The following is a 56,493-nucleotide window of genomic DNA, read 5'->3' on the forward strand; positions in this document are numbered from 1 at the left end:
CAACCGGACCCACCCCGCCTTCGACACATTTCGCGATCTGCGGTAGATCCACGCCATGCGTGGATGGGGAAACAATGACATGAGGAATTCACGCGGCGCCGCTTGAAACCGCCTGCGAATGACGCCAGTCTGTGGCCATGCAGGACCGGATCACACTCCCCGACTGGGATGCACTGGCCGACCTCGAAGATGAGGCGCTGCCACTGTTGCCGACCGCGCTGCTGATCGCGCGCGATGAATACCCCGATCTGCAGCCGTCCACCTACGACGCGCTGATCCAGAGCCACGTCGACCACCTCCGCTCGGAAGTGGAGAGCATCGACAACAGTCCATTGAAGATGGCGGCGATCAACCGCCACCTGTTCGACGAGCTGGGCTACAGCGGCGACCACGACAAGTACTACGATCCGCGCAACAGCTATCTCAACCAGGTGTTCGAGCGGCGCCTGGGCAACCCGATCTCGCTGGCGCTGGTGCAGATGGAAGTGTCGCGACGGCTGGGGATCCCGCTCGACGGCGTGTCCTTCCCCGGCCATTTCCTGGTGCGCCTGCCGGTGGACGACGGCGTGCTGGTGATGGACCCGTTCAATGGTGGCCGCCCACTGGATGTGGACGAACTGCGCGAGCGGGCCAAATCACACCTGGGCGGGCAGATGCCCGATGACCAGGTGCTGGCGCAGATCCTCGACCCGGCGCCGGCGCGCGCGATCCTGATGCGCATGCTGCGTAACCTGCACGGCGTCTACGCCGAGGCCGGCGAATGGGGCCGCGCTGCACGCAGTGCCGACCGCCTGCTGAAGCTGGCCCCGGAGCAGGACGACGCGCTGCGCGACCGCGGCCTGGCCTATCTGCAGCTCGATTATCTGGCCGGTGCCCGCCACGACCTGGGGCAGTACCTGAAGCGCAATCCCGAGGCCAGCGATGCGCAGTGGCTGCGCGAGAAGCTGATCGACCTCGGCGGGCCGGTGCCGCGGCTGCATTGAGGGTGCCGGCGTGTGGGCCGGCCCGCACCCAAGGCTAGGTCAATCGACCTCGACCATCTCGAAATCGGCCTTGGTGACCCCGCAGTCCGGGCAGGTCCAGGTCTCTGGAATGTCCTCCCAGCGCGTCCCCGGCGCGATGCCCTCCTCCGGCAGGCCCTCCGCTTCGCTGTACAGGAAGCCGCAAACCACGCACATCCAGGTGCGCAAGGTGGTGGGGGTAGCATCGCTCATCGGATAATCACGGCTGGATTCACGGGCCGCCATTGTCCCATCGCGGTCCACTCACCGGTAGCCATCGATGACTTCTGCTTCCCCGGCGCCCCGCGGCGTCTACCTGATCACCCCGGACGAGCCCGATACCGCGCGCCTGCTGGCCCGTACCGCGCCGCTGCTGGCCGCTGGCGCCACCTGGCTGCAGTACCGCAACAAGACCGCCAGCGACGCACTCCGGCAGGAGCAGGCAATCGCGCTGCAGGCGCTGTGCGCACACTACGGCGTACCGCTGATCATCAACGACGACCCGGCGCTGGCGAAGGCGCTGGGCGCGGCTGGCGTGCACCTGGGCGGCACCGACGGTGACATCCCAAGCGCGCGTGCGCTGCTCGGCGCCGAGGCCATCATCGGCGCTTCCTGCTACGACCAGCTGGCAAATGCCGAGAAGGCCGTGGCCGCCGGTGCCAGCTACGTGGCCTTCGGCGCGTTCTTCCCTACCACTACCAAGGTCACCACCAGCCGCGCGGATACCGACCTGCTGCGGCAGAGCGCCGCACTGGGCGTGCCACGGGTGGCGATCGGCGGGCTGACGCCGGACAATGTCGGTCCCATCATCGACGCCGGCGCCGACCTGGTGGCCGTGGTCAGCAGCGTGTTCGCCGCCGAAGACCCGGTCGCGACCCAGCGCGCCTACCTCGCCCAGTTCGCGTAACGCCCAGGAAAGCCCCATGAACCACGACCAGTCCCACGCTCTGTTCTCCCGCGCCCAGCAGCTGCTGCCGGGCGGCGTCAATTCGCCGGTGCGCGCGTTCAAGTCGGTCGGCGGCGAGCCGTTCTTCGTCGAACGCGCCGACGGCGCCTACCTGTACGACGTCGACGGCAACCGCTACATCGACTACGTCGGTTCCTGGGGCCCGATGATCGTCGGCCACAACCACCCGGCGGTGCGCCAGGCGGTGAAGAAGGCGATCGACAACGGCCTGTCCTTCGGTGCGCCGTGCGCAGCCGAAGTGACCATGGCCGAGACCATCACCCGCCTGGTGCCGTCGTGCGAGATGGTGCGCATGGTCAACTCCGGCACCGAGGCCACGCTGTCGGCGATCCGGCTGGCGCGTGGCGCCACCGGCCGCAACCGCATCGTCAAGTTCGAAGGCTGCTACCACGGCCACGGCGACTCGTTCCTGGTCAAGGCCGGCAGCGGCATGCTGACCCTGGGCGTGCCAACCTCGCCGGGCGTCCCGGCCGGGCTGAGCGAACTGACCCTGACCCTGCCCTACAACGACTTCGAAGCGGCCACCGCGCTGTTCGCGCAGCAGGGCGACGACATCGCCGGGCTGATCATCGAACCGGTGGTCGGCAATGCCAACTGCATCCCGCCGCGCGAGGGCTACCTGCAGCACCTGCGCGCACTGTGCACGCAGCACGGCGCGCTGCTGATCTTCGACGAAGTGATGACCGGCTTCCGCGTCGCCCTCGGCGGTGCACAGGCGCACTACGGCATCACCCCGGACCTGACCACCTTCGGCAAGATCATCGGCGGCGGCATGCCGGTGGGCGCCTACGGCGGTCGTCGCGAGCTGATGCAGCAGATCGCACCGGCCGGCCCGATCTACCAGGCCGGTACGCTGAGCGGCAATCCGGTGGCGATGGCCGCTGGCCTGGCGATGCTGGAGCTGGTCCAGCAGCCGGGTTTCCACGCCGACCTGGCCGAGCGCACCGCACGCCTGTGTGCGGGTCTGGAAGCGGCCGCCGCCGACGCCGGTGTGGCCGTGACCACCACCTGCGTGGGTGCGATGTTCGGGCTGTTCTTCACCAGCGAGAAGGTCGAGACCTATGCGCAGGCCACCGCCTGTGACATTCCGGCGTTCAACCGCTTCTTCCACGCGATGCTGGACCAGGGCGTGTTCCTGGCCCCGTCGGCGTACGAGGCCGGCTTCCTGTCCAGCGCCCACGACGATGCCGTGATCGAGGCGACGCTGGCCGCAGCACGCGTGGCGTTCAAGGCTGCCAAGGGCTGATCGCAGAAAAGGGGACGGAGGGGATTAAGTCGTTTGTGCACAAACGACTTAATCCCCTCCGTCCCCTTTTTTCATCCACGCATGGTGTGGATCTACTGGTAGAGCCACGCCATGCGTGGCTGCTCAACCGAAGACGAACTTGCCCTTCATCATCGCGAAGTGGCCGGGGAACGAGCAGAAGAAGGTGTAGTCACCGCCCTTCTGCAGGCCCTGGGTGGAGAAGCGCACGCGCGCGGTCTCGCCACCGCCGATCACCTTGGTGTGCGCCAGCACGCGCTTGTCGGCCTTTGGCAGGTAGCTGTCAGCCAGCGTCATGCGCATGCCCGCCATCGCCACCGGCTGGTAATCGGCAGTGCGGGTCAGCACCCAGTTGTGGCCCATCGCGGTAGCGGCCAGCTTGCCGGTGTGGCGCAGGGTCAGGTCCACGGCGGTGCAGTCGGCGGCGACCTTGATCTCGCGGCTGCTGAAGCTCATCTGGTCGGTGCTGTCGATGCTCACCGCACACACCCGCGCCATCGCCGACGGCGCCAGCATCAGCGCGCCCAATCCCACTGCCACCACCCAAGCCTTCATCGTTGCATCTCCTGCGGATTCGAGCGCCATTCTAGGCAGGCCTATGCCCGCCCGGCTGCGACCGTCTGTCGCATGGCAGCTCCAGGGTTTCCCGCGCACACATCGCAATGGCATGCTCGGCCGATGCGGATCGACCTGTTGCTGCTGGATGTGGATGGCGTACTGGTGCAGTACCAGCGCGCGCAGCGCGTGCTGCACCTGGCCCAAGCACTGCAGGTTCCGACGCAGACCGTGCAGGCCGCGTTGTATGACAGCGGCCTGGAAGCGGCACATGACAATGGCACGCTGGATGGTCCGGCCTATCTGGCGCGTCTGGGCGCGCTGCTGTGCAGGACGGTCGATCTGGCGACATGGACCGCCGCACGCCAGGCCGCCAGCCATCCGCAGTTCGCCGTGCTGCGGCGGCTGCAGGCGCTGAAGCTGCCGATGGCGGTGCTGACCAACAACGGCGCGCTGATGCAGCAGGCCTTGCCCGCCCTGCTGCCGGACCTGTTCCCGGCCCTGCGGGAGCGCGTGTTCTGCAGCGCCGATTTCGGCCTGCGCAAACCCGCACCGGAAGTATTCCTGCGCACGCTTGAGGTACTCGGCGTGGCGCCTTCGCACACGCTGTTCATTGATGACCTGTTCGCCAATGTGCGCGGCGCACGCGCTGCCGGCCTGCACGCGGAAACCGTGCGCGATGGCCGTGGATTGGGCAAGGTGTTGAAGCGCTATCGGGTCGCGTGACGTGCTGTAGAGCCGAGCCCATGCTCGGCTCCTGTTGCCTGACATCGCGATGAGCCGAGCGTACGCTCGGCTCTACCGATGCCTCGGCAGGCTTCAGCGCGCGGCAATGAACGCTGCAATCGCCGCGCGCAGGCGCTTCAGGCCTTCGGCCACTTCTTCGTCGGTGATGTTCAACGACGGCACGAAGCGCAGCACGTCCGGGCCGGCCTGCAGGGTCAGCAGGCCCTGCTCGGCGGCATGGTCGAGGATCGCCCCGGCCTGGCCGGCGAAGTCCTTGCCCAGCACCGCGCCCAGCATCAGGCCGCGGCCACGCACGTCGCAGAACACGCCGAATTCTTCGTTGATGCGCGCAAAGCCATCGCGCAGCGCCTTCGACTGGCGGCTGACATTGGCGGCGATCTCCGCCGAGGCCAGCTTTCGCAGCGCAACGCGTGCGACCGCGGCGGCCAGAGGGTTGCCACCGAAGGTGGTGCCGTGCGCACCGAACTGCATGGTTTCGGCCACCTTCGGGCCGGCCAGCATCGCACCGATCGGGAAGCCGCCACCCAGCGCCTTGGCCAAGGTGACCATGTCCGGCACCACCTCGTCCTGCCAGTGCGCGAACAGCGTGCCGGTGCGGCCCATGCCGGCCTGGATCTCGTCCAGCACCAGCAGCGCGTTGTGCTGGTCGCACAGTTCGCGCACGCGCTTGAGGAAGCCGGACTTGGCCGGCATCACGCCGCCCTCGCCCTGGATCGGCTCCAGCAGCACCGCCGCCACGTCACCGGCGGCCATTGCGGTTTCCAGCTGCACCTCATCGTTGAAATCGATGTAGCGGAAGCCACCGGGCAGCGGCTCGTAGCCTTCCTGGTACTTCGGCTGGGCAGTAGCGGTCACTGCGCCCATGGTGCGACCGTGGAAGCTGCCGCGGAAGGTGATGATCACCCGCTTGTCGGCCGGGCGGCCCTGGCTGGAGGCCCACTTGCGGACCATCTTGATCGCCACTTCGTTGGCTTCGGCGCCGGAATTGCACAGGAACACGCGCTCGGCGAAGCGGCTGGCCTTGACCAGCTCCTCGGCCAAGTGCAGCGGCGGCGCGCTGTAGAACACGTTGCTGGTGTGCCAGAGCTTGCCGGCCTGCTCGACCAGCGCGGCCACCAGGTCCGGATCGTTGTGGCCGAGGCCACACACGGCGATGCCGGCGGCCAGATCGATGAACTCACGGCCCTGGCTGTCCCACACACGGGCGCCCTGGCCGCGCTCCAGTACCACCTGGCGGGGCTTGTAGACCGGCAGGTAGTAGTGCGAAAGGGAAATCAGCGGATCAGTCGCGGCGGTCATGGCAGTCGGCAGGGTTCAGGAATGCCCATTCTCGCGCCGGAACCCCTGCGGCACAATGCGCCCATGCGACCGTTTTCCGCTCCCCAGCTCAACCCCGCCACCGAGACCGGCTGGCGCCGTCGGTGGTTCGACATCATCTACCGCCATGACACCCGCCCTTCGCGCAATTTCGACCTGATCCTGGTGGTGGCGATCGTCGCCAGCATCCTGGTGGTGATGATCGACAGCGTGCAGCACCTGCATGCCGAATGGTCCACCGGCCTGTACATCCTGGAATGGGGCTTCACGATCATCTTCACCGCCGAGTACCTGCTGCGGCTGGCGGTGGTCAAGCGCCCGCTGCGGTATGCAGTGAGCATCTGGGGCATCATCGACCTGCTGTCGATCCTGCCCGCCTACCTGTCGATGTTCATCCCCGGCGCGCAGAGCCTGCTGGTGGTGCGCGCGCTGCGCATCCTGCGGGTGTTCCGCATCCTGAAGCTGACCCGCTACATCGAGGAAAGCGGCGTCCTGATGACGTCGCTGTGGCGCAGCCGGCGCAAGGTGCTGGTATTCCTGTTCACGGTGATCACCATCACCATCATCGCCGGTGCGCTGATGTACGTGATCGAGGGCCCCGAACACGGTTTCACCAACATCCCGGCCAGCATGTACTGGGCGGTGGTGACCATGGCCACGGTCGGCTTCGGTGACATCGTGCCGCAGACCGTGCTCGGCCGCTTCGTCACCTCAGTGCTGATCCTGATCGGCTACAGCATCATCGCCGTGCCCACCGGCATCTACACCGCCGAACTGGCCAGCACCATGCGCGAGGCCGAACTGGCCGCGCGCCGTGATGCCCGCGGCTGCCCGCATTGCGGGCTGGAGGGGCATGAACCGGATTCGCGGCACTGCCGCAAGTGCGGTGGGATCCTTCCCGAAACGTTCAACAGCTGAGGCCAGCATGCCCAGGTGCGTGGACCATGGTCCGGGGAATGGGATCAGGGAAGGCGGCCGCTTGCCGCAGCCAGGTCACCATAGGCATCGTTCAGTCGCGACAGGGCGCCAGGGGACGCATACACCCTGGGCCGCATACCAGGCAACAGCACCGCCGGATCCTGCTCGACAATCGGCTGGCCCTTTTCCAATCGCTCGACACGATGCCAGGCTTCACTGACCAAGGTGTCGGCGGAAAGCTCGAACAGGCGCCACGCCGCCACATCTTTGCCGATGCCACTGCTCTGCGCTTGCTGGAGCATGGTCTGATACTGCTGCAGTTGGTTGCGTGCAGCTACCAGGTCTGGCGTCGGCCCCCGCAGCGAGCGCACCAGATCACGGCCTTCACCCACGAAACGTAGTGCGTAGTAGTCCGTGGACCTTCCCTGATATCCCTCCATCCTCGCCAGCAACTCAGCGCGGTAGGCAAGGTCGTGCTGATGCAGGGCAGCATCCAGCACTTCGTTCGCTGCAAAGTACCTCGCGTAAGCCTGCATCAGGGCAGCGTGCTGGCGGCGCATGCCCGCGCCGCCGTCACGACGGAATTCTTCACGACGATAATAACGATCAACAGGCTCAGCGACGGCCTGCAAGGCCAGCAGCGCCTGATGGTACTGCCGGGCTGCCGCGTCGAAGGTGACGGGGGGCTGCCGCTCCAATGCCTCCGTCACCGCGTTGCCACAGTCGTACTCGACGTCATTGGCACTCCAGCCCGGTCCACGCGGGGCTGTCTCCGTTCCCGTCGGACCCGCGTCAGCGTCCTTCATCCAGCTTGTATATCGTTCAAATCCCCCCCGAACGCTCAGTTCCATCGCATCTCGGCACTTTGCATAGGCGCTGGCTTTGCGTTCGCGCAAGCCAGAGCCAGAGCCAGACCCGACTCCCGCATCGCTGCAGGCCGACAGCAGCAGACAAAGGACGGGAAACACCAGCAGACGGCGACAAGCGGCGGAATGACTCATACGGGACATCCATGTTGTACAGGGGAGAGACAGTACGGCACCAGCGTTGTCCTGACGAGGGCTTCCCCGTTTCAGGAACCAGCTCAATCCAGGAACAGATCCGGCAACAGCGCGCGCGACGGGTCCACCGCATAGCCGGACAGATCGGTGATACCCGCCTGTGCCAGCACGTCATCGTCGATCAGGAACTGGCCATGGAAGCCGGCCGCTTCGCGCACCAGCACCGCGTGTGCGGCATCGGCCATGATCTGTGGCGTGCGGCAGCCAGCCGCATCCACGCCCGGAATCATGTTGATCGCATCGGTGGCGATGACGGTGCGCGGCCACAGCGCATTCACCGCCACGCCCTGCGGGCCGAATTCCGCGGCCAGGCCCAGGGTGACGAAGCTCATGCCCATCTTCGCCAGCGTGTAGCCGGTATGTGCGCCCCACCACTTCGGCTCCAGGCTCGGCGGCGGCGCCAGGGTCAGGATGTGCGGGTTCGGCGCCTGCAGCAGGTACGGCAGGCAGGCCTGCGCGCACAGGAAGCTGCCGCGCGAATTGACCTGCTGCATCAGGTCGAAACGCTTCATCGGCGTATCCAGCGTGCCGCGCAACCAGATCGCGCTGGCGTTGTTGATCAGGATGTCGATGCCACCGAAGGTGTCGACCGTGGCCGCCACCGCCGCCTGCACCTGCTCTTCCTCCCGGATGTCGCACTTCAGCGCCAGGCCCTGCCCGCCTGCAGCCGTCACCGCTTCGGCGGCGGTGTGGATGGTGCCCGGCAGCTTCGGATTCGGCACCGACGACTTGGCCGCGATCGCCACGTTGGCCCCGTCGCGCGCGGCGCGCAGTGCGATGGCCAGGCCGATGCCACGCGAGGCACCGGTGATGAAAAGCGTTTTGCCCTGCAGACTGCCCACGTTCCGCACTCCAGCGTATGCAATGAGCCGCTAGTATGCCGCGCCGACGCGGAGTTCACCCGCCCTTGACGATACTCGGGCCTCCAGACAACGCACGAGGTACACGCCATGCGCCGTTCCCGCCTGTTGCTGCCTGCCTTGGGGCTTGCCCTGCTGACTGCCTGCCAGGGCCGTTCGCCGGAACCCGGCAAGGAGCCACCCGCCGGTGACACGCCCAGCGCGGAGAAGGCCGCCGCCGACGGCAAGATGCGCTGGAGCGAGGCGGTGGTCTGGGATGGCGACCTCAACGCCTGCCGCCAGGGCGAGAACGCGGTCACCCGGGATTGCCTTCGCGACGCGATGCGCGCCGGTGGCGCCAGTGCCGAGGCCATCACCGCCGCCGAGCAGTTGTCCACCGGCGGTGAGTTGGCCTATGTGACCGCGTGGCACGAGAACGAAGGACTGGGCATTGCCACGGTCGAGTATCCGTTCCGCGCCAACACCAATGAAGGTACCCGCCTGGTCGATGCCAGCGGCAAGCGCATCGATGTGGATGCCGTGCAGTTGGACGACACCTTGCGTGCCGACCCAACTGTGCAGGAACTGCTGAAGGCCAACCCGCAAGCCACGCCGTTCGCACCGGCGCAGTCGGCCGGCGCCTCGCCGTTGGAGAATGGTGGCATCCGCCTGCTGTACCGCACGCCGCTGCGCGACTGCCACGCCTGCCCGGATGTCGGGCAGTTGCAGATCGCCTACGACTTCGACGCCAAGCGCAACTTCATCGGCCAGCAGGTCGTGCCGGCGACGCGGTAACCCGGAAACGCCGCGTCTCGCCGGGCATGGCCCGGCGAGCGCAGTGTCGAATCACCGGTATGCCTGCACCTGCTTCTTCAGCAGATGCGGCACGATCAACCGGTGCACCGGCGCAACCGGCAGCATGTACGCGCGCCCGAAGGCGTTATGCGTATGCACCACGGTCGCCACTTCCAGCACGTCGCCCTGCCACTGCAGCGCCAGCTGCACGCGAAGATGGCGGTCGTCGTCTTCCAGCACGATGGCATCGTCATCCATCGACTGCAGGGTGAAGATGCCGAGCCGCTGGCCGGGTTGAGGATCTTCAACAACCTGCACTGCACGCAACGAACCCAGATGCTTCATGCCCAGCAGGCGCATGCCGTGGTTGCGCAGCGCCATCAGCCCATCGAACCAGCCGGGAATGGTCGCGGCCATGTCGCGGTAGGCCTGCAGGGCCGAGCGCCCATCGCGACGGGTCGTCGCCTGGCAGGCGTGCACGAAATCGGCGCCAGCCAGCTGTGGGTGCAAGACGCTGCCCACACTCGGCGGGCTGGTCAACACCTGCACACGGCTCACGGCTTTGGCCCCTGCCCTTCGTTGTCTTCCCAATGCAGGATGCGGCGGGTGACGAAGCGGTAGACCGGCTTGCCGGTAGCAAACCACAGTTCGCGCACCCACGAGGTGCGCTTGAGCAACCGCTTCTCCACCGGCGTAAGCGATTCACGGCAGTACATGCGCTTGTGCTTGAGCAGGTGGCGCAGGTCCTCGCGCGCCAGCAGCCGCATCCAGCGCGAGCGCGGGTTGCCGATCACCGCCAGCTGGAAGTCGATCAGCGCCGGCCGTCCATCTTCAGTGACCAGCCAGTTGGCCTCCTTGGCCAGATCGTTGTGGGCCACGCCGTTGCGATGCAGCTGCTGCAGCAGCCGGCGCGCGGAACGGAACCAGGCCAGGTCGCCGCGCGGTGGGCGCTGGTACATGGCGTCGCCGGCCATGAAGCTGCGATCCAGGTGATGGCCATTCCAGGCCAGCAGCTGCGGCACATCGGCCATGCCGTGAATGTGCTGCAGCGCGCGGGCCTCGCGGCGGGCCAGCCACCATGCAGGCAGCCGCAACCACAGCGGCGTGGCACCAAGATCACGGCGCACAAAGGGACCATCGGGCCCATTCACAAGGAGGATCCGGCCGAAGCTGTCGGCCTTCAAAGCATGCGGTTGAGCGTCGGGCGTATGCGGCATGGGCCCATTCTAGGCGATGGCACTGGTTGCAAACGGTCACCAAGCGGCTGGGAACCAGTCACCTTCACGCCCCTATAATCGGGCAATGGACTCTTCATGGATCGACGCCACGCTCGCGTGGATTGCCGCTCACCCCGTGCTGGCGGGCGCCGTTATCTTCCTCATCGCCTTCTGCGATGCGGTCATCATTCTTGGCGCCATCGTGCCGGCGCTGCCACTGCTGTTCGCGGTGGGCGTGTTCATTGGCCTGGGCCAGATCTCCGGGCCGTACGCGGTGGCGGCTGCGGCATTGGGTGCGTTTGCCGGCGATGGCATCAGTTACTGGATCGGCCGCCGCTGGGGCGACCGCCTGCGCGGCGTGTGGCCGTTCAGCCGTTACCCGCAGCTGCTCGACCGCGGCGAAAACCTGTTCCGCCGCAATGCCTTCAAGAGCATCCTGGTGGCACGCTACGTCGGCGCGATCCGGCCATTCGTGCCCGCCATCGCAGGCATGATGAAGATGCCAGCCAGCCGCTATGTACAGGCCAGTGGTATCGCCAGCATTTCATGGGCGGTCCTGTTCCTGGCCCCCGGCTGGATTCTTGGCGAGGCCTATGACGCGGTGGCCGCGGTGGCCGGTCGGCTGGTGGTGGTGGTCGGCCTGCTGGCGGTGATCCTCGGCCTGGTCTGGGCCATCGTGCTGTACGGCTACCGCTGGTCGGCCGCGCGCATGGACAACTGGTTGGCACGCCTGCTGGACTGGTCCAACCGCCACCCCACGCTGGGCCGCTATACCGTCGGCGTGCTTGATCCCAAGCGCCGTGAATCGGTGCCGCTGGCGATGCTGGCGTTGATGCTGCTGGTACTGGGCTGGGGCTGGTTCGCATTGTTGACCGTGGTGGTCGCGCACGGCGAGCCGCTGGCGATCGACCTGCTGGTGCACCAGGCCATGCTGGCGCTGCGTAACCCGCTGGCCGATTACCCGATGGCCGCGCTGGCGTCGCTGGGCGCCTGGCAGGTACTACTGCCGGCCACCGCTGCAGCGATGGGCTACCTGATCTGGCGCCGGCGCTGGATGGCGGCCGCACATTGGCTGGCCGCCCTCGCCTTCGGCCTGGCGCTGACCATGCTGCTGGGTGCCACCGTGGATGTGGTGCGCCCGGTCGACGCCAGCAGCGGCTTCGGCTTCCCTTCGGTGTCGGTGACCATGGCCACCATCACCTTCGGCTTCTTCGCAGTGTTGATCGCGCGTGAGATGCCCGGCCGCACCCGCGTCTGGCCGTACCTGGTGTCGGGCATCGTGGTCAGCCTGATCGGCTTCTCGCGCCTGTACCTGGGTGCGCATTGGCTGAGCGACGTGATCGGCGGCATGTTGTTCGGCACGTTCTGGCTGCTGGTGCTGGGCATCGCCTACCGCCGCCGCTTCAACCGCTCGTTCTGGGTGAAGCCGGTGGCGTGGCTGTTCTACGGCGTGTTCGCCGTCGCCGCGATGTGGTACGCACCGCGCAACATCCCGGTGAAGCTGGAACGCTTCGAGCCGACCCTGCCGCCCCCGCAGGCAATGGACACGCAGGCCTGGTGGCAGCACGACTGGGCCACGCTGCCGGCGCGCCGCAACGAGTTCGACGACGACCAGCGCTGGCCGCTGGACGTGCAGGTGGCCGGTCCGTTGGCACCGCTGCAGGCGCAACTGGAAGCGCGCGGCTGGAAGCGACAGGAGCAGGCCGGCTGGCAGCAGGCGCTGCTGATGCTGGACAAGAACACCGGCGCCGATGACCTGCCGGTGCTGCCGGCGACGCTGGACACCCGCGTGGAAGCGCTGTTGATGGTGCGCCAGGGTGCACATCGCGATGAGCGCTACGTACTGCGCCTGTGGCCAGCCCCTGCACAGTTGCAGCCGGGCAACACGCCACTGTGGCTGGGCAGTGCGCAGACCCTGCGCTACCAGCGCCATTTCGAATGGATCGGCATGTGGCATCCACTGCGTGGTGTCGACCCGGCATTGAACGCGGTGAAGGACGCCGTGCAGGACCTGCCGCAGCGCGAGGATGTGCACAGCGAAACCGGGTTGCCCGTGCTGCGGTTGAAGACCACCACGCCCTGACCGGTACCGGCGCGCAGCCACCCACTGTAGAGCCGAGCCCATGCTCGGCTGCCTTCGCGGGATCCATCAAGCCGAGCATACGCTCGGCTCTACAGTAGATCCACGCCATGCGTGGATGCGGGTTCCAGTAGATCCACGCCATGCGTGGATGGCATTCCCCGCATACCCCAGCGTGTGCACCAGGGCGCACACCACCCGGGGCAGGCTGCTACGGCATCCAGCCCAGCAACTGCTGCAAACGCTGGTGCGGGTCGTCCAGCTGCAGCAGCTGCAACCGCTGCTGCTCGCTCAGCGGCAGCAGTTCGGCCAGCCGCCAGCCGACCCAGCTGGCCTGGTCCAGCAGCGCTGGGTTGGCCGGCGCATAGGCCTCGCCGGCCTGTTCGATGATGTGCCCCAGCACCGTGGCCAGCAGGGCATGCTGCGGCCGCAGTTCGTCGTCTGGGTCTTCATCGCACCAGCGCACGTCGGCTACCACCAGCCCGTTGTCACGCACGCGTGTGCGCTCGACATGGAAACGGCGGGTGCCGCGCAGACGCAACTGCAGCACGCCGTCGGCGCCGACATCGAAGTCTTCGATGCGTACCTGCACGCCATACGCGGCCGGCGTTGCCGGGGCTCCCACTTCCTGGCCGTCGAGGATCAGGCAGACACCAAAGCCCTCACCACTGCGGCCGCTGTCGCGCACCAGATCCAGGTAGCGCCGTTCGAACACGCGCAGGCCCACCGCCGCACCTGGCACCAGCGTGGTGTGCAGCGGAAACAGCGGCAGCGAACCGTCGACGCTCATCGGGCCTGCAGCGCGGCAAGGAAGCGGCGCGGTGCGCCGTCGAAGCCACCGTTGGACATGAACACCACGTGGTCACCCCTGCGCGCGCTGGCCTGCAATTGCGCCAGCAGCGCGTCGGTATCGGGCACCGCGTGCGCTTCGCCACGCACTGCGGCGATCACCGCAGCAGCATCCCAGGCCAGTTCCGGGCGATGCAGGAACACCACTTCATCGGCCAGCGCCAGCGAGGGGGCCAGCGCCTGCGCGTGTGCGCCCAGCCGCATCGAATTGCTGCGCGGCTCCATCGCGACCACGATGCGCGCATCGCCCACCTTGGCGCGCAGCCCTTCCAGCGTGGTGGCGATTGCGGTCGGGTGGTGGGCGAAATCGTCGTAGACGGTGATGCCCTCGTGGCTGCCGATCACTTCCATGCGGCGCTTGACGCTGCGGAAGCGCGCCAGCGCCGGGATCACCTCGGCCGGCGCAACACCCACCGCATGTGCGGCTGCCAGCGCCGCCAGGCCGTTGAGCACGTTGTGGCGGCCCAGCAACGACCACTGCACATCACCCAGTGCCTGCCCGCGGTGGTGCACGCGGAACGCGCTGCCATCGGCAGCCAGCAGTTCGGCATGCCATTCCAGCGACGGATCGAATCCGAAACGCTCGACCGGGGTCCAGCAGCCCATCGCCAGCACTTCGGCCAGATGCGGATCCTCGCCATTGACGATCAGTCGGCCACGCGCCGGCACCGTGCGCACCAGGTGATGGAACTGGCGCTGGATCGCGGCCACGTCCGGGAAGATGTCGGCGTGGTCGTATTCAAGGTTGTTGAGGATGGCCACCAGCGGCCGGTAGTGCACGAACTTGCTGCGCTTGTCGAAGAAGGCGGTGTCGTACTCGTCGGCCTCGACCACGAACTCGCGGCCCTGGCCCAGGCGGGCGGAGACGCCGAAATCCTCGGCCACGCCGCCGATCAGGAAACCGGGAGAACGACCGGCGCTTTCCAGCAGCCAGGTGAGGATGGTGGTAGTGGTGGTCTTGCCGTGGGTGCCGGCCACGGCCAGTGTATCGCGGCCCGGCAGCACCTGCTCGGACAGCCACTGCGCACCGGAGATATAGCGCTGGCCGGCGTCGAGCACGGCCTCAACGGCGGCATTGCCGCGTGAGAGTGCGTTGCCGATCACCACGTCGTCGGTGCCCGGTGGCACGCTGTCGGCGCGGTAGCCCTGGTCCAGGGTGATACCCAGCTGCTCGAGCTGGGTGGACATCGGCGGATAGATGGCCTGGTCACTGCCGCTGACCGTATGGCCCAGTTCCCGCGCCAGGGCGGCCACGCCGCCCATGAAGGTGCCGGCAATTGCAAGGATATGTACGCTGCTCATGACCGAGGATTGTGACCGATGACGGCTGTATAGGGCCAATGTCCGCTCTTGGGTAAGACAAGTCCTACACAGGATGTGAGGAAACTCCAATCATCTGTCAGGGAAATCCCGATAGCGATGTTCTGTGAACCCGGACACAATTCGAACTGCCAGCCGCAGTACCCGAACCGGTCCTACTCCCCAAGAGGCCATCCCCAAGGGAGCTCATGCTGCGGGGCCCTGAGCAAGCCCTCTGCTGGCGCCTATCAAACGACACAGGCCTGATCCTCACGGACCAGGCCTGTGTTTTTTTCTGCGCCCGTGCGGCCGGCAGCACGCCGGCCCCGCCGGGTCAGGCGTTGATCGCCGCCAGGATGCGGGCTTCGATCTCGTCCAGCTCACCGACGCCGTCAACCCGGGCCAGGGTGCCGCGGCCAGCGTAGAAGTCCACCACCGGGGCGGTCTGCTCGTTGTAGACCTGCAGGCGCTGGCGCACCGCTTCCGGGTTGTCATCGGCGCGGCCCTGCTCCTTGGCGCGGCCGGCGATGCGGTCCACCAGCAGTTCGGTGGGCACGTCCAGCTGCACCACCGCGTCCAGCGGCTGGCCGATCTTGGCCAGCAGGCCGTCCATCGCATTGGCCTGGGCCACATTGCGCGGGTAGCCATCGAGGATGAAGCCCTTGGCGACATCGGCCTGGGTCAGGCGCGACTCGAGCATGCCCAGCAGGATGTCATCCGACACCAGGTTGCCGGCATCCATCACCGTCTTGGCCTGCTTCCCCAGTTCCGTGCCCGCGGCGATTTCCGCGCGCAGCATGTCACCGGTCGAAATGTGGGCGATCCCCAGCTTTTCCTTCAGGCGCGTCGCCTGTGTCCCCTTGCCCGAACCGGGCGGTCCCAACAGAACCAATCGCATTGACCTGACTCCAACGTGTTGAAAACAAAGAAGGTTCGCGTCCCGGACGGTCCGGTATCGCTGCACCGCAATAGCGCCACTTTACCGCATCCGGGTAATGTCCCTGCAATGTCCCCTCCCCCGAGCAGGTAGACGCATGCGCAACGGTACTCTCCTTTATGCCCAGTCCGGCGGTGTCACCGCCGTCATCAACGCCACGGCGGCGGCGGTGATCGAGCAGGCGCGGGCCAAGGGCATCAAGGTCCTGGCCGCCCGCAACGGCATCCTCGGCGCCCTGCGCGAGGAGCTGATCGATACCAGCAAGGAGAGCGCCGCCGCGATCCGCGCCCTCGCCCATACCCCGGGCGGCGCCTTCGGCTCGTGCCGGGTCAAGCTGAAATCGCTGGACGCCGACCGCGCCCGCTACGACCGCCTGCTGAAGGTGCTGCGCGCGCACGACGTGCGCTGGTTCCTCTACAACGGTGGCAACGACTCGGCCGATACCGCGCTGAAGGTCTCGCAGCTGGCCAAGGCCTCCGGCTACGACCTGACCTGCATTGGCGTGCCCAAGACCATCGACAACGACCTGGCAGTGACCGACACCTGCCCCGGTTTCGGCTCGGCGGCCAAGTACACCGCCGTCTCGGTGCGCGAAGCGGCGCTGGACGTGGCGGCGATGGCCGAGACCTCCACCCGCGTTTTCATCTACGAGGCCATGGGCCGCCACGCCGGCTGGCTGGCCGCGGCCGCCGGCTTGGCCGGCAACGGCGATGACGAGGCGCCGCACATCATCCTGCTGCCCGAACGCGCCTATGACGAGGCGGCGTTCCTGGCCAAGGTCAAGGCCGTGGTCGAGCGCGTCGGCTACTGCGTGGTGGTGGCGTCGGAAGGCATCGCCACCGCCGATGGCCGCTTTGTTGCCGACGCCGGCGGCGGCAAGGATTCATTCGGGCACGCGCAGCTGGGCGGCGTGGCCGCGCACCTGGCTGGCCGGGTCAAGGACCAGCTGGGCCTGAAGGTCCATTGGGCGCTGCCGGATTACCTGCAGCGCTCGGCCCGCCACCTGGCCAGCAGGACCGACTGGGAGCAGGCGCAGGCGGTCGGCAAGGCCGCGGTGCAGCTGGCGCTGAAGGGCCAGAACGGGGTGATGCCGGTGATCGTGCGCAGCAGCGACGCACCGTACCGCTGGAAGATCGAAGCGGCGCCGCTGTCGAAGATTGCCAACCATGAAAAGAAGATGCCCGCCGGCTTCATCCGCCGCGACGGCTTCGGCATCACCGCCAAGGCGCGCGCCTACCTGTCGCCGCTGATCAAGGGCGAAGCGCCGCTTCCGTATGGCACCGATGGCCTGCCGAAGTACGTCACCCTGAAGAACGTGGCGGTGAAGCAGAGGCTGCCGGCCTTCGAAGGCTGAGGTGCACCTGCGCCCTGTGCGGAGCACAGGGCGCATTGCGGAGACCACCGAAGCGCCCCACAATCGGGCTCCGGCCCGGGGCAAAGGGGCCGCCGCAAGCCAGATTCGACGCTGCCCGGCCACGTGGCCCGGGCCTGTGCTGCCATTTCACAAGGACTGTAACCATGAAGCACCCGATCCTGACCGCCGCGCTGCTGTGCGGTGCTGCCGCACCCGCCTTCGCTGCGACCTGCGAAAGCAACTTCCAGAAGAAGGGCAACCCCTTCGTCGGCACGACCTTCACTTCATCGGTCACCCATCCGGACCTGACCGTGGCCAGTGCCATCGGCCAGATGCGGGTGATCGCCAAGAACGCCAACATGGACGTCCTCAGCGAGGACGTGGAAGGCGGCTCGATGCTGATCGAAGAGCCGGAATCGTTGGCCCACAAGCCGATCCCGATGATCATCAGTGCCACCTCCGAAGGCGGCCAGGGTACCGTCGGCATGGTGGTGAAGGTCAACAAGGGCGCCATTGCCTCGGCCGATGGCGTGCGCGAAGAAATGTGCAAGCTGCTCAACCAGGTCAAGCCGGGCAAGGCTGGCGAACAGGCGGCCAAGGCCACTCCGCAGGCGTCGGTGGTAACGATCGCCGCCGACCGCTTTGGCTTCCAGCTGCGCAACCAGAACAAGGACAACCCGGCCGCGATCGAGCCGCGCTACAAGGGCAAGACCTACGCCATCACCGGTCGCATCACCACCGTGCTGCGCAGTGGCGGCACCTACAACACCAGCTTCGACCTGCCCAGCGATGGCAGCATCGACTTTGAGCGCGTGGCCATTTCCTGCTCGTTCGCAGCCAACCAGGCCGCGTATGCGCTGGCCCTGCGCCCGCGCGAGAAAGTGACGCTGACCGGCGTGGTCGACAGCTATGACCAGGTGGGACGTGTGTTGTGGCTGAAGGAATGCCGCGGCAACTGATTGCTGCAGCATGGGGAAAATGCCCGGGTGCGCAGGCGCCCGGGCCTTTTCCTTTCCACAGCGGTTCACGCCTGGCGCACGAGCATCGCAGGATGATGGACGCCCCGCCTGGAGATCATCATGGCCTTGCGTGTTGTTCGACTGGGAACGCCACGCCAACCCGGCGAGGGGCTGCGTATCGGTACCGTGCGGCGCCCGCCGCGCGGCGTGCCGCGCAGCGAGTTCGCCCGGCAGGACTGGTACGACGTCTGGTTCCCGACCCTGTCACCCAGCGCGGCACTGGTGAAGCAGGCGCACGAGGCGAAAACGGCCGCCGACTGGAACGCGTTCTTCCGCCACTACAAGGCTGAGATGAAGTCCCCGGATGCGGCCCACGCGCTGGACCTGCTGGCTGCGATGTCGCAGCACAGCGACCTCAGCGTGGGGTGCTACTGCGAGGATGAGGCGCACTGCCACCGCAAGGCGCTTCGCGAGCTGCTGGTGGCGCGCGGGGCGACGCTGGCGGATTGATTGCAGAGTCGCCGGCCAACGGCCGGATCTATCCGGTGCCGTGCCCGATGGCCTCAGTAGATCCACGCCATGCGTGGATTCGCACTACCGAACGTCCTCAATTACAGGCCTTGCCTTCCATCTGCAACTGCGCGGCAAACATCGTCACCTGCGGAATCTGGCCGGCAGCCGCCTGCTTCTTCGCCTCTTCCAGATAGATGCGCGACTGGCCCTGCCCATCCAGCTCGACCTTGTTGCTCGACGGCAGGCGCCACACCCGCACCACTGCCTGTTGGGCCGGGCAAGCCGCGCTCGGCACGCGGATCACATCGTTGAGCTTCCAGCCCTTGTCGGCACTCGGCTGTGCCTTGGTGTAATCGACGAAGCGCGCGCGTGGCTGGCACTGTTCGCTGGTACGCACGGCGGAGAAGCGGTAGGGCGCGGCGGCGTCGCCGGTGAACGCACCTTCCAGCCGCGCGCAGGCCTCGGGGATCTGGCGCAACGTATGCACCGCACCCACCGCCTGGGGCACGCCCACGGCACGCTGCAGTTCCGGGGTTTCCGCGGCGAATGCCGGCACGGCCGGGACCAGGGCGGCAAGCATCAACAGGGACAGGCGCATGTGGGATCTCCTACGGGACTGTGCGCAGGCTTGCAGAGACTGGCTTAACGGGGCGCAAAGGCCTGATGGCTCTCGAATCGTGCCCATGGCCCGGCGGCAGGGCCCGCGCGCATGGCGATGCGTTCCGTCTTGAGGGCGCCCACAGGATCACGAGGTGCGGCTCGTAGAGGCCAGTCGAGCATGGCTCGACTCTACAAGTGGCGGCACGCATACTGCGGGGACCAGGGAATGCTGAACACCGCCATACGTCGGACGACCGCCAAGGTCGGTACGGGTTGGTTCCAGGCTGCAGCCCGTCGTCCCCCTCGTGGTGCCGTTCATCGCCACTGGATGCCTACATCCATTCTGCGGAGGGGTCTAATGCTGGAACGTCACGGGCTTTCATTGGCGCTGGGCTGCGCCATTCTCGCGATCCTGTTCGGAATCGTCTCGGCGCGCTGGATCCTGCGCCAACCCACCGGCAATGAGCGCATGGTCGCGATCGCCACCGCGATCCAGGAAGGTGCGCGTGCCTACCTCAACCGCCAGTACCTGACCATCGGCATCGCCGGCGTGGTGCTGTTCGTGCTGGTCGGTGTGTTCCTCAGCTGGTACACCGCGATCGGCTTCGCGGTCGGCGCGGTGCTGTCCGGTGCCGCCGGCTACATCGGCATGAACGTGTCGGTACGCGCCAACGTGCGCACCGCCGAGGCCGCACGCCATGGCATCAGTGCGGCGATGGACGTCGCCTTCCGCGGCGGTGCGATCACCGGCATGCTGGTGGTCGGCCTGGGCCTGCTGGGTGTGGCCGGCTATTACGCACTGCTGCTGCGGATGGGCCTGCCGATGGAACAGGCGCTGCACGCGCTGGTCGGTCTGGCGTTCGGTTCGTCGCTGATCTCGATCTTCGCGCGTCTGGGCGGCGGCATCTTCACCAAGGGCGCCGACGTCGGCGCCGATCTGGTCGGCAAGGTGGAAGCCGGCATTCCCGAGGATGACCCGCGCAACCCGGCGGTGATCGCCGACAACGTCGGTGACAACGTCGGCGACTGCGCCGGCATGGCCGCCGACCTGTTCGAGACCTATGCGGTCACCGTCATCGCAACGATGCTGCTGGGCAGCCTGATGCTGGCCGAGGCGGGCGCCAATGCCGTGCTGTATCCGCTGGTGCTGGGCGGTGTGTCGATCATCGCCTCGATCATCGGTGCGCTGTTCGTCAAGGTGAAGCCTGGCGGCTCGATCATGGGCGCGCTGTACAAGGGCGTGATCGTCTCCGGCGTTCTGGCCGCGATCGCGTTCTACCCGATCACCACCGGGCTGATGAGTGACAACGTACATGGACCGATGCCACTGTACGGCTGCGCGTTGATCGGCCTGGTCCTGACCGGGCTGATCGTGTGGATCACCGAGTACTACACCGGCACTCAGTACAAGCCGGTACAGCACGTGGCGCAGGCCTCGACCACCGGGCACGGCACCAACATCATCGCCGGCCTCGGCATCTCGATGAAGTCCACTGCACTGCCGGTGGTGGCGGTGTGTGCTGCGATCTGGGGTGCGTTCGCGCTGGGTGGCCTGTATGGCATCGCCATCGCCGCCACCGCGATGCTGTCGATGGCTGGCATGATCGTCGCGCTCGATGCCTACGGACCGATCACCGACAACGCCGGCGGCATCGCCGAAATGGCCGAGCTGCCCTCGGAGATCCGCGACATCACCGATCCACTGGATGCGGTGGGCAATACCACCAAGGCAGTGACCAAGGGCTATGCGATCGGCTCGGCTGCACTGGCCGCACTGGTGCTGTTCGCCGACTACACCCACAACCTGCAGGCCGCCAACCCCGGCCAGGAATTCCGCTTCGATCTCAGCGACCACACGGTGATCATCGGCCTGCTGATCGGCGGCCTGATCCCCTACCTGTTCGGTGCGATGGCGATGGAAGCGGTCGGCCGCGCGGCGGGGGCAGTGGTGGAAGAGGTGCGGCGCCAGTTCCGCGAGATCCCCGGCATCATGCAGGGCACCGGCAAGCCGCAGTACGACAAGGCGGTGGACATGCTGACCCGCTCGGCGATCCGCGAAATGATCGTGCCCTCGCTGCTGCCGGTGGTGGTGCCGGTGGTGGTCGGCCTGCTGCTGGGGCCGCGCGCACTCGGCGGTCTGCTGATCGGCACCATCGTGACCGGCCTGTTCGTGGCCATCTCGATGACCACCGGCGGCGGCGCCTGGGACAACGCCAAGAAGTACATCGAGGATGGCCACTTCGGCGGCAAGGGCAGCGAAGCGCACAAGGCTGCGGTGACCGGCGATACCGTCGGTGACCCGTACAAGGACACCGCTGGCCCGGCGATCAATCCGCTGATCAAGATCATCAACATCGTGGCGCTGCTGCTGGTGCCTCTGTTGTAGATCCACGCCATGCATGAACCCGTAGCGTCGAGCAGGCTCGACGCTACGGCCGCGACCGCCTCATCCATCGGATGACAAGCAGCACCACGACGACCATCCAGCAGGCATAGATCGGCCGGTCCCAGCCATCGAAGAGGCTGAGCGGGCTGCCGATGAAAGCGAGCGAAGCCAGCCACGCACACAGTGCGCCGGGCAGCCACGCGCCACGCCACATGCAGAAGGCGGCGAACACCAGCAAGGGCCAGGCGAAGATGATCGCCGGCGTGAACGGTGCCAGCGAAAGCACGGCCACGCATGCAGCCAGCAACACGCTGCACCAGGCCAGCACCCGTAACGTCCGTGTCGTCATGCCAATCTCCGCGCGTCCATTGACGGTCGTGCGCGAGCATAACGCCTGCGCGCTGCCTTGAATTCCGGCTTGGGTCAGAGACCTGTCCTACGGAAAGGGATCCGACCCCGATGGCGGTCAGCGCCCGCGCAGGAAGAATGACACCGGCACCATCACCTGCACCGGGTCGCCAGCCACCTCGGCCGGCGGCGCCGGGACCGGGCTGGCCCGCTGCACGGTGTCCAGCGTCTCCTGGTCGAGCAACGCGAAGCCGCTGCTGCGGCCCAGCAGCACCGCCGAAACCACACCGTCGCGGGCCACGGCAAAGCGCACGTAGACCACGCCCTGCTGGCGCAGCCGCTCGGCCTGGCGTGGATAGCGCCGGTGCTTCTGCAGGTGCGCGAGCAGGCGTCCTTCCCAGGTCGCCTCGGCGCGACTGCGCTCGCCGGCGGTGGTCTGCGGTGCGGTGTAGCGTGCGGCCACATCGGCTGCCACCTGCGGCGGTGCGCTGGTCTGCGCGACATTGGTCTCGGCGGTTTCCGGCGCGGGCGTCGGCTCCGGCGTACGCGGCGGTGGCAAATCACCCTGCGGCTGCATCGGCGCCTTCGGTTGCTCACGCAGCGCCGGCTTCGGCGCTTGCCGCTGCTGTTGCTGCTGCAGGGGGCCCGTCGCCACTTCACGCGGGGGCACGGATGGCGCCCGCGCCATCGGCGCCAACTCCAGCGTCAACGCCGCGGGCGACGCTACCGCAGCCACCACCGGTGCGCGCATCGCCCGCCAGCAGGCCACGCCGATCAGCAGCGCGTGCACCAGCAGCACGATCGCCAGGCTGGTCGCCCAGCGCCGCAGTCCACTCATCGCGCACCCTGCTCAACGCCGACCAGCGCCACCTTCAGGTAGCCGGCCGCACGCAGCGCATCCAGCGTGGCCATGAGTTCGCCGTAAGGCACGCGGGTATCGGCACGCAGGAAGATGCGCTGCGCGGTGTCGCCGTGGGTGGCCGCCTGCAATGCAGCGGCCAGCCCGTCACGCGCCACCGCCTGCTCGCCCACGCGCAGCGACCGATCGGCCTGCACGGTCACATACACCGGCGCCTGTTCGGGCGGCGTGGCACTGGCGCTGCTGGCCGGCAGCTGCACCGGCACTGATACGGTGGCCAGCGGTGCGGCTACCATGAAGATGATCAGCAGCACCAGCATTACGTCGATGAAGGGCGTGACGTTGATCTCGTGTGCTTCTTCCGGTGCGTCGTCGCGGTCGGACGCGGTCCTGATCGCCATCGTCGCGCCTCAGTGCACCGCGCGCAGCGGTGCCGCTGCGGCACGCGGCACGGCGCGATCAAGATCGCGCGAAACCAGCTGCTGCACGGCCGCCGACAGACCGCCGAGCAGGCCCCGCAGGCCGGCCAACACGCGGCTGAAATGGTTGTAGACCAGTACCGCGGGAATCGCCGCGACCAGGCCGAGTGCGGTCGCCAGCAAGGCCTCGGCGATGCCGGGCGCAACCACCGCCAGGTTGGTGGTGTTGCTGTGTGCGATGCCGATGAAACTGTTCATGATGCCCCACACCGTGCCGAACAGGCCGACGAAGGGCGCCACCGCGCCGATGCTGGCGAGCACACCGATGCCGCGCCGCTGCACGCGCGCGGTCTCCAGTTCGATGCGGTCCAGGCGCGAGGCGATGCGTTCCTTGATGCCGTCGCGACTATCCAGATCCTGCGACAGGCGCAGTTCGGTGCGGGCGGCGTCCAGCATGGCGAGTGCGGTGCCCTGCTGCAGACTTGCCTCTCCGCTCTGCGGCGGCAGCTGTGCGGACTGCAGCAACAGCGCGCGCGCCGCGCGCAGCTGCCGGGCCTGGCGGGTCAGCTCCCAGCCCTTGGCCAACAGCACGGTCCAAGTGGACAGCGACGCCAGTGCCAGCGCGATCATCACGGCCTTCACCACCACGTCGGCGGCCAGGTACATGCCCCACGGGGTCAATGCGGGGGCGGCCACGGGGGCCAGGTCAGCAGGCAGCATCATCTCGGCTTCCATCAGCATCAGGGGTCGCTGCGCGACTACGGGCCGCGCGCGGATCATGGGCGTCGTCCACTTCCACGACCGGATGGGGCTCCAGCCGGGGGGCCGGTCGGCTCAGCACGTAGCCGGCGCTGACCGCGAAGAACAGGCCCACGCCCAACAGCAGGCGCCAGGACGGATGCGCGCCCCAGCAGAACAGGGCAAAGCCCAGCGCCATGCCGGCACTGGCAAACGCCTTGCCCTTGCGCGATACCGCGCCCTGCTCGCGCCACAACCGCAGCGACGGGCCGTAGCGCGGATGCGCCAACAGGCGCTGCTCGAACTTCGGCGAGCTGCGCGCGAAGCAGCCCACGGCCAGGATCAGGAAGATGGTGGTCGGCATCACCGGCAGCAACGCGCCGATCACCCCGAGCCCGACCATCAGCCAGCCCAGCGCGAACCAGAGCCAGCGCATCAGCGCTGCACCTGTGGGCGCGCGCCGCGCATCAGGCGAATTCCACTTCGACGTGGTCGTGCACGCTGCGGAACGCGGCGTCGGCGGCATCGATCACCTGCTGCTCCTGCTCGACACTCAGCGGTACCGCGTCCAGCGCCGCGGTGAACTCACGCCAGTGGCGCGCCGCGCCATCCGGATGCGCGGCCAGGTGGCGGGCGCCAAAATCACGGTCCAGGCCGAGCCTGGCGGCCATCTTGTACAGAATGGTGCCGCCCAGGTTGGAGCCTTCAGCCACGTACAGCCACCCCAACGCGGCGGGCAGTTCCAGATCGGACGGCAACGCCGCGATGTCAGCCCCCGGCAGGGTCTGCTCCAGGTCCTGCAGGTCGCGCGCGACCTGGGTCAGGCGGCGGCGCTCGCCCAGGTCCGGCAGCAGTGCGTCCAGCGCAGGGTTGGCATACAGCGCATCGATGCTGCGGTGGAAGCGATACTGCACGCGCAGGAAACGGGCGAAATTGCTGCGGTCGGCGAAGATGTCGCCGGCCATGATGCGCTTGTCCAGGGCACCGTGGCTGTCGCGGGTGGCGGCCTTGAGCCGCAGGCTGCGGCTTTCTTCAGGGGCGATGTGTGCGTTCATGGGGGAATGCCAAGGGGGTCGTCGTGCTGTAGACGTCTGCCACGGGGCTTTCCCCAAGGCTATGTGCGCCGATAATGGCGCATCCCTTCTTACCGCAGGAACCGACGATGATCACCACCGAACCGCGCATGACCAACCTGTTCCTGCAGCTGGGCCTGGACGCCAGCGCCGAGGGCATCGCCCGCTTCATCCGCGAGCATCAGCTGGCCACCGATGTGGAAGTGGTCGAGGCGCCGTACTGGAACGATGCGCAGCGCCAGTTCCTGTCCGAGTCGCTGCAGGCCGATGCGGCATGGACCACCGTGGTGGACGAGCTGAACGAGTCGCTGCACGAGGACGCGGTGAAGGCCGCGACCGGGCTGTAAGTAGACGCCGGGCGTGGCGGGGCGCTGGCGATTGCACGGCGGAAGCGGTGCGGACCAAGGTCCGCACCCACCGAGGGCGGTTCGACCCCACCGCTCATACGCGACCGATCAGTACTTCCAGGTCAACGCCAGCCGGGCCGTACGGCCCGGTGCCGGCATCACGCCCAGGGCCAGCGGGTCCAGGTAGTAACGATCGGTCAGGTTGTCCACGCCGGCTTCCACCGAGAGCTGGTCGTTGAAGCTCCAGCTGGCGAACAGGTCCACCAGAGTGGTTGGCCGGTACAGCTGCTGGATCGCCGACAGCCCTACGTTCCAGTCCTTGTCCAGCGTGCTGATCGGGCCGGCGTTGTGGACCACGCGGGTGCCGAAGGTCAGGCGCTCCTCGAACAGGCGCGAGCCCAGGGTCAGGTTGACCATGTAGCGCGGCGGGTTCTGGGTATTGGTGTACGAGCCCTCGAAGCCGCCGTCCACGCAGTCGGGCGTGTTGGCCAGCTCGCCGTTCCTGCGCTGTGCGCCGTAGGCACGGCGCTCGGCCGCGATGTCCGGCGCGCAGGTCTTGGCCTTGAAGTAGTAGTGCGCGGACAGATCGGCAAATACCTTGCCGCTGTCATAGCTGGACTGGAACTCCATGCCCGAGACCTTGAACTGGTCGACGTTTCGGATCAGGCCCGCCGACAGCGTGCGGTAGTCACGGGTGATCAGGTCGTCGATGCGGGTATCGAAGTACGCCAGCTTCAGCGCCAGGCGGTCGCCGGCGGCGAACAGGTCGTAGCGGATGGTGCTGGCGCCGATTTCCCAGCTGCGCGCGCGCTCCGGCTTCAACTCGCCCACTGGCTTGGCCGCGGTGAACAGGCCCAGCGTGGTCTCGAACAGGCTCGGCAGCTTGGTGCCTTCGGCGTACTTCACGTAGACCATGGTGTCTTCGCTGAAGCGGTAGGCCACGCTGGCGGTCGGCGAGAACGCGGTGTCACGGCGGCGGATCGGCTGCGACCACGTCCAGCTGACCGGCACTTCCAGGTCCTGCGCCTTGCCGGCGTCGTAGAAGTTCCAGCCACCGATGTCGGCCACCGTGCCCTTCTTGTACGGTGAGGCCAGCAGCGATTCCTGGGTGAAGTTGCCGTTGGCATCCGGATACCAGTTCAGCAGCGCGATGCGCTTGGCCCGCCACGACGGCAGCGCCGGGTTGCCATTGAGCAGTTCGGTGTAGCGGTACTGGCCCTGCACCTCATAGGCATCGGGCGTGGCCAGGCGGTTGCGGTCGTGCACGTCCACGCGGTTCCAGCGGCCGCCGGCCAGCAGTTCCCAGTGCTCATCGGGCTGCCACTTCAGCGAGGCCACGGCACTGTATTCCTTGCGCTCGGCGTTGCGCAGGAAGCGGTTGTTGACCAGGTCATCGTGCATCACCGGGCCGGAGCTGCCCGGTGCGATGTCTTCGTCACTGTAGGACAGGCCGTAGTCGAGGGTGAACGCACCGGCGCGGGTATCGAACATCGAGGTGTTGCTGGCATCCAGTCCGAAGCGCTTCTGCCGCAGCGGGTTGCGGTAGGCGTCCTTGTAGCCGGGGTCGCCGCTGAAGCTGGGCGCGTCATACCACTCGGTGCGGCGGTCGAAGTACCACGGGGTGATGCCGGTCAGGCTGTTGTACATCACGCTGTCGGTATCGGTGTATGCAGCGTTGACACGCAGGTCGACCACATCGCTGTCCGGATTGAAGCGGTAGCGCAGGGTGTAGCTGTCCATGTCGACATGGCCCGGGTCCCACTGCGGAATGCGATCGCGGTCGACGCGGATGATCTGCGAGGCCATGATCTCGCCGGCGGTGCCTTCATAACGGCGGTAGCCGGCTTCCAGCGTCTGCGCGTCATCGATGCGCCAGGTGCCCTTGAGCAGCGCCGACTTCGAACGCGACGAGGTGTTGAACACTTCGGTACGCGGCGGATTCAGCGGTGCCAGCGTGCGACGGGTCTGCGGGAAATCATCGTAGCCGTGCTTGCCGGAGAAGTAGTTGCCGTTGTCGCGGTAGGCATAGGCGGCGACCAGATCGAAGCGGTCCCAGTGGCCGGCGCCGGCCACGTTGAAGAACTGGCTGCCGGTGGCGCTGCGGTCGGAACGCGGCGCGGCGCTGTAGGACGGCAGGTTGTTGGCGCTGGCGTTGGCCAGGCCGCCACGCACGCGTACGCCGAAGTCGCGCCCCTCGCGCAGCACGTCATCGATTTTCAGCGTCTCCATCTCGACCACGCCGCCGATGCCACCGGGGGCATTGGCCTGCAGGCTCGGGCCCTTGGTGATGGTCAGGCTGGAAATCAGGTCCGGGTCGAGGTAGGTGCGCTGCGATTGGCCGGCATAGCCACGGTAGGTATCCATGCTGGACTGGCCGCCGTCGATGATCACCGGCACGCGGCCCTGGCCCTGGATGCCGCGGATGTTGACGTCGAAGCCGTTGCCAACGCGCGGATCGCCGGCGGTGACACCGGCCACGCCCTTGACGATGTCGCCGTTGGAGGTGCCACGGAAGCGCTCCAAGTGCGTGCGGTTGAGCGTGGTGATGGAACCGACGCCGCGATAGCTGTCGAGCAGGCGTGCCTCGTCGCTGCCCGCGCCACTGTCGACGCGGTCGCCGGCCACGCTGAGCGTGTCGGTGACGATCACGCCGCTGTCGGCCTGCACCGGCATCGCCGCTTCCAGGGTCACTGCATCGGAACCGACCCGGCGCACTGCCAGGCCACTGCCCTGCAGCAGCTGCTGCAGCGCCTCGCTGGCCGGCATGCTGCCGCTGACCGCACGCGACGTCACCCCCCGGGCCAGAGCGGCCGGGTACACGACCTGCACGCCGGACTGGCGCATGTAGCTGCGCAGCGCTTCTTCCAGTGGCTGCGCCTGGATGTCGAAGCGCTGTACGGCGGCGTGGTCGGCTCGGTCGCTCTGTGCCAGCGCGGGCGGCGTGGCACTGGCCAGGGCGGCAGCCAGCAAGGCGATGCACAGACGGGACGGGCGCAGCACGCGGCCGGGGCGGTGGGAGTCGAACATGGGGAACCTGTCAGGTAATCGGTGCCGCAGGCGCGGCGTCATCCGCAACACAGGCGGACACGGCGACGTACGTGGCGGCGGCGGGTACGTTCGCGGGGTAAGACGGTTGGGCGCGCGGCAACCCCAAGAGCGATTTGCGGTCGCGGCAGGTGCCGAGCGGCCGGTGATCGTGGTGGGTGCCGACCGTTGGTCGGCACACTGGAACCTTCATCCACGCATGGCGTGGATCTACTGGTGAATGATGGCGACGCCGAGCGGCAGCCGGGTGACCTGCAGACCTGCTGTTGCGGCCAGTGCATCCAGCGCCTGCTCCGGGCGATCGATGCGCAACGCCGCGCTTACCGCCGGCAGCTGCGATAGATCGCCGCGCACGAAGGTCGGGCCGGCGCGATAACGCCCCACCCATTGCACGGCGTCGGCGACGCTGGCCTGCTCCAGCAGCAGTTCGCCCTGTCGCCACGCGCCGACACTGTCGGCGGCCACGTCCTGCAGGCGCGTCACGCCACTGTGTCCACCATAGATCGCACGCTGGCCCACCTGCAGATACGTCCAGCCACCGTCAGCCGGACTGGCCACGCGCACCCTGCCCTGTCCGACCTGGGTTTCCACCTGGTCGCTGTCGCGTGCGACGGAGAACGCGGTCGAGATGTCCTCGACCGCGCCATTGCCGGCGCGCACGCTGAAACGTCGCTGCGCATCCGGACTGACCTCGAACCAGGCACGCCCGCGCAACAGCTCGACCTCGCGGGCGTTCGCATCAAAGTGCACGGCAATCGCACTGTCGGCGTCCAGCACCGCACGGCTGCCATCAGGCAGCAGTACGTTCTGCACCTGGTGCGTGCTGCGGTGATCGGACTGCAGGCGCAGCCACGCCTCCGGCCATGCCACCAGCATCGCCAGCATTGCCGCCGCAGCCATGGCCCAACGCCGTCGGCGCGGGCGTCGACCAGCCACGCGGGCCGGCTGCGCTCGCGGCCCGACGCTGCGCCACAGCGCGCGCTCGTGTTCGAAGGCCCTGCGATGCCCCGGCTGTTGCAGCCAGTGTTCGAACGCCCGCATGCGCGCGTCGCTGATATCGCCCGAGGCCAGCCACGCGATCCAGCCCCGGGCCTGTTCGGCCAGGGCATCGTCATTGGCGGCGGGCAGCGTGTTCGGCGGGCTCATCGGCTGGCGGACAGGCGCATTCAAGCGCGGGCGGAGGAACTAGACCGCATCCACGGTCCAGTGATCAAGACGTTCCAGTGAGGGCCAGCCCCAAGCCGGGCCGGTCATCGGCCGCTGCGTGCCCACGCCAGCCGCTGCAGCGCCGTGCGTACATGGTTCTCGACGGTGGTCACCGACACCCCGAGGCGGCGGGCGATCCCGGCCTGGGTCAGGCCCTGCAGGCGGTTGAGCCGGAAGATGGTGCGGGTCGGCTCCGGCAAGTGCCCCGCCGCATCAAGCACCCGCTGCAGCTCGTCCTGTGCCATGGCCTGTTCCTCGGTCGAGATTACCTCGTCCGGCCCCCACAGGTAGTGGTCGGCCAGCAGGCGGTTGCGCCGGGTCGATTCGCGGCCGTGGTCGGTGGCCAGGTTGGCGGCCAGCCGGTACAGATAGGCCCGCGGGTTGTCGATGGCCTGGCTGTCGTCGACCCCACGGGCCTTGAACCACACCGCCTGGATCACATCCTCGGCGCCATTGTCGCCGCCGAGGATGCGCTGCACCCGGCGCAGCAGTGCCGGCCGCTCACGGATCAGCAGTTCGGTAAGGGAGGCGGCATTGGAGGACATGCGCAGAACGGGACGACAGACGGAAGGCGCAGCGCATGCTACTCCGTTAATGAGAATCAGTCACGTTCGCATCAGTGGATGCAGCCGGTCAGCCCGTCATAGGTGCTCTCCGACGTGCCGGGCAACGGATCATGCAGCGGATTACGGGCCGCCAGCGCTGCATGGAAGGCCTCCACCGGGGTGCCAGGCACCAGCGGCAGCGGGCACAACCAGGTCGGTTGCCGGGCTACGATCGCACCGTCGTTCCGCGACACGGCCAGCTCACTGGCGGCAAATGCCCAGAGGCACTCATGCACCGTGCCGCGCACCGCGTCCACCGAACAGCGCAGGCGCAGCGCACGGATATCGCTGTACTCACCCTCGCAGAAGGTGTCGCCGCAGATCGCGTCGAACCCGTGCTGCAGACGCCCTTCCAGGGCAAAGAAGCGGTCCCAGTTGGCTTCCTGGTGCGGGTAGTCGATCAGGTCCACGTAGGGAAAAGCGTGGGCGGCGGGCGCGATCAGCAGCGTGCAGAACAGTCCGAGTGACAAGGCGGATGGTTTCATCGGGAACTCCTCGGGTAGGTACATCCAGCCTGCGCGCGCGCGCCACCCGGACCCATCGGTCAACCCCGGCCCGCCGTGTCGGCGCGTTCCTCGCCCTGCCGTCAGCCCCCTCCCCCTGCACAGCGCCCGGCAAAGGCATAAAATGGGGGGCTATCCGTCTATATCCCCCACCTGGAGCACGACCATGGGTCTGGAACTCGTCTCGCCCGGCAAGAACCCGCCGGAAGAAATCAACGTCATCATCGAGATCCCGAAGGACTCGGAGCCGGTGAAGTACGAAGTGGACAAGGAGACCGGCGCGATCTTCGTCGACCGCATCCTGTCCACCCCGATGCGCTACCCCTGCAACTACGGCTACGTGCCGAGCACCCTGTGCGGCGACGGCGATCCGGCCGACGTGCTGGTGGTGCTGCCGCTGCCGCTGGTGCCGGGTTCGGTCGTGCGCTGCCGTCCGGTCGGCGTGCTGAAGATGAGCGATGAGGCGGGCAGCGACGAGAAGATCCTGGCCGTGCCGGTGTCGAAGATCTTCAGCGGCTACGCCCACGTGGAAGACATCGCCCAGGTGTCCAGCCATTGGCTGGAGCGCATCGGCCACTTCTTCGAGCACTACAAGGACCTGGAGAAGGGCAAGTGGGTCAAGCTGGACGGTTGGGGCGGCGCCGCTGAGGCCAAGCAGATCCTGATCGAGGCGCACCAGCGCCATCTGGACAGCAAGGCCTGAGCCTGAACCGGATTGCTCCGGCATGCCCTGCCGGAGCGATGCGGGTCACGTTTCATGACGACGGCACATCACTCTTGCCGCCGTATTAGGTAAATTGCGTCACTTCACACGTCGTCGACATCCATCGTCGAGACAGCCAGGGGAATGTGTCGTGCGTATTCTGCTTGTTGGGGATGCAGCCAGCCTGCCGGCCGAGCTGACCGAATTCATTGCCGATCTTGGGGAAGACTGGCAGCCGCTGACCGCCACCGATGGCCAGTCCGCGATGACCGCGGTGGCCACGCAGGGCGTGGATGCGGTGATCGTCTGCCCGCAGCTGCCGGATCTCAATGCCACCACACTGCTCGGCCAGATCCGGACCTTGCGCCCGGAAACCATCCGCATTGCGCTGGTGGACGCCCAGCACGGCAACCGGCCGCCGCCGGCACGCCTGATCGGCGTGGCCCACCGCTTCCTGCCGTTGCCGCTGGCACCGGAAGTGCTGCTGGAAGCACTGACCAGCCTGGAAGAGCTGCGCGAAGTGCTGGACAGCCCGCGCCTGCGCGACGCCATCGGCCGCATCGAGAAGCTGCCCTCGCCACCGCACCTGTACCTGAGCCTGACCCAGGCACTGGAGCATGACGACGACGCCGACAGCGCCGACGTGGCCAAGCTGGTCGCTGCCGATCCAGCCATCGCGGCCAAGGTGCTGCAGCTGTCGAACTCGGCGTTCTTCAGCCAGGGCCGCACCATTGCCGACCTGCGCACTGCCGTGACCCGCCTCGGCCTGTCGACGCTGCGCGATCTGGTATTGGCCAGCGAGGTGTTCTCGGCACCGACACTGTCCACGGCCGAGCGCAATTCACTGCAGCAGCGCGCCCTGCTTGCCTCGCGCCTGGCCGCACGCCTGCTGCCCGAATCCAGTGCCGAGCTGGGCGCAACCGCGGCACTGCTGGCCGACATCGGCCTGCTGCTGCCCGGCGTGCGCAACGAGCGCAGCGAACCGGCGCTGGCCGGTGAGACCCGCCCGGGCCATGCCGAAGCCGGAGCCTACCTGCTTGGCCTGTGGGGCCTGCCGATGCCGATCATCGAAGCGGTCGCGTTCCACCTGCAGCCGCAGCGTGCAAATACGCGCAGCTTCTGGGTGACCGGCGCGGTGCACGTGGCACTGGCACTGGTCAATGGTGATCCGGTGGACGAGGACTACCTGCAACGCGCAGGTGTTCTCAACAGGCTGCCGCAATGGCGCGAGCATGCCAATGCGTTGATGGGACTGGTACCGAGCGAGGCTTGAGGCACCGCCCAGGGCGAGTTCGCAGGGAATGAAAGGCAGACCGGGTGGCCTGCCTTTTCCGTTGTGCCTGAAGAACCATCCACGCATGGCGTGGATCTCCCCAGTCGGTGCAGCGCACAAACAAGAAGGGCGGACCTTGCGGCCCGCCCTCCTCTTTCTGCTGTGACGCTTCGATGGATCAGAAGCGCTGGGTGTACTTCATGTAGTAGAAACGACCGATGTCGAAGCCACCGTAGTACGAGAAGCTCGAGTTCGGCTGGCTGTACATGACCGGGCCCTCGTGGTTGAACACGTTGTTGGCGCCCAGCGAGACCGTGGCTTCCCACGGCAGGTTGTAACGCACCTGCACGTCGTGGAAGGTGTTCGAGCCCACCTTGCGGGTCGGCTGCGCCAGGGTGTAGGCCGAGCTGAAGTCAGGCAGGTTGCACTCGGTATCGTAGGAGCACGGCTCCTTCATGCTCGAGTAGTAACGCACGCCCCAGTTCACGCCCAGGTTGCCGTAGGTCCAGTCGACGTTGAGGTTCGAGCGGACGCGGAAGTTCGCGCCCCAGTCTCCGGTCGCCCAGCTGGTGTGCTGCTCGACCGGGGTCTCGGCTTCGTTGTCGCGCTTGTACTCCAGGTAATCGACGTAGGTGGTCTTCCAGTCGATGACGAACTTGCCAAAGGAGAACTCCGGCAGGCGGTACTTGATGCCCAGATCGTAACCCGCGGTTTCCTGGTAACCAGCGTTGATCAGGGTACGGGTAACGTCGACCACCTGGTTGGCGGTACGGCCTTCGGTGCCGCGGTCGAAACGCTCACACGCCGACGCCACGCCCAGCACATAGCACTGGTTGAGGATCGAGGTTACCGACTCGGCGGCGATCACGTTGTCGATGCGGATCTTCCACCAGTCGAGGCTGACGTCCAGGCCCTGCACGAAGTTCGGGCTGTACACCAGGCCGGCGGTCCAGGTCTTGGAGGTTTCCGGCTTCAGTTCCGGGTTGGAACCCGACTCGAAGGCGCTGTAGGACTGGGTGCCCGGGCCGGTCGACTGTGCACCGCCGGAAGTGATCTGGCGGAAGTTGGCCGGAACGCCACGCGCCTGGCAGGCTGCCGCCACCGAGGGGTTGCGTGCGGCCGAGCCGAAGCTGCTGTCACACGGATCGGTGTAGGCATCAAAGGTCTGCGAGGTACCGCCGTACATGTCGGCGATGCTTGGGGCGCGGAAGCCGGTCGAGTAGGTTGCACGCACCAACAGGTCGTCGATCGGCTTCCACTTCAGGCCGAACTTGCTGTTGATGGTATCGCCGAAGGTGTTGTAGTCCGAGTAGCGGCCGGCCATGTCGAGCGACAGCTCCTTGGCGAACGGCATGTCGGCCAGCACCGGCACGTTCAGTTCGACGTAGAACTCGTCGAGCTTGTAGCTGCCCTTGGTCGGCTTGCCGGCCAGGTCGGTGCTCAGGCCAGACTGCAGCAGCGCATCCGGGTTGTACTCGCCGCTTTCTTCGCGGTGCTCGTAGCCCGCCGCGATGGCCAGCTCACCGGCCGGCAGCGAGAACAGCGAACCTCCGATGTTGGCGCTGTACGCCTTGGTGGTGTTGGTATAGGTATCGTGGCTCGGCAGGTACAGGTAAGCCTGCAGGGCCGGATCGGCCAGCGAGCCGTTGCCGGTCGAGCCGTACGGTGCCAGCGGGTTCCACGGGGTGCAGCCAGCGATGACATGGCCCGGGGTGCCGCAACGGGCAACGTCGCCGTCCATGAAGGACGGACCGACCGCATTCTGCACGTTCGGGATGAACAGGTTGCCGGTGCCGGTCTTCACACCCTTGTTCTGGTTGTAGACGTAGCCCACGTCCCAATCCCAGAACTTGTCGCCGAACTCGAACGAACCTTCCAGGCCGGCCGAGAAGCGGAAGGTCTCCTGCTCGGACTCGGTCTGGCGCGGCACTTCGGATGTGCGACGGATGAAATTCGCATCCGTGCCCAGCGGGTTATAGATGCTGTTGGCCGACAGCGGGGTCTCATAGACCTCGGACTGGTACGGGTAGCCGGCAATCTGCTGGGTGGCCGTACGCTTGGTGTACAGCACGTTCGCGGTGCCGCGGATGTTGTCGGTGAAGTCGTAGTTGCCGTTGGCGAACACCGAACGACGGGTCAGCTTGTTCTGCAGCCACATTTCCTGGCTGGCATTGGTGTAGTCCGCCGTGCCGAACTCGCGGAAATCGGCCATGGTGTTGCCCGAGCCATTGTTGGCGCGGGTGTACCAGTTGTCATTGCTGTCGATCAGCACGCCGTGGTTGGATGCCGGCGACCAGCCGTTGGCGTCTGCGTCGGTCGGGTTCGGGTGGAACTGGCCGTTCGGGTAGCGGCTGAAGGCACGATCCTTCGCCCAGACCGGATCTTCCTTGCTGTACTCGGCGCCGAAGGTGATCGAACCACGCTCACCGGTCTGGCCGTAGACGAAGTTGTAGACCTGCTTTTCGCCGTCGCCCTTGCTGTACTGGCCGCCGTAGACGCTGGCTTCCAGACCGTCGAAGTTCTTGCGGGTGATGATGTTGATCACGCCAGCGATGGCGTCGGAGCCGTAGATGGCCGATGCGCCGTCGGTGAGCACTTCAATGCGCTCGACCACCGAGGTCGGGATCGAGGCCAGGTCGGTGTAGCCACCGGTGCTGACGCCCATGCGCTTGCCGTCCAGCAGCACCAGGGTGCGCTCCGGGCCCAGGCCGCGCAGATCAACGTACTGGCCGCCGACTTCTTCGCCCGAGCTCAGGGCATCGGCGCGGCTGATCGCCGGCGAACCGGTTGCCGACAGGTTCTGCACGATGTCGCCGACGCTGGTGAAGCCCTGCTTTTCAATGTCGGCGCGCTGCAGCGCGATCACCGGCTGCGCGGTTTCCATGCTCGCCTGGCGGATGCGCGAACCGGTAACCGAAATGCGGTCCAGGTCGGTCGTGCCGCTGGCAGCTGCGTCCTGCGCCGAAGCGAAGGACGGTGCCAAGGCAAGCGCAATGCCGGCCGGCAACAAGCCGAGCCGCACTGCAGGAATACGAACGTTCATCAATCTCTCCAAGGTACGTGTTAGTAGCGTGTTAAAACGCCCCAGCACGTTACGATTGCGTTGCGACGCTGCATTTGCGCGACCCAACCGGAGAGTTTGCAGAATGTGGCGGCAGCAGCCCGCCGTTCTCACGGAAGCGCGAAGCCGACTGCCCGTAACGGGCGCGGAAGGCCCTGGCGAAGCTGCAGCAGTTGTCGAAACCGCTGGCGGCGGCAACTTCGCCCACCATCATGTCGGTATCGCGCAGCAGATCGGCCGCCCGTTCCAGGCGCAACCGTGCCGAAAGCGACTGCGGACTTTCCTCGTAGAGGCTCTGGAAGGTCTTGGAGAGATACCAGCTGGAGAAGTTGGTCAGTTCAGCCAGTTCACCGATGCGCACCACGCGGTGGCTGTTGCCTTCCAGGTACAGGCGGGCGCGCTGCATGCGGCCAAACACCTGGCGCTTGCGGCTGCGCGAGCGACCCGGGCAACGCTGCACGTTGTCGGCCAGCCCGCGCTGCAGGCCCGCCAGATGCAGCAGCAGCGGGCGCAATGCCTCCGCCGGCTGGCCACTGGCCAGCGCATCGCGCCACAGGCGCAGCGCAACACGTGCATCGCCGCGGTTCATGCGGCCACGCCCGGCATACAGGCCACAGTCGGCCATCTCGGCCAGCACGCGCAGCGCTTCGACGGTGAGGTTCAGGCCCAGGCACAAACCGTTGCGACCCGCCTGCACCAGCGGCCGCGATTCCTTCTCGAAGGCGATCCACTCGCCCTGGCGCAAACGGAAGCGTCCTTCCTTGGCTTCCACCCAGGAACTGCCGCGCACCTGCATCCACACAGTGAAGCTGCTGCCTGCGGTCTGCAGACTGCCCAGCCGGGCAACGCCCAGGCAGGTCGGCGCGACGTCGTCCAGGGCCTTGTCGAGGGAGATGGTTTGGCCGCGATCGGCCAGCGAGAGTTGACGCATGGGGGCACCACGGATTTGCCTAGTACAGGCCTCCGTTTTGCCCAATCTGGTGGGACCTCGTCAGGAAAGACTGCCGAGATCGCCACGAATTCGTGGCGAGAACCACACGAAAAAATTACGAAGAGAAATTCTTGTTCAAAATCAACATTCTGGAGAAGGCAGGGAACAGCGCCGGGGCTTTCTCGGGCAGCCGCATGATGCCGATGTCAGCGCCGTCACTGACCGCCAGCGCCACGTAGAGATCGCGCCCGTTGGCGCTGGCACTGAGTCCATTGCCCGCGCTGAGCCGCTGCGGATCAAGGCAGCGTTCCGGCACTTCGGTACCGTCCTGGATCAGGACCAGGGTCGTGCCGCACTGCGTGGACGTGCCGAGGTAACCGATGCCACCGTTCCCCACGACGGTCCAGGTGCGATAGCGCCACCGACTCGGCAGGTCTTCAGTGATCTGCCGCACACTGGCCGGTGACAGTGCCGGATCGACCGACCACAGCCCACCAGCGGCGAGGCGCGTGAACAGCACCCGTCCGCTGGCGCGATCAAAACGTGCCTGCGACACCCCATCAATGCTGGCCAGCCGGCGCCAGGGGTGAGAGCTGCGGTCGAACAGGCTCAAGCGCGTGCGCTGGTCGGCATCCCGCTCCACCACCAGCAGCTGGTCATCGCCGGCCCCGTAAAGCGCCTGCAGCGGTTGTTCGGCGGGCACCGGCAGTGGCTGCAGCCGCTCATCACGCGGCGAGATTTCGTAGACCACGGTACGTCCATGGTCATCGCGGCCAACCACCAGCAGGTGCCGGCTGTCGGCGGCCCAGTCCGGTGCCTGCCGGGCCTCCGGCCGCAGGCCTTCGATCAGCCGCAGCGAGTCCGGCCGCTGCATGTCAGCCCACCACAAGGCGAAACTGCCGGAGCGATCGGAGGTGAAGGCCAGCTGGCGGCCATCGGGCGCGGCCATCGGCTGACCATCACGGCCACTGGACGCGAACAGTCGTTCCGCACGTCCTCCCTCGATCGGAACCTTGAACACACCGAACTGCGCCCGCCGGTGGACAAACGCCAGCACGTTGCCATGCCGGGATACCGCAGGCCACTGCGCATCATCCAGGCCAGCGTCGCGCAGCGTGCGGCGCTCGACGTCGAGGTAGTACAGGCGTACTTCACTGTCCACGCGACGGCCGAACACGATGGTGCGCCCATCCCCCAGCCAGGCCCAGCCTCGCTGCTCGGCCGCTTCATTGGTCAGCTGCTCGGGGGTACCGCCGCCGGCGGGCATCCGCCACAGATCACCCATCTGCGGATTGCGCACGAACACCAGCCACTTACCGTCTGGCGAGTAGCGCGGCGCATAGTCGAAATCATCGGCATCGACGCGGTAATCCAGCTCACGCCATTGGCCACTGGCCAGATCCAGCACGCGGATGCCGCGATGCGCATAGCGTCCGACCATGCTGCCGAACACCAGCCCCCGGCCATCCGGGGTCCAGTCAAAACTGAGCAGCTCGGTGCCGTCGCAGCGGGTTGCCTGGCGCACGGCACCACCTGTGGCACTGGCGATCAGCACCTGGCAGCCGCCTCCGGCGCTGAACCGTGCAAACGCGATCTCGCGCCCATCCGGCGACCAGCTCGGGAAACGGTCGTTGGCACCGGCCGGAGGCGTCAGCAACTGGCGCGCGGGCGCATTGCCCGAGGTCTGCACCTTGATCGCACCGCCGCCCCCCCGTCGTCGTTGGCCCCTTCGTAGGCCACCTGGGAACCGTCGGGCGAAAGTGTTGGATACGTCTCAAAACCACTGGTCGCGGTGATCAGCCGGTAAGGCCGCTGCGGGCTGCCGATCACGCGAACGCCGTTCTCCACGGCCGCATCAACCGGTGAACTGGCTTCCGGCGCCTGCCGCAACAGCAGCATCGTCAGCACGATCACCGTGCCAAGCATCAATATGCCGATTGCCAACAGTACCTGGCGCCGGACCCGTCGCCACGCCCGGCGAAGCCCCGGCACCGGCACCGTACCGACCGCGGCCCTGCCACCGGCGTCCGCGGGCGGCAACGGAAGATCGGCCAGCTCGCCGCTGTCCACGGCAGCCTCAGGCGCCTCCAGCACCTGCACCGGCACCAGCAGCCGATAACCGCTCTTGGCGATGGTCTCGATATAGGTCTGGCCGTTGTCGTCGTCGTTGGCGAATGCCTTGCGCAGCTGCGTGACGGCCTGGGTCAGCACGTCATTGGTGGGCAGCGTGTCGGGCCACACTTCGGCAAACAGCTCCTCGCGGGTGACCACCCGGCCGGGCTGCCGCAGCAGAACGCGCAGCACACCCAGCGCTTTCGGCGTCAGCCGGCGCGGACGACGCGCACCTTCAACTTCGACCTCTCGCGAGGACAAAGTGACGACGCATTCGCCAACCTGGATACGGTCAGCCTCGGGCGGCTGGATTTCGCTGCTGTTCATTTTCCGGGATACAGTAGGGACGGGCCTGGGCAGGTTTCACCAGCAATACCGCCCCCAACCGGGGACAACAAAAAGCCAGATTCCGCACACAGCATCGGCGCATACCGCAAAAACAATGAAGCGGGCGAATACTAGCCTATGCGGGTTACCTCGCCTATCGCGTGGTCGACATCCAGGCTCTCTCTCGCCGACGCATTCACATAATTTGCTGCACCATTCGCGCCCTGCGGGGCGCGAAATTTTTATCTGGCGTTCATTTTCACACGCGCCGCAGCATGGTCAATCCGACCAGTCGCGAAACCACCAAAGCCACGTACATCACGCCTGAAAACTGCTCCAGCATGACCAGGGCACGCGCCTGCGGATGCAGGGGTACTACGTCGCTCAAGCCAACACCCGAGAGCAAACTGAAGCTCAGATAAAGCAGTTCCATCCAGGTGCGCTGTGCACCGCCGCCGGAGCCCTGGAAACTGCCCGGATACCATTGTTGGCACACGGCAAAAGCAAATGCGAAGGCCCAGGCCAGCAGCGTGAATGTGGCGCCTGCGGCGAACAGTTCATCGCGGGTGACTTTATGGTCCTGGAGCATGTAGGCAATGAGCGCACCGGCCGTATAGAAGTACAGCAGGCTCTCCAGCAGTTGCGCGGTGGTCAGCAGCGCAGTGCGGTCCAGCAGTGCACCGGCCAGCGAGAACACCACCGAGGGAATGGCCAGCAGCAGTGCCAGCCAGGTGCCCAGCGGGCTGCGTTGCACCACCCACAACGCCAGGCCCAGTACCGCCATGCCGAACATGCCCAGCGCCGCGCGGCCCGCAGCGGTGTCATCCAGCGCGGGGTACAGCAGCACCGCGATCAGCTGGGCGCCCAACAGCCAGGCCGAAGGATGACGGCGGGCAATGGCCAGCCAACGGGTGGTGATGGCAACAGGCATGGCGTCCTTTCCCCAGGGAGATGGGCGGAGGATAGCCGGGAGCGGCGTGATGAGCGGTAGTGCCGGCCGCTGGCCGGCACCCCCGCTTCCGCATCACCCCTGGCGATAGACCTCGGCACCGGCCGCGCGGAACTCCGCCGACTTCTCCTTCATGCCGGCTTCGGCGTAGTCACGCACATCCTGGGTGATCTTCATCGAACAGAAGTGCGGGCCGCACATCGAGCAGAAGTGGGCCAGCTTGTGCGCATCCTTCGGCAGCGTCTCGTCATGGAACTCCTTGGCCTTCTCCGGATCCAGGCCGAGGTGGAACTGGTCTTCCCAGCGGAACTCGAAACGCGCCTTGCTCAGCGCGTTGTCGCGCACCTGCGCGCCCGGATGCCCCTTGGCCAGGTCGGCTGCGTGCGCGGCAATGCGATAGGCCATGATGCCGTCGCGCACATCCTGGCGGTTGGGCAGGCCAAGGTGCTCCTTCGGCGTCACGTAGCAGAGCATCGCCGTGCCGAACCAGCCGATCATCGCCGCACCGACCGCGCTGGTGATGTGGTCGTAGCCCGGCGCGATGTCAGTGGTCAGCGGGCCCAGCGTATAGAACGGTGCTTCGCCACACTCGCGCAGCTGCTTGTCCATGTTTTCCTTGATCAGCTGCATCGGCACGTGGCCGGGGCCTTCGATCATGGTCTGCACATCGTGTTTCCAGGCGATCTTCGTCAGCTCGCCCAGTGTTTCCAGCTCACCGTACTGCGCGGCGTCGTTGGCATCGGCGATGCAGCCCGGGCGCAGGCCGTCACCCAGCGAGAAGGTCACGTCGTACGCCTTCATGATCTCGCAGATGTCTTCGAAGTGCGTGTAGAGAAAATTCTCCTTGTGGTGCGCCAGGCACCACTTGGCCATGATCGAGCCACCGCGGCTGACGATGCCGGTAACACGCCTGGCAGTGAGCGGCACGTAGCGCAACAGGACGCCTGCGTGGATGGTGAAGTAGTCCACGCCCTGCTCGGCCTGCTCGATCAGCGTGTCGCGGAAGATCTCCCAGGTAAGCGCCTCGGCACGGCCGTCAACCTTCTCCAGCGCCTGGTAGATCGGCACGGTACCGATCGCCACCGGCGAATTGCGGATGATCCACTCGCGGGTTTCGTGGATGTGCTTGCCGGTGGACAGGTCCATCACCGTGTCACCGCCCCAGCGGATCGCCCACACCAGCTTCTCCACTTCCTCGGCGATGCCGGAAGACACCGCGCTGTTGCCGATGTTGGCGTTGATCTTGGTCAGGAAATTGCGGCCGATGATCATCGGCTCGCTTTCCGGATGGTTGATGTTGTTGGGCAGCACCGCGCGGCCGCGTGCGATCTCGTCGCGCACGAATTCGGGTGTGATCACCTTCTGGATTGAAGCACCGAACGACTCGCCCGGGTGCTGCTGCAGCAGGCCGGCATCGCGGACCGCGTCGAGCCGCTGGTTCTCGCGGATGGCGACGAACTCCATTTCCGGCGTGATGATGCCGCGGCGCGCGTAATGCATCTGGGTGACGTTGGCACCGGCACGTGCACGGCGTGGCAGGCTGCGCGCGGGGAAACGCACCGCGTCAAGCTTCGGGTCATGCTCGCGATCGCGGCCGAACGAAGAACTCAGTGCTTCAAGCTGCTCGGTATCACCGCGCTCTTCCACCCAGCCGCGACGCAGTGCCGGCAAACCGGCGGACAGATCGATGCGCACCTCCGGGTCGGTGTACGGGCCCGACGTGTCGTAAACGGTCACCGGCGCATTCTCTTCGCCGCCGAACAGCGTCGGCGTACGGGTCAGCGCGATCTCGCGCATCGGCACCTGCAGATCCGGGCGTGAACCGGGCACGTGGATCTTGCGCGAGCCGGGAATGGGCCGGGTCACGGATCCGGAGAGTTGCTGGGCCTGTTGCTGCAGGGCGGAGAGCTGTGCGTTCATCGGGCATCGTCCAGGAAGGTCAGGGACGAAGCGGCGGCGCACGGCACCCGCGCACGGACGGTCCTTGGGCGGAGTCCGGGCACGGCTGCATTGCAAAGCTTCCCTACGCCGGTATGAGCCGGATCAGGTTCCAAGGGACTGTCTCAACCTTGGCCACATGGCCCGGTACCCCCGCTTCTTGGTGCGCATTAGAGCATAGACCGCCCGCCTCCGGGACCAGATCGCCATTCGTTAACGGAACCATGACGTCGCGTTCAGTAACGTGCACGCCATCGCGTTGCTGAGATCGATGCGTTCCCCGCCGCCTTCGCGGCCCCTGCCCGGTCCGTGCTGCATGCCGCCGGCCCTTCGCCGCAAGCTCTGCTCGCTCCCCTCAATCCCCCTTGATCGGAGAAGCTCCTTCATGGTGTTTCGCGTTTCCATCGCACTGGTTCTGCTGCTGGTGCTGCTCGCCGGTATCGCCCCCGGCCCCTTCAACACCGTGGTCCAGTCGATGCTGGCGGAAGTCATCCGCAGTGTCGGCTGGCTGTACCTGCTGGTGGTGTTCCTGGCGCTGGTGTTCCTGATGTACCTGGCGTTCGGCCGCTTCGGCAATCTGCGCATCGGCGGCGAGGACGCCGAACCCGAGTTCTCGCGTGCCAGCTGGATGTCGATGCTGTTCGCCGCCGGCATGGGCATCGGCCTGGTGTTCTGGGGTGCGGCCGAGCCCATCTCGCATTTCAGCAAGCCGCCGGAAGGCCTGGCGCCGCAAAGCCTGGATGCGGCGCGCGCATCGATGCGCTATGCGTTCTTCCACTGGGGCCTGCACCCGTGGGCGATCTACGCACTGATCGGCCTGGCGATGGCCTGGTTCCAGTTCAACCGCAACGGACGCGGCCTGGTCAGCGACATGCTGCAGCCGATCATCGGCCGCCACCATCGCGGCTGGATCGGTCGGGTGGTCAACATCGCCGCCGTAGTTGCCACCGCGATCGGTGTCGCCACCACGCTCGGCTTCGGCACCATCCAGATTGCTGCCGGTATCGAACGCGTCTTCAGCGTGCAGGCTACCGTCGCCGTGCAGATGACCATCATTGCCGTCGCCTTCGTGCTGTACATGGCCTCCACCGCCAGTGGCGTGGAGCGAGGTGTGAAGTGGCTGTCCAACTTCAACCTGGCGTTGGCTGCCCTGCTGGCGGCCATCCTGCTGGTGCTGGGGCCGACCGGCTTCATCTTCGATACGTTCACCACCACGCTGGGCTCCTACCTCAACCAGCTGGTGACGATGAGCCTGCGCATGTCACCGTTCTCCGGCAGCACCTGGGTGGCGGACTGGACGATCTTCTACTGGGCCTGGTGGATCTCGTGGGCACCGTTCGTGGGATCGTTCATCGCGCGCATCTCGCGCGGCCGCAGCGTGCGCGAGTTCGTGATCGGCGTCGTGCTCGCACCGACGCTGCTGGGCTTCTTCTGGTTCGCGGTGTTCGGCGGCACTGCGTTGTGGGCACAGATCTTCGGCCATGCCGATCTGGTGCAGGCGCTTGGCAATGGCTACGAGACGGTGTTGTTCACGCTGTTCGACAGCATGCCGCTACCGTTGTTGCTGTCGTGCATCGCGCTGGTGCTGCTGATGATCTTCTTCGTGACCTCGGCCGATTCGGCGGTCCTGGTGCTGGCCAGCATGTCCACCGACGAGGCTGGCGACCCACCGTTGAAGCGCAAGCTGGCCTGGGGCATTGCGGTGGCACTGATCGCAGCGGCGTTGCTGCTGGCCGGAGGCCTGGACGCGCTGCAGGGCATGATCACGATCGCGGCATTGCCATTCGCGCTGCTGATGGTGCTGGTGATGGTGTCGCTGTACCGGGTGCTGGACCAGGAGTACACGCGCGAGCGGCGGCAGGCGCAGCGCCAGCGGCACATGATCGACGCGTGGATTGCACGCGAGATGGCGGCGCAGGAGGAAACCCAGGCGGAGGCGGCGCGCGCGCACGATCAGGATTGAGGGAGGTTTTGCAGCTTGCGGCTGTACCGCTTTTCTCAAGCAACGGCAACAGCAACTTCAAAAGCGGCTCCGGATTTCTGCTGGTTTGGCGGGGAGGGGGCAGATGGCGGGACACGCCGCAAGTACGTCCTTGTAGGCTCGTCCACGGCATCCATGCCGTGGACGGTCCCGCCATCTGCCCCCTCCCCGCCTCCGACAATTTCCCGGTGACGGCAGTAGATCCACGCCATGCGTGGATCAGGTGTGTCGGAAAACAAGAAGGGGTCGGACCCGCAGCGCGCGGCTGTTGCTGTTGCTGTTGCTGTTGCCTTTGCTCTTGATCTTCTTCTTTCTCTTCCTGCGGTGGCGGCCACAGGAAACTGTCCGTGGCCGGGCGGGTGGGTTGGCTGGGGGCGTGAGCCGCATGGGCCCGAGGCATGCCTCGGGCGGGTTGGGCAGGACGCCCAACCCCGGTCTTGCCGTGTACGCAGGACTGCGCACACGAGCAAGCGGCGACCGAGCCTACATGGACGTACTTGCAGCGGCCCCCAGACAATCCACCCGCCCGGCCAAACCAAGCATCACTGAAACCCTCACCACCGCCGAGGGGGCTCAGCCCGGTGGCCGGAAAACCTCAATACCCCGCCGCCTGCCCATCCTTGCGGCTCTCCGAAGCACCGTAGTAAACCCCGGTCTCGGGATCACGCATGATCGCCTGGTACCCGCCATACGGGCCATCGGCGAACACGATGCGATGCCCCTTGCGCATCAACGCGCGCACCGTCTCGTACGGGAAGCCGGTTTCCAGATTCACTTCGCCGCCATCGGTCATCGCCGTGGCCTGACCCGTCGGTTCGGTTGAGCCTTCATGCTGGATGCGCGGTGCATCACCGGCTTCCTGCAGGTTCATGCCGAAGTCCACCAGGTTCATCACGATCTGCGCGTGGCCCTGCGGCTGCATCGCGCCGCCCATCACGCCGAAGCTGGCATACGGCTTGCCGCCCTTGGTGATGAACGCCGGGATGATCGTCTGGAAAGGCCGCTTGCCCGGCGCGTAGCCGTTGGGATGGTTCTTCTGCAGCACGAACATCTCGCCGCGGTCCTGCAGGATGAAACCCAGACCGGGCGGTGCCATGCCGCTGCCCATGCCACGGTAGTTGGACTGGATCAGCGAGACCATCATGCCGTCGGCGTCGGCCACGGTCATGTAGATCGTGTCGCCCTCCTCCAGCTGCTTCGGCGTGCCCGGCTGCACTTCCTTCAACGCCTTTTCCATCGAGATCAGCGCGCGGCGCTGCGCGGCGTATTCCTTGGAAATCAGCTTCTGCACCGGTGCCGGCTGGAACGCCATGTCGGCGTAGAAGCGTGCACGGTCGGCGAAGGCCAGCTTCTTCGCTTCAACGAACAGGTGCACATGCTCCGGTGAACCAAACGGGATCTTCGAGAAGTCGTAGCCTTCCAGCACGTTGAGGATCTGCAGCGCGGCAATGCCCTGGCTGTTCGGCGGCAGTTCCCACACGTCGTAGCCACGGTAGTTGCTGCTGACCGGTTCGACCCATTCGCCATGATGGTCAGCCATGTCCTGATAGCTCAGGTAGCCACCGTTGGCCTTGAAATAGTCGCCGATGGTGCGGGCGATGTCACCCTTGTAGAAGGCGTCGCGTCCGCCATCGGCGATCTTCTGCAGCGTGCTGGCCAGATTCGGGTTCTTCCACATCTCGCCCTTGCGCGGGGCGTGGCCGTTGATCGTGAACTGCTCGTTGAAGCCCGGGTACTGCGACAACTTGGGCACCGAGCGGTCCCAGTAGTAGGCGATCACCTCGGCCACCGGGTGACCCTCGCGGGCGTAGCGGATGGCCGGCGCCAGGTTGTCGGCCATCGGCTTGCGACCGAAGCGGTCGTGCAGCGCGAACCAGCCGTCGACTGCACCCGGCACCGACACCGGCAGTGGACCGGTGGCCGGGATGTCCTTCAGGCCACGGCGCTGGAACTCGGCCAGGGTGAGCGATTTCGGCGAGCGCCCCGAGCCGTTGTAGCCGTAGAGCTTCTGCGTCTTCGGGTCCCAGACGATGGCGAACAGGTCGCCGCCGATGCCGTTGCCGGTGGGCTCCATCAGGCCCAGCGCTGCGTTGGCCGCGATGGCGGCATCCACCGCCGAGCCACCGCCCTTCATCACGTCCAGCGCGATCTGGGTGGCCAGCGGCTGCGAGGTGGCGGCCATCGCATGAGGGGCGATCACCTCCGAACGGGTGGCGAAGGTGTGGCCGGTAATGCGGTCGGCGGCAAAGGACAGCGCGGGCACGGCAGCCAGCACGGCGGCGGCGATCAGGGGACGGGCAAGGCGTCGGGACACGGTCGGGTTCCGATGGACGGGTGGTTCCCCGATCTTCGCCGCTGCGGCCTTCACGCGGTATCGGACAGACGTCATGGACGTTGATCCTGGGGTGGAAGAATCCAACGGATTCCGCGCAAAAACCGCCCAGAAAGGAGTGAATTCGGGTTCATCGAAACACTTTCAGCAGCAACCATCCTTGTGCCGCAAGCGATTGCGCTGGATTCACTGGAAACCGATAAAAAAACCGTCGCGAGGGTTGACACCGCCAAAACGGCTGTGTTTCTCTCGATCACATGTTGCATCACAACACGCCACTGCGAACCCACATTGAAGCCGCCGACACCGGCGCCGCCTCGCTGCGTTCGATTCTTGTGCTCGTACTTATTACCCAGCCAACAGGTGCGGGACGAGCCAGCGTGTAAGCAACAAACACACCGGAACTCATCAAAACCCGCACCCGCCCCGGTGCGGGTTTTTTCATTTCAGGACCTGGTTTCAGACGCAACCACCATGACCAACGCTCAGTGCAAAGCCCGGCCCCAGACCACCACCACGCCTCGTGGTGGCTGTGCCTGTGCGATGCGTAGCGCCTCCTCCACCGATTTCCCCTGACCGGCCGGTACGTCACCTCGACGACCGGCCGTTCTTTTTTCTTCCCACCGCAAGGAACCTCCCCCATGAGCACCAACGACCTGCCCCAGACCAAGATCGCCGTCATCGGCTACGGCAGCCAGGGCCGCGCCCACGCACTGAACCTGCGCGAATCCGGCTTCGACGTGGTGGTAGGCCTGCGTCCGGGTGGCCCGACCGAGGTCAAGGCGCAGGCCGATGGCTTCACCGTGAAAGCACCGGCGGATGCGGTGAAGGATGCGGACCTGGTTGCCGTGCTGACCCCGGACATGGTGCAGAAGAAGCTGTACGACGACGTGCTGGCACCGAACATGAAGCAGGGTGCGGTGCTGTTGTTCGCGCACGGCCTGAACGTTCATTTCGACATGATCAAGCCGCGCGACGACCTCGACGTGGTGCTGGTCGCACCGAAGGGCCCGGGCGCGCTGGTCCGACGTGAATATGAAATCGGCCGCGGCGTGCCGTGCATCTGGGCGGTCTACCAGGACAAAAGCGGCAAGGCCGCCGAGTACGCACTCGCCTATGCAGCCGGCCTGGGTGGCGCCCGCGCCAACCTGATCCAGACCACCTTCAAGGAAGAGACCGAAACTGATCTGTTCGGCGAGCAGGCGGTGCTGTGCGGTGGCGCTTCGGCGCTGGTGCAGGCGGGCTTCGAGACCCTGGTGGAAGCCGGTTACCAGCCGGAAATCGCCTATTACGAAGTGCTGCACGAACTGAAGCTGATCGTGGACCTGTTCTACGAAGGTGGCATCTCGCGCATGCTGGAGTTCATCTCCGAGACCGCGCAGTACGGCGATTACGTCAGCGGCCCGCGTGTGATCGATGCCGGCACCAAGGAACGCATGAAGGAAGTACTGAAGGACATCCAGGACGGCACCTTCACCAAGAACTGGGTGGCCGAGTACGAAGCGGGCCTGCCGAACTACAACAGGTTCAAGCAGGCCGACCTGGAGCACCCGATCGAGAAGGTGGGCAAGGAACTGCGCGCCAAGATGGTCTGGTTGCAAGGACAGGCCGCGTAAACGCGCGGCCCTCCCCCACCCGCTTTGCAAGGTTCCCCCATGAACTCTTCGACACATCGCAGCGCGCCGCCCAACGGCGCGCGCTGGCTGACCCAGGCGCTGGAGGCCGAAGGCGTCCGCACGCTGTTCGGCTATCCAGGTGGCACCATCATGCCGTTCTACGACGCGCTGGTGGATTCGTCGCTGAAGCACATCCTGGTACGCCATGAGCAGGGTGCGGCGCTGGCCGCCAACGGCTTCGCCCGCGCCAGCAACCAGGTCGGCGTCTGCGTGGCCACATCCGGCCCGGGCGCCTCGAACCTGGTCACCGGCATTGCCGATGCGATGCTCGATTCGGTACCGATGGTCTGCATCACCGGCCAGGTCGGCACGCCGCTGCTGGGCACCGACGCCTTCCAGGAACTGGATGTGTTCGGCCTGACGATGCCGATCGTCAAGCACAGCTGGCTGGTGCGCAGCGTCGATGACCTGCCGCGCGTGGTCGCCGATGCGTTCCGCATTGCCCGTGAGGGTCGCCCCGGCCCGGTGCTGATCGACCTGCCCAAGGATGTGCAGTTGGCCGATGCCAGCCATCTGCCGGCGCATGTGCCCAGCAGCGTCGAACCGCCGCCGGCGCCGGCCGAGGCCGCCATCGCCGAGGCCATCGCCGCGCTGGCCGCAGCCGAGAAGCCGGTGGTCTACGCCGGTGGCGGCATCGCGCTGGGCGATGCCGTGCAGGACCTGCGCGACTTCGTCGAGGCCAGTGCCATCCCCACCGTGATGACCCTGCGCGGCCTGGGTGCACTGCCGGCCAGCCATCCGCAGTCGCTGGGCATGCTGGGCATGCACGGCACCCGCGCGGCCAACATGGCGGTGCAGGAAAGCGACCTGCTGCTGGTGCTGGGGGCGCGTTTCGATGACCGTGCCACCGGCAAGCTGGCCGAGTTCGCCCCGTTCGCCCGTGTGGTCCACATCGATGCGGACGCCTACGAGATCTCCAAGCTGCGCAGCGCCGATGTCGCCGTGCCTGGCAACGTCGGTCACGCCATCCGCGCCCTGCGAGCGGCCTTCCCCTCCCCCAAGGCCCACCAGGAGGCGTGGCGCAAGCGCTGTGCGCAGCACCGCGATCGCTTCGCTGCCCGCTACGATGCCCCGGGGCAACACATCTACGCGCCGGCGCTGCTGAAGCGCCTGAGCGAGCTGGCCCCGGCCGATGCGGTGATCGCCTGCGACGTTGGCCAGCACCAGATGTGGGTGGCCCAGCACTGCCGCTTCAACCACCCGCGCAACCACCTGACCAGTGGCGCGCTGGGCACCATGGGCTTCGGCCTGCCGGCGGCGATGGGCGCGCAGTTCGCCTGCCCCGACCGCACCGTGGTGCTGGTGTCCGGCGATGGCAGCTTCATGATGAACGTGCAGGAGCTGGCGACCATCGCCCGCTGCCGCCTGCCGGTGAAGATCGTGCTGCTCGACAACAGTTCGCTGGGCATGGTGCGGCAGTGGCAGGAGCTGTTCTTCGCCGAGCGTTACAGCGAGATCGACCTGTCCGACAACCCGGACTTCGTGGCACTGGCGCAGGTGTTCGGCATCGCCGCCACCCGCATCGACAACCGCGACGACGTGGAAGGCGGCCTGGCCGCGCTGCTGGCCGAACCGGGCCCGGCACTGTTGCACGTGGCCATCGATGCACGCGCCAACGTATGGCCGTTGGTGCCGCCGAACACTGCCAACAGCACGATGCTGGAAAGCAACCCCGCCCATGCCCGCCAGGAGACCCCCAATGCAATACCGGCTTGACCTGGTGCTGCACCCGGCCGAAGGCGCGCTGTTGCGCGTGATCGGCATGGCCGAACGCCGCGGCTTCGCGCCGCGTGCGATCAGCGGTGCGCCGGTGGCCGCCGACGATGGCCGCTGGCACCTGCAGCTGGTCGTCGATGGCCAGCGCCCGGCGGAAACGCTGCGCCGGCAGATCGAGAAGATCTACGACTGCGTGTCCGTGCAGGTCACCGCCGTGGAAGGAGTATCGCCATGAACACCCGTACCGTAGCGACCACGGTGCCGGTACGGAGGCGTCTTCTTCGCCGCCCGTGCCCGCATGCGGCGGTCGCCCGCACCGCGCTGGTGGCCCATGCCGGCCGCTGATGCCAGCCAGGAAAGCGATGTCGACGACGTAAGCGTCGCCGATGTACTGGCGGCGCAGGCCCGGCTGCGGCGCTTCCTGCCGCCTACCCCGCTGCACCATGCCGAGCGCTTCGGCACCTGGCTGAAGCTGGAGAACCTGCAGCGCACCGGGTCCTACAAGGTACGCGGCGCGTTGAACGCGCTGCTGGCCGGCCGCGAGCGCGGTGACACCCGGCCGGTGATCTGCGCCTCGGCCGGCAACCACGCCCAGGGCGTGGCATGGGCCGCCTACCGCCTGGACGTGCCGGCCATCACCGTGATGCCGCATGGCGCACCGGCCACCAAGATCGCCGGCGTCGCCCACTGGGGCGCCACCGTGCGCCAGCATGGCACCAGCTACGACGAGGCCTACGCCTTCGCCGTCGAACTGGCGCAACGCCACGGTTACCGCTTCCTGTCCGCGTTCGACGACGCCGACGTGATCGCCGGCCAGGGCACCGTCGGCATCGAGCTGGCCGCGCACGCGCCGGACGTGGTGATCGTGCCGATCGGTGGCGGCGGGCTGGCTTCCGGCGTTGCACTGGCGCTGAAATCGCAGGGCGTGCGCGTGGTCGGCGCGCAGGTGGAAGGCGTTGATTCGATGGCACGCGCGATCCGCGGCGACGTGCGCGAGATCGCCCCCGTCGCCTCGCTGGCCGACGGCGTGCGGGTCAAGATTCCCGGCTTCCTCACCCGCCGCCTGTGCACCTCGCTGCTGGATGACGTGGTGATCGTGCGCGAGGCCGAGCTGCGCGAAACCCTGGTCCGGCTGGCACTGGAAGAACACATCATCGCCGAGGGCGCCGGCGCGCTGGCGCTGGCCGCCGGCCGCCGCGTGGCCGGCCGCCGCAAGTGCGCGGTGGTATCCGGCGGCAACATCGATGCCGGTGTCCTGGCTGGCCTGCTCACCGACATCCGTCCGCGCCCGCCGCGCAAGCCTCGGCGACGGCGCAGCGAAACACCGCGCTCGCCCAGCAAGGCCAGCGCCCTCGCCTCCCCCGCCTCTTCCCCTTCCCCCCTGCAAGCCGTCGCACCCGCTGTCGAGGAGATTTCCCTGTGACCACCATCGAACGAATTACCACCCCGCGCATCCGCATCTTCGACACCACCCTGCGTGACGGCGAGCAGTCCCCCGGCTGCAGCATGAGCCCGCCGCAGAAGCTGGTGATGGCGCGTGCGCTGGACGAACTGGGCGTGGACATCATCGAGACCGGCTTTCCGGCCAGCTCGCAGTCCGACCGCGAAGCGATGGCCCTGATCGGCCGCGAACTGCGCCGCCCGAGCCTGAGCCTGGCGGTGCTGTCGCGCTGCCTGCAGGCCGATATCGAAACCTCGGCGCGTGCCCTGGAAGCTGCGGCCAACCCGCGCCTGCACGTGTTCCTGTCCACCAGCCCGCTGCACCGCGAGCACAAGCTGCGCATGACCCGCGAGCAGGTGCTGGAATCGGTACGCAAGCATGTATCGCTGGCACGCTCGTACATCGACGATGTCGAATTCTCGGCCGAGGATGCCACCCGCACCGAGCTGGACTACCTGATCGAAGTCTCGCGCGTGGCCATTGCCGCCGGCGCCACCACCATCAACCTGCCCGACACCGTCGGCTTCACCACGCCGGAAGAAATCCGCGCGATGTTCCAGCAGGTCATCGCCGGCGTCGCCGACGTTCCGAACGCCGCCAATGTGATCTTCAGCGCGCACTGCCACAATGACCTGGGCCTGGCCGTGGCCAACTCGCTGGCTGCCATCGAAGGCGGCGCACGCCAGGTCGAGTGCACCATCAATGGCATCGGTGAACGTGCAGGCAACTGTTCGCTGGAAGAAATCGCGATGGTGCTGAAGGTGCGCCAGGCCTTCTACGAGCAGGACAGTTCGATCAACACCCCGCGCATCGTCGGCACCTCGCAGCTGCTGCAGCGCCTGGTCGGCATGCCGGTACAGCGCAACAAGGCCATCGTCGGTGCCAATGCCTTTGCCCACGAATCGGGCATCCACCAGCACGGCATGCTGCGCCATCGCGGCACCTACGAAATCATGCGTCCGGAAGACGTGGGCTGGGAGGATTCGCAGATGGTGCTGGGCCGCCACAGCGGTCGCGCCGCCGTCGAAGCGCGCCTGCGCGCGCTGGGTTTCTGGCTGGACGAAGACGAACTGAAGCTGGTATTCGAGCAGTTCAAGGGCCTGTGCGAGCAGCAGCGCGTGGTCACCGATGCCGACCTGCAGACGTTGATGCAGGGCGGCTCCAATGCACAGGGCTACCGCTTGGCCTCGATGACCATCAGCGATGTGGGCAGCCGCGCCAACGCGCTGGTCGAACTGTCCGACCCGGACGGCAACCGCGTGGCCGAAACCGCACAGGGCGACGGCCCGGTCGATGCGCTGTTCGGCGCGCTGTCGGCCGCCACCGGCGTGCAGCTGATGCTGGACAGCTACCACGTGCACAGCGTCGGCATCGGCGCGGATGCGCGTGGCGAAGCCAACCTGAGCGTGCGCCACGAGGGCGTGGAGTACGACGGCACCGGCACCAGCAAGGACATCATCGAAGCCTCCGCGCTGGCCTGGCTGGATGTTGCCAATCGCCTGCTGCGCCAGCGCCAGGCCGCCGCCCACAGCAGCACCGACGTTCCCACCCCCGCCACCGCCTGAGGAACCCGCCATGAGCGCCTTCGACACCCCCACCCCGGCCAGCGCCGCTGGCCAGCAGTGGAATGCCCAGGACTATGCGATCGATGCCGGCTTCGTGCCCCTGCTCGGCGGCGCGGTCTCGCGCCTGCTCGACCCGCGCGCCGGTGAGCGCATCCTCGACCTGGGCTGTGGCGATGGCGTGCTCAGCACCGAACTGGCGCTGAGCGGTGCGCGCATCCACGGCGTGGATGCCTCGCCGGAACTGGTGATCGCCGCCCGCGCGCGCGGTGTCGATGCCCAGGTGATGGACGGCCACGCACTGTCGTTCGACAGCGAGTTCGATGCAGTGTTCAGCAACGCGGCACTGCATTGGATGGGCACCCCGGACCGCGTGCTGGAAGGCGTACGCCGCGCGCTGCGCCCCGGTGGCCGCTTCGTCGCCGAGTTCGGCGGCCATGGCAACGTGGCCACGATCATCGCGGCCGTGCAGGCCGCACGCGTGGCGCACGGCCATGGCGCCAGCGCCTTCCAGTGGTACTTCCCGACGGCCGATGCCTACGCCGACCGCCTGCGCCAGCATGGCTTCCAGGTGCAACTGATCGAGTGCACGCCGCGCCCAACGGCATTGCCGACCGGCGAGGCCGGCTGGCTGCGCGTCTTCGCCGCGCCGCTGCTGGACGACCTGCCAGCCGAGGCACGCGCTACGGTGCGCGAGGCCGCGAGCGCGCTGCTGGCCGAGCTGCCGCGCAACGCCGCCGGCCAGCCGCTGGCGGACTATGTGCGGCTGCGCGTGCTCCCCCGCCGTCGCTGACTTGACCGTTCCGCCTTCTTTACTGATGTTCGCTATTTCGTACTTCTGCCAGGCATACGCATGACTTCCGCTCCCCGCACCCTGTACGACAAACTGTGGGACGCCCACGTGGTGGTTCCCGAATCCGACAGCGCGCCCGCCGTGCTGTACATCGACCTGCACCTGATCCACGAGGTGACCTCGCCGCAGGCGTTCACCGAGCTGCGCGAGCGCGGCCTGTCGCCGCGCCGCCCGGACCGCACCAAGGCGACGATGGACCACTCCACGCCGACCCTGCCGGCCGCCGCCGACGGCACGCTACCCTATGCCAGCGCCGCCTCCGAGGCACAGGTCGCCACGCTGGCACGCAACTGCGCCGAGCACGGCATCGAGCTGTTCGACATGGCCTCGGACAATCGCGGCATCGTCCACGTGATCGCGCCGGAACAGGGCTTCACCCAGCCGGGCATGACCATCGTCTGCGGCGACAGCCACACCTCCACCCACGGGGCCTTCGGTTCGCTGGCCTTCGGCATCGGCACCAGCGAAGTCGGCCATGTGCTGGCCACGCAGTGCCTGCTTCAGCGCAAGGCGAAGACCTTTGCGATCACCGTCGATGGCCCGCTGGCGCCCGGCGTCGGCGCCAAGGACGTGGTGCTGCACATCATCGGCGTGATCGGCGTCAACGGCGGCACCGGCCACGTCATCGAGTTCCGTGGCAGCACCATCGAAGCGATGGACATGGAACAGCGCATGACCCTGTGCAACATGTCGATCGAAGCCGGTGCACGCGCCGGCATGGTCGCGCCCGACCAGGTCACCTTCGACTTCGTCGCCAACACCCCGCGCGGCCCAAAGGGCGCCGATTTCGAGGCTGCGGTGGCGCGCTGGCAGCAGCTGCGCAGTGATGACGGCGCGCGCTTCGACAGCGAAGTACGCATCGACGCCACCGACATCCGCCCGACCCTGACCTGGGGCACGCATCCGGGCACCGCCATCGCGGTGGATGCGCCGATTCCCGCCGCCAACGATGCCGCCGCACAGAAAGGCCTGGACTACATGCACTTCCAGGCCGGCAAGGCACTGGCCGGCACGCCGGTGGACGTGGTGTTCGTCGGTTCGTGCACCAACGGCCGCCTGAGTGACATGCGCGAGGTCGCGCAGGTGCTGCGCGGCCGCCGTGTCGCTGAGCGGGTGCGCATGCTGGTGGTGCCAGGTTCGGAGATCGTCAAGCGCGAGGCCGAGGCCGAGGGCATCCACGAGATCGTGCGCGCTGCCGGGGCCGAGTGGCGCGAGCCGGGCTGTTCGATGTGCATCGCCATGAACGGCGATCTGGTCGCGCCCGGCCAGCTGGCCGTGAGCACCAGCAACCGCAATTTCGAGGGCCGCCAAGGCCCCGGTTCGCGCACCCTGCTGGCTTCGCCGATGAGCGCGGCGTGGGCCGCGGTCAACGGGCACGTGGCCGATACCCGCGAACTGTTCGCGCAGGAGGTGGCGTGATGGCCGGTTTCCGTACCCTGACCTCGGCCAGCGTGGTGCTGCGCCAGACCAACATCGACACCGACCAGATCATACCGGCGCGGTTCCTGTCCACCACCGAGCGTGCCGGCCTGGGCCGCAACGCGTTCAATGACTGGCGCTGGCAGGCCGACGGTTCGCCGGTGGCCGACTTCGCCTTCAACCAGCCGCACAACGCCGGCCGCAGCATCCTGCTGGCGGGCCGCAACTTCGGCTGCGGTTCTTCGCGCGAACATGCGCCGTGGGCGCTGACCGACCTGGGCCTGCGTGCCATCGTCAGCAGCGAGATCGCCGATATCTTCCGCGGCAACGCGCTGAAGAACGGCCTGCTGCCGATCGTGCTGGACGAGGCCGACGTGCAGGCGCTGATGCAGCGCCCGGACGATGAGCTGACCATCGACGTGGCTGCGCGCGAACTGCGCACGCCCGATGGCCGCGTCTATTCTTTCCCGCTGGATGGCTTCTCGCAGACCTGCCTGCTGGAAGGCGTCGACCAGTTGGGGTATCTGTTGGGCCGTGTCCCTGAAATCGAACGTTACGAGAGTGAGCATGCACGCTGAAATTGTTGTCCTGCCCGGTGATGGCATCGGCCCGGAAGTGGCCGCCGCGGCAGTGGCCGTCCTGAAGGCCGTCGCCGAGCGCTTCAACCACACCTTCACCTTCAGCGAGCACGACATCGGTGGCGTTGCCATCGACCGCCACGGTGAACCGCTGCCGGCGTCGACCCTGGAAGCCTGCCAGGCCGCCAAGGCGGTGCTGCTGGGCGCGGTCGGCGGCCCGAAGTGGTCCGACCCGAACGCCAAGGTGCGTCCGGAACAGGGCCTGCTGGCAATCCGCAAGGCACTGGGCCTGTATGCCAACCTGCGCCCGGTGCGTACCCATGAAGCCGCGCTGCACGCCTCGCCGATCAAGGCCGAGCTGCTGCAGGGCGTGGACTTCGTGGTGGTACGCGAACTGACCGGTGGCATCTACTTCGGCGACAAGACCCGCGACGCCGACAGCGCCAGCGACCTGTGCCGCTACACGGTGGCCGAGATCGAACGCGTGCTGCGCAGTGCCTTCCGCCTGGCCCAGCAGCGGCGTGGCAAGGTCACCTCGGTGGACAAGGCCAACGTGCTGGAGACCTCGCGCCTGTGGCGTGACGTGGCCGCGCGCATCGGCCGCGAGGAGTTCCCGGACGTTGCGCTGGAGCACCAGCTGGTCGATTCGATGGCCATGCACCTGCTGGCCAAGCCGCGCGAGTATGACGTGATCGTGACCGAGAACATGTTCGGCGACATCCTCACCGATGAAGCCTCGATGCTGGCCGGTTCGCTGGGCCTGCTGCCGTCGGCCTCGCTGGGCGAGCCGGGTGCGGTGGGCATTTACGAGCCGATCCATGGTTCGGCCCCGGACATCGC

General features: G+C 66.9%; 50 protein-coding genes, 1 pseudogene and 1 riboswitch (1 of these 52 only partly in view). Of the genes and pseudogenes, 24 read left to right on the top strand and 27 right to left on the bottom strand.

The window, feature by feature from the left end; genetic code table 11:
* Positions 1 to 137: 137 nt before the first annotated feature.
* Positions 138 to 983, top strand: a complete 846-nt coding sequence (locus tag BN1263_RS19265; protein WP_058983467.1) for a SirB1 family protein — start codon at positions 138 to 140, stop codon at positions 981 to 983.
* A gap of 39 nt (positions 984 to 1,022) precedes the next feature.
* Here BN1263_RS19265 and BN1263_RS19270 read toward each other — a convergent pair whose 3' ends face one another.
* A complete protein-coding gene (locus BN1263_RS19270) occupies positions 1,023 to 1,214 on the bottom strand; it encodes a rubredoxin (RefSeq protein WP_012512010.1) in 192 nt (63 codons plus the stop codon).
* A 67-nt stretch (positions 1,215 to 1,281) separates the two neighbouring features.
* On the opposite strand from BN1263_RS19270, the gene thiE reads away from it, so the two are divergent.
* Both thiE and hemL read left to right on the top strand, forming a co-directional pair.
* Positions 1,282 to 1,908, top strand: coding sequence for a thiamine phosphate synthase (gene thiE, locus BN1263_RS19275; RefSeq protein WP_058983470.1), 627 nt, complete (start codon positions 1,282 to 1,284; stop codon positions 1,906 to 1,908).
* A gap of 16 nt (positions 1,909 to 1,924) precedes the next feature.
* A complete protein-coding gene (gene hemL, locus BN1263_RS19280) occupies positions 1,925 to 3,214 on the top strand; it encodes a glutamate-1-semialdehyde 2,1-aminomutase (protein WP_058983472.1) in 1,290 nt (429 codons plus the stop codon).
* Positions 3,215 to 3,337: 123 nt separating this feature from the next.
* Here the strand turns inward: hemL and azu are convergent, their stop codons facing one another.
* Positions 3,338 to 3,787: an azurin gene (azu, locus tag BN1263_RS19285; protein WP_058983474.1), complete on the bottom strand. Its 450-nt coding sequence runs from the start codon at positions 3,785 to 3,787 to the stop codon at positions 3,338 to 3,340.
* Positions 3,788 to 3,910: 123 nt separating this feature from the next.
* Between azu and BN1263_RS19290 the strand changes: the two genes are divergently transcribed.
* Entirely contained in the window at positions 3,911 to 4,513 is a 603-nt protein-coding gene (locus tag BN1263_RS19290) for an HAD-IA family hydrolase (RefSeq protein ID WP_058983476.1), read from the top strand.
* A gap of 93 nt (positions 4,514 to 4,606) precedes the next feature.
* Here the strand turns inward: BN1263_RS19290 and BN1263_RS19295 are convergent, their stop codons facing one another.
* Positions 4,607 to 5,833, bottom strand: a complete 1,227-nt coding sequence (locus BN1263_RS19295; protein ID WP_058983478.1) for an acetylornithine transaminase — start codon at positions 5,831 to 5,833, stop codon at positions 4,607 to 4,609.
* A 63-nt stretch (positions 5,834 to 5,896) separates the two neighbouring features.
* Here BN1263_RS19295 and BN1263_RS19300 point away from each other — a divergent pair, with 63 nt between their 5' ends.
* Entirely contained in the window at positions 5,897 to 6,769 is an 873-nt protein-coding gene (locus BN1263_RS19300; protein WP_058983480.1) for an ion transporter, read from the top strand.
* 44 nt (positions 6,770 to 6,813) lie between these two features.
* Here the strand turns inward: BN1263_RS19300 and BN1263_RS19305 are convergent, their stop codons facing one another.
* Both BN1263_RS19305 and BN1263_RS19310 read right to left on the bottom strand, forming a co-directional pair.
* A complete protein-coding gene (locus BN1263_RS19305; RefSeq protein ID WP_171952682.1) occupies positions 6,814 to 7,770 on the bottom strand; it encodes a DUF3829 domain-containing protein in 957 nt (318 codons plus the stop codon).
* A gap of 83 nt (positions 7,771 to 7,853) precedes the next feature.
* On the bottom strand, positions 7,854 to 8,672 hold the full coding sequence (locus BN1263_RS19310; protein WP_058983483.1) for an SDR family oxidoreductase: 819 nt from the start codon (positions 8,670 to 8,672) through the stop codon (positions 7,854 to 7,856).
* 108 nt (positions 8,673 to 8,780) lie between these two features.
* Here BN1263_RS19310 and BN1263_RS19315 point away from each other — a divergent pair, with 108 nt between their 5' ends.
* Positions 8,781 to 9,464, top strand: coding sequence for a hypothetical protein (locus BN1263_RS19315; protein WP_058983485.1), 684 nt, complete (start codon positions 8,781 to 8,783; stop codon positions 9,462 to 9,464).
* A gap of 51 nt (positions 9,465 to 9,515) precedes the next feature.
* Here BN1263_RS19315 and BN1263_RS19320 read toward each other — a convergent pair whose 3' ends face one another.
* Positions 9,516 to 10,022 carry a DUF2867 domain-containing protein gene (locus tag BN1263_RS19320; protein ID WP_058983486.1) on the bottom strand — a complete coding sequence of 169 codons (507 nt, stop codon included), beginning with the start codon at positions 10,020 to 10,022 and terminating at the stop codon, positions 9,516 to 9,518.
* Entirely contained in the window at positions 10,019 to 10,681 is a 663-nt protein-coding gene (locus tag BN1263_RS19325; protein ID WP_058983488.1) for a serine/threonine-protein kinase, read from the bottom strand. The genes BN1263_RS19320 and BN1263_RS19325 overlap by 4 nt, the downstream gene beginning before the upstream one ends.
* Before the next feature lie 85 nt (positions 10,682 to 10,766).
* Here BN1263_RS19325 and BN1263_RS19330 point away from each other — a divergent pair, with 85 nt between their 5' ends.
* Positions 10,767 to 12,764: a bifunctional DedA family/phosphatase PAP2 family protein gene (locus BN1263_RS19330; RefSeq protein WP_058983491.1), complete on the top strand. Its 1,998-nt coding sequence runs from the start codon at positions 10,767 to 10,769 to the stop codon at positions 12,762 to 12,764.
* A 208-nt stretch (positions 12,765 to 12,972) separates the two neighbouring features.
* On the opposite strand, the gene BN1263_RS19335 is transcribed toward BN1263_RS19330, so the two are convergent.
* The 3 genes from BN1263_RS19335 to BN1263_RS19345 all read right to left on the bottom strand — a co-directional run bounded on the left by BN1263_RS19335 (position 12,973) and on the right by BN1263_RS19345 (position 15,807).
* The gene (locus BN1263_RS19335) at positions 12,973 to 13,551 is read right to left on the bottom strand and encodes an LON peptidase substrate-binding domain-containing protein (RefSeq protein WP_021203629.1); all 579 of its coding nucleotides are present in this window, start codon (positions 13,549 to 13,551) and stop codon (positions 12,973 to 12,975) included.
* Positions 13,548 to 14,912: a UDP-N-acetylmuramate:L-alanyl-gamma-D-glutamyl-meso-diaminopimelate ligase gene (gene mpl, locus BN1263_RS19340; protein WP_058983493.1), complete on the bottom strand. Its 1,365-nt coding sequence runs from the start codon at positions 14,910 to 14,912 to the stop codon at positions 13,548 to 13,550. The genes BN1263_RS19335 and mpl overlap by 4 nt, the downstream gene beginning before the upstream one ends.
* Before the next feature lie 331 nt (positions 14,913 to 15,243).
* A complete protein-coding gene (locus BN1263_RS19345; protein ID WP_019662016.1) occupies positions 15,244 to 15,807 on the bottom strand; it encodes an adenylate kinase in 564 nt (187 codons plus the stop codon).
* A 136-nt stretch (positions 15,808 to 15,943) separates the two neighbouring features.
* Here BN1263_RS19345 and BN1263_RS19350 point away from each other — a divergent pair, with 136 nt between their 5' ends.
* The 3 genes from BN1263_RS19350 (at position 15,944) to BN1263_RS19360 (ending at position 18,669) form a co-directional block, all read left to right on the top strand.
* On the top strand, positions 15,944 to 17,200 hold the full coding sequence (locus BN1263_RS19350; RefSeq protein WP_058983494.1) for a 6-phosphofructokinase: 1,257 nt from the start codon (positions 15,944 to 15,946) through the stop codon (positions 17,198 to 17,200).
* Positions 17,201 to 17,364: 164 nt separating this feature from the next.
* Positions 17,365 to 18,159, top strand: a complete 795-nt coding sequence (locus tag BN1263_RS19355; protein WP_058983496.1) for a hypothetical protein — start codon at positions 17,365 to 17,367, stop codon at positions 18,157 to 18,159.
* 120 nt (positions 18,160 to 18,279) lie between these two features.
* The gene (locus BN1263_RS19360) at positions 18,280 to 18,669 is read left to right on the top strand and encodes a DUF488 domain-containing protein (protein ID WP_058983499.1); all 390 of its coding nucleotides are present in this window, start codon (positions 18,280 to 18,282) and stop codon (positions 18,667 to 18,669) included.
* Between the two features lie 97 nt (positions 18,670 to 18,766).
* On the opposite strand, the gene BN1263_RS19365 is transcribed toward BN1263_RS19360, so the two are convergent.
* On the bottom strand, positions 18,767 to 19,270 hold the full coding sequence (locus BN1263_RS19365) for a hypothetical protein (protein ID WP_058983500.1): 504 nt from the start codon (positions 19,268 to 19,270) through the stop codon (positions 18,767 to 18,769).
* Between the two features lie 360 nt (positions 19,271 to 19,630).
* On the opposite strand from BN1263_RS19365, the gene BN1263_RS19370 reads away from it, so the two are divergent.
* Complete coding sequence (locus BN1263_RS19370; RefSeq protein ID WP_019662021.1) at positions 19,631 to 21,658, top strand: sodium-translocating pyrophosphatase; 2,028 nt, start codon at positions 19,631 to 19,633, stop codon at positions 21,656 to 21,658.
* Positions 21,659 to 21,701: 43 nt separating this feature from the next.
* On the opposite strand, the gene BN1263_RS19375 is transcribed toward BN1263_RS19370, so the two are convergent.
* From BN1263_RS19375 to BN1263_RS19400, 6 genes are all read right to left on the bottom strand, one after another.
* The gene (locus tag BN1263_RS19375; protein WP_058983501.1) at positions 21,702 to 22,007 is read right to left on the bottom strand and encodes a hypothetical protein; all 306 of its coding nucleotides are present in this window, start codon (positions 22,005 to 22,007) and stop codon (positions 21,702 to 21,704) included.
* A 117-nt stretch (positions 22,008 to 22,124) separates the two neighbouring features.
* Positions 22,125 to 22,844 carry an energy transducer TonB gene (locus BN1263_RS19380; protein ID WP_058983502.1) on the bottom strand — a complete coding sequence of 240 codons (720 nt, stop codon included), beginning with the start codon at positions 22,842 to 22,844 and terminating at the stop codon, positions 22,125 to 22,127.
* Complete coding sequence (gene exbD / locus BN1263_RS19385) at positions 22,841 to 23,266, bottom strand: TonB system transport protein ExbD (RefSeq protein ID WP_058983504.1); 426 nt, start codon at positions 23,264 to 23,266, stop codon at positions 22,841 to 22,843. Before exbD ends, BN1263_RS19380 begins: the two co-directional genes overlap by 4 nt.
* A gap of 9 nt (positions 23,267 to 23,275) precedes the next feature.
* Complete coding sequence (exbB, locus tag BN1263_RS19390) at positions 23,276 to 24,004, bottom strand: tonB-system energizer ExbB (RefSeq protein WP_058983632.1); 729 nt, start codon at positions 24,002 to 24,004, stop codon at positions 23,276 to 23,278.
* Positions 23,991 to 24,458 (bottom strand): YbaN family protein, encoded by a 468-nt coding sequence (locus BN1263_RS19395; RefSeq protein ID WP_058983507.1) that lies wholly within the window; start codon positions 24,456 to 24,458, stop codon positions 23,991 to 23,993. The genes exbB and BN1263_RS19395 overlap by 14 nt, the downstream gene beginning before the upstream one ends.
* A gap of 31 nt (positions 24,459 to 24,489) precedes the next feature.
* Positions 24,490 to 25,077, bottom strand: a complete 588-nt coding sequence (locus BN1263_RS19400; protein ID WP_058983509.1) for a biliverdin-producing heme oxygenase — start codon at positions 25,075 to 25,077, stop codon at positions 24,490 to 24,492.
* 107 nt (positions 25,078 to 25,184) lie between these two features.
* On the opposite strand from BN1263_RS19400, the gene BN1263_RS19405 reads away from it, so the two are divergent.
* A complete protein-coding gene (locus BN1263_RS19405; protein WP_006390068.1) occupies positions 25,185 to 25,442 on the top strand; it encodes a DUF2789 domain-containing protein in 258 nt (85 codons plus the stop codon).
* Positions 25,443 to 25,550: 108 nt separating this feature from the next.
* Here BN1263_RS19405 and BN1263_RS19410 read toward each other — a convergent pair whose 3' ends face one another.
* The 4 genes from BN1263_RS19410 to BN1263_RS19425 form a co-directional block, all read right to left on the bottom strand.
* A complete protein-coding gene (locus tag BN1263_RS19410; RefSeq protein WP_058983516.1) occupies positions 25,551 to 28,469 on the bottom strand; it encodes a TonB-dependent receptor in 2,919 nt (972 codons plus the stop codon).
* Positions 28,470 to 28,697: 228 nt separating this feature from the next.
* A complete protein-coding gene (locus BN1263_RS19415; RefSeq protein ID WP_058983517.1) occupies positions 28,698 to 29,633 on the bottom strand; it encodes a FecR family protein in 936 nt (311 codons plus the stop codon).
* 104 nt (positions 29,634 to 29,737) lie between these two features.
* Positions 29,738 to 30,238 (bottom strand): RNA polymerase sigma factor, encoded by a 501-nt coding sequence (locus BN1263_RS19420; RefSeq protein WP_019662030.1) that lies wholly within the window; start codon positions 30,236 to 30,238, stop codon positions 29,738 to 29,740.
* 71 nt (positions 30,239 to 30,309) lie between these two features.
* Positions 30,310 to 30,783, bottom strand: a complete 474-nt coding sequence (locus BN1263_RS19425; RefSeq protein WP_058983518.1) for a hypothetical protein — start codon at positions 30,781 to 30,783, stop codon at positions 30,310 to 30,312.
* A gap of 184 nt (positions 30,784 to 30,967) precedes the next feature.
* Between BN1263_RS19425 and ppa the strand changes: the two genes are divergently transcribed.
* Positions 30,968 to 31,504, top strand: a complete 537-nt coding sequence (ppa, locus tag BN1263_RS19430) for an inorganic diphosphatase (RefSeq protein ID WP_005410935.1) — start codon at positions 30,968 to 30,970, stop codon at positions 31,502 to 31,504.
* A 151-nt stretch (positions 31,505 to 31,655) separates the two neighbouring features.
* Positions 31,656 to 32,777, top strand: a complete 1,122-nt coding sequence (locus tag BN1263_RS19435) for an HDOD domain-containing protein (RefSeq protein WP_058983521.1) — start codon at positions 31,656 to 31,658, stop codon at positions 32,775 to 32,777.
* Between the two features lie 178 nt (positions 32,778 to 32,955).
* Here the strand turns inward: BN1263_RS19435 and BN1263_RS19440 are convergent, their stop codons facing one another.
* From BN1263_RS19440 to thiC, 5 genes and pseudogenes are all read right to left on the bottom strand, one after another.
* On the bottom strand, positions 32,956 to 35,820 hold the full coding sequence (locus BN1263_RS19440) for a TonB-dependent receptor (protein WP_058983523.1): 2,865 nt from the start codon (positions 35,818 to 35,820) through the stop codon (positions 32,956 to 32,958).
* Between the two features lie 49 nt (positions 35,821 to 35,869).
* Positions 35,870 to 36,769, bottom strand: a complete 900-nt coding sequence (locus BN1263_RS19445; RefSeq protein ID WP_019662034.1) for a helix-turn-helix transcriptional regulator — start codon at positions 36,767 to 36,769, stop codon at positions 35,870 to 35,872.
* 115 nt (positions 36,770 to 36,884) lie between these two features.
* Positions 36,885 to 39,208 (bottom strand): annotated as a pseudogene (locus BN1263_RS19450) (winged helix-turn-helix domain-containing protein).
* A 259-nt stretch (positions 39,209 to 39,467) separates the two neighbouring features.
* The gene (locus BN1263_RS19455; RefSeq protein ID WP_019662036.1) at positions 39,468 to 40,139 is read right to left on the bottom strand and encodes an ion channel; all 672 of its coding nucleotides are present in this window, start codon (positions 40,137 to 40,139) and stop codon (positions 39,468 to 39,470) included.
* Positions 40,140 to 40,232: 93 nt separating this feature from the next.
* Positions 40,233 to 42,077: a phosphomethylpyrimidine synthase ThiC gene (thiC, locus tag BN1263_RS19460; protein ID WP_058983525.1), complete on the bottom strand. Its 1,845-nt coding sequence runs from the start codon at positions 42,075 to 42,077 to the stop codon at positions 40,233 to 40,235.
* Positions 42,078 to 42,159: 82 nt separating this feature from the next.
* Positions 42,160 to 42,260: riboswitch (TPP riboswitch) on the bottom strand.
* A 220-nt stretch (positions 42,261 to 42,480) separates the two neighbouring features.
* Between thiC and BN1263_RS19465 the strand changes: the two genes are divergently transcribed.
* Positions 42,481 to 44,058: a BCCT family transporter gene (locus BN1263_RS19465; RefSeq protein WP_005410943.1), complete on the top strand. Its 1,578-nt coding sequence runs from the start codon at positions 42,481 to 42,483 to the stop codon at positions 44,056 to 44,058.
* 613 nt (positions 44,059 to 44,671) lie between these two features.
* Here the strand turns inward: BN1263_RS19465 and ggt are convergent.
* On the bottom strand, positions 44,672 to 46,390 hold the full coding sequence (gene ggt / locus BN1263_RS19470) for a gamma-glutamyltransferase (protein ID WP_058983634.1): 1,719 nt from the start codon (positions 46,388 to 46,390) through the stop codon (positions 44,672 to 44,674).
* 659 nt (positions 46,391 to 47,049) lie between these two features.
* Here ggt and ilvC point away from each other — a divergent pair.
* From ilvC to leuB, 9 genes are all read left to right on the top strand, one after another.
* Complete coding sequence (ilvC, locus tag BN1263_RS19475) at positions 47,050 to 48,024, top strand: ketol-acid reductoisomerase (RefSeq protein WP_021202138.1); 975 nt, start codon at positions 47,050 to 47,052, stop codon at positions 48,022 to 48,024.
* A gap of 39 nt (positions 48,025 to 48,063) precedes the next feature.
* Entirely contained in the window at positions 48,064 to 49,800 is a 1,737-nt protein-coding gene (ilvG, locus tag BN1263_RS19480; RefSeq protein WP_058983527.1) for an acetolactate synthase 2 catalytic subunit, read from the top strand.
* Entirely contained in the window at positions 49,784 to 50,035 is a 252-nt protein-coding gene (locus BN1263_RS19485) for an ACT domain-containing protein (protein ID WP_058983529.1), read from the top strand. Before ilvG ends, BN1263_RS19485 begins: the two co-directional genes overlap by 17 nt.
* A gap of 96 nt (positions 50,036 to 50,131) precedes the next feature.
* Positions 50,132 to 51,223 (top strand): threonine dehydratase, encoded by a 1,092-nt coding sequence (locus BN1263_RS19490; RefSeq protein WP_058983532.1) that lies wholly within the window; start codon positions 50,132 to 50,134, stop codon positions 51,221 to 51,223.
* Positions 51,220 to 52,806 carry a 2-isopropylmalate synthase gene (locus tag BN1263_RS19495; protein ID WP_021202141.1) on the top strand — a complete coding sequence of 529 codons (1,587 nt, stop codon included), beginning with the start codon at positions 51,220 to 51,222 and terminating at the stop codon, positions 52,804 to 52,806. The genes BN1263_RS19490 and BN1263_RS19495 overlap by 4 nt, the downstream gene beginning before the upstream one ends.
* A gap of 10 nt (positions 52,807 to 52,816) precedes the next feature.
* Positions 52,817 to 53,596: a class I SAM-dependent methyltransferase gene (locus BN1263_RS19500; RefSeq protein ID WP_058983534.1), complete on the top strand. Its 780-nt coding sequence runs from the start codon at positions 52,817 to 52,819 to the stop codon at positions 53,594 to 53,596.
* Positions 53,597 to 53,656: 60 nt separating this feature from the next.
* Positions 53,657 to 55,075: a 3-isopropylmalate dehydratase large subunit gene (leuC, locus tag BN1263_RS19505; protein ID WP_021202143.1), complete on the top strand. Its 1,419-nt coding sequence runs from the start codon at positions 53,657 to 53,659 to the stop codon at positions 55,073 to 55,075.
* On the top strand, positions 55,075 to 55,653 hold the full coding sequence (gene leuD / locus BN1263_RS19510; protein ID WP_058983536.1) for a 3-isopropylmalate dehydratase small subunit: 579 nt from the start codon (positions 55,075 to 55,077) through the stop codon (positions 55,651 to 55,653). The genes leuC and leuD overlap by 1 nt, the downstream gene beginning before the upstream one ends.
* Positions 55,643 to 56,493 carry the 5' portion of a 3-isopropylmalate dehydrogenase gene (gene leuB, locus BN1263_RS19515; RefSeq protein ID WP_058983538.1) on the top strand. It continues 211 nt past the right edge of the window, so the window shows 851 of its 1,062 coding nt (coding positions 1–851); its start codon is at positions 55,643 to 55,645; its stop codon lies off the right edge, out of view. Before leuD ends, leuB begins: the two co-directional genes overlap by 11 nt.

The organism is Stenotrophomonas thermophila, from assembly GCF_001499715.1.
GTDB classification, from domain to species: domain Bacteria; phylum Pseudomonadota; class Gammaproteobacteria; order Xanthomonadales; family Xanthomonadaceae; genus Stenotrophomonas; species Stenotrophomonas hibiscicola.

Bases quoted from the DNA above. Each gene is read 5' to 3' on its own strand.
- BN1263_RS19265 (WP_058983467.1), top strand. From the start codon at position 138: ATGCAGGACCGGATCACACTCCCCGACTGGGATGCACTGGCCGACCTC.
- BN1263_RS19270 (WP_012512010.1), bottom strand. From the start codon at position 1,214: ATGAGCGATGCTACCCCCACCACCTTGCGCACCTGGATGTGCGTGGTT.
- thiE (WP_058983470.1), top strand. From the start codon at position 1,282: ATGACTTCTGCTTCCCCGGCGCCCCGCGGCGTCTACCTGATCACCCCG.
- hemL (WP_058983472.1), top strand. From the start codon at position 1,925: ATGAACCACGACCAGTCCCACGCTCTGTTCTCCCGCGCCCAGCAGCTG.
- azu (WP_058983474.1), bottom strand. From the start codon at position 3,787: ATGAAGGCTTGGGTGGTGGCAGTGGGATTGGGCGCGCTGATGCTGGCG.
- BN1263_RS19290 (WP_058983476.1), top strand. From the start codon at position 3,911: ATGCGGATCGACCTGTTGCTGCTGGATGTGGATGGCGTACTGGTGCAG.
- BN1263_RS19295 (WP_058983478.1), bottom strand. From the start codon at position 5,833: ATGACCGCCGCGACTGATCCGCTGATTTCCCTTTCGCACTACTACCTG.
- BN1263_RS19300 (WP_058983480.1), top strand. From the start codon at position 5,897: ATGCGACCGTTTTCCGCTCCCCAGCTCAACCCCGCCACCGAGACCGGC.
- BN1263_RS19305 (WP_171952682.1), bottom strand. From the start codon at position 7,770: ATGAGTCATTCCGCCGCTTGTCGCCGTCTGCTGGTGTTTCCCGTCCTT.
- BN1263_RS19315 (WP_058983485.1), top strand. From the start codon at position 8,781: ATGCGCCGTTCCCGCCTGTTGCTGCCTGCCTTGGGGCTTGCCCTGCTG.
- BN1263_RS19325 (WP_058983488.1), bottom strand. From the start codon at position 10,681: ATGCCGCATACGCCCGACGCTCAACCGCATGCTTTGAAGGCCGACAGC.
- BN1263_RS19330 (WP_058983491.1), top strand. From the start codon at position 10,767: ATGGACTCTTCATGGATCGACGCCACGCTCGCGTGGATTGCCGCTCAC.
- BN1263_RS19335 (WP_021203629.1), bottom strand. From the start codon at position 13,551: ATGAGCGTCGACGGTTCGCTGCCGCTGTTTCCGCTGCACACCACGCTG.
- mpl (WP_058983493.1), bottom strand. From the start codon at position 14,912: ATGAGCAGCGTACATATCCTTGCAATTGCCGGCACCTTCATGGGCGGC.
- BN1263_RS19345 (WP_019662016.1), bottom strand. From the start codon at position 15,807: ATGCGATTGGTTCTGTTGGGACCGCCCGGTTCGGGCAAGGGGACACAG.
- BN1263_RS19350 (WP_058983494.1), top strand. From the start codon at position 15,944: ATGCGCAACGGTACTCTCCTTTATGCCCAGTCCGGCGGTGTCACCGCC.
- BN1263_RS19355 (WP_058983496.1), top strand. From the start codon at position 17,365: ATGAAGCACCCGATCCTGACCGCCGCGCTGCTGTGCGGTGCTGCCGCA.
- BN1263_RS19360 (WP_058983499.1), top strand. From the start codon at position 18,280: ATGGCCTTGCGTGTTGTTCGACTGGGAACGCCACGCCAACCCGGCGAG.
- BN1263_RS19365 (WP_058983500.1), bottom strand. From the start codon at position 19,270: ATGCGCCTGTCCCTGTTGATGCTTGCCGCCCTGGTCCCGGCCGTGCCG.
- BN1263_RS19370 (WP_019662021.1), top strand. From the start codon at position 19,631: ATGCTGGAACGTCACGGGCTTTCATTGGCGCTGGGCTGCGCCATTCTC.
- BN1263_RS19375 (WP_058983501.1), bottom strand. From the start codon at position 22,007: ATGACGACACGGACGTTACGGGTGCTGGCCTGGTGCAGCGTGTTGCTG.
- BN1263_RS19380 (WP_058983502.1), bottom strand. From the start codon at position 22,844: ATGAGTGGACTGCGGCGCTGGGCGACCAGCCTGGCGATCGTGCTGCTG.
- exbD (WP_058983504.1), bottom strand. From the start codon at position 23,266: ATGGCGATCAGGACCGCGTCCGACCGCGACGACGCACCGGAAGAAGCA.
- exbB (WP_058983632.1), bottom strand. From the start codon at position 24,004: ATGCTGCCTGCTGACCTGGCCCCCGTGGCCGCCCCCGCATTGACCCCG.
- BN1263_RS19395 (WP_058983507.1), bottom strand. From the start codon at position 24,458: ATGCGCTGGCTCTGGTTCGCGCTGGGCTGGCTGATGGTCGGGCTCGGG.
- BN1263_RS19400 (WP_058983509.1), bottom strand. From the start codon at position 25,077: ATGAACGCACACATCGCCCCTGAAGAAAGCCGCAGCCTGCGGCTCAAG.
- BN1263_RS19405 (WP_006390068.1), top strand. From the start codon at position 25,185: ATGATCACCACCGAACCGCGCATGACCAACCTGTTCCTGCAGCTGGGC.
- BN1263_RS19410 (WP_058983516.1), bottom strand. From the start codon at position 28,469: ATGTTCGACTCCCACCGCCCCGGCCGCGTGCTGCGCCCGTCCCGTCTG.
- BN1263_RS19415 (WP_058983517.1), bottom strand. From the start codon at position 29,633: ATGAGCCCGCCGAACACGCTGCCCGCCGCCAATGACGATGCCCTGGCC.
- BN1263_RS19420 (WP_019662030.1), bottom strand. From the start codon at position 30,238: ATGTCCTCCAATGCCGCCTCCCTTACCGAACTGCTGATCCGTGAGCGG.
- BN1263_RS19425 (WP_058983518.1), bottom strand. From the start codon at position 30,783: ATGAAACCATCCGCCTTGTCACTCGGACTGTTCTGCACGCTGCTGATC.
- ppa (WP_005410935.1), top strand. From the start codon at position 30,968: ATGGGTCTGGAACTCGTCTCGCCCGGCAAGAACCCGCCGGAAGAAATC.
- BN1263_RS19440 (WP_058983523.1), bottom strand. From the start codon at position 35,820: ATGAACGTTCGTATTCCTGCAGTGCGGCTCGGCTTGTTGCCGGCCGGC.
- BN1263_RS19445 (WP_019662034.1), bottom strand. From the start codon at position 36,769: ATGCGTCAACTCTCGCTGGCCGATCGCGGCCAAACCATCTCCCTCGAC.
- BN1263_RS19455 (WP_019662036.1), bottom strand. From the start codon at position 40,139: ATGCCTGTTGCCATCACCACCCGTTGGCTGGCCATTGCCCGCCGTCAT.
- thiC (WP_058983525.1), bottom strand. From the start codon at position 42,077: ATGAACGCACAGCTCTCCGCCCTGCAGCAACAGGCCCAGCAACTCTCC.
- BN1263_RS19465 (WP_005410943.1), top strand. From the start codon at position 42,481: ATGGTGTTTCGCGTTTCCATCGCACTGGTTCTGCTGCTGGTGCTGCTC.
- ilvC (WP_021202138.1), top strand. From the start codon at position 47,050: ATGAGCACCAACGACCTGCCCCAGACCAAGATCGCCGTCATCGGCTAC.
- ilvG (WP_058983527.1), top strand. From the start codon at position 48,064: ATGAACTCTTCGACACATCGCAGCGCGCCGCCCAACGGCGCGCGCTGG.
- BN1263_RS19485 (WP_058983529.1), top strand. From the start codon at position 49,784: ATGCAATACCGGCTTGACCTGGTGCTGCACCCGGCCGAAGGCGCGCTG.
- BN1263_RS19490 (WP_058983532.1), top strand. From the start codon at position 50,132: ATGCCGGCCGCTGATGCCAGCCAGGAAAGCGATGTCGACGACGTAAGC.
- BN1263_RS19500 (WP_058983534.1), top strand. From the start codon at position 52,817: ATGAGCGCCTTCGACACCCCCACCCCGGCCAGCGCCGCTGGCCAGCAG.
- leuC (WP_021202143.1), top strand. From the start codon at position 53,657: ATGACTTCCGCTCCCCGCACCCTGTACGACAAACTGTGGGACGCCCAC.
- leuD (WP_058983536.1), top strand. From the start codon at position 55,075: ATGGCCGGTTTCCGTACCCTGACCTCGGCCAGCGTGGTGCTGCGCCAG.